This window comes from Pandoraea soli, assembly GCF_902459595.1.
In the GTDB taxonomy this organism is placed as follows: Bacteria; Pseudomonadota; Gammaproteobacteria; order Burkholderiales; family Burkholderiaceae; genus Pandoraea; species Pandoraea cepalis.
The window spans coordinates 1-57671 of record NZ_CABPSG010000015.1; the positions used below are offsets into that span (position 1 = coordinate 1).

At 65.3% G+C, this 57671-nt stretch carries 46 protein-coding genes, 1 tRNA gene, 1 pseudogene and 2 riboswitches (1 of these 50 running past the window's edge); of the genes and pseudogenes, 31 read left to right on the forward strand and 17 right to left on the reverse strand.

Features of this window, described 5'->3' with window-relative positions:
* Positions 1–322: 322 nt before the first annotated feature.
* From cueR to PSO31014_RS19465, 3 genes and pseudogenes are all read right to left on the reverse strand, one after another.
* Positions 323–712 (reverse strand): annotated as a pseudogene (cueR, locus tag PSO31014_RS19455) (Cu(I)-responsive transcriptional regulator); the annotation flags it as partial.
* Positions 713–719: 7 nt separating this feature from the next.
* On the reverse strand, positions 720–1526 hold the full coding sequence (locus PSO31014_RS19460; RefSeq protein ID WP_150553126.1) for an endonuclease/exonuclease/phosphatase family protein: 807 nt from the start codon (positions 1524–1526) through the stop codon (positions 720–722).
* Positions 1527–1699: 173 nt separating this feature from the next.
* Entirely contained in the window at positions 1700–4210 is a 2511-nt protein-coding gene (locus tag PSO31014_RS19465) for a heavy metal translocating P-type ATPase (protein ID WP_150553127.1), read from the reverse strand.
* Between the two features lie 271 nt (positions 4211–4481).
* Between PSO31014_RS19465 and PSO31014_RS19470 the strand changes: the two genes are divergently transcribed.
* The 3 genes from PSO31014_RS19470 to PSO31014_RS19480 all read left to right on the forward strand — a co-directional run bounded on the left by PSO31014_RS19470 (position 4482) and on the right by PSO31014_RS19480 (position 6684).
* Entirely contained in the window at positions 4482–4682 is a 201-nt protein-coding gene (locus tag PSO31014_RS19470) for a heavy-metal-associated domain-containing protein (protein WP_150553128.1), read from the forward strand.
* A gap of 228 nt (positions 4683–4910) precedes the next feature.
* Positions 4911–5090: riboswitch (FMN riboswitch) on the forward strand.
* A 97-nt stretch (positions 5091–5187) separates the two neighbouring features.
* Entirely contained in the window at positions 5188–5931 is a 744-nt protein-coding gene (gene ribB, locus PSO31014_RS19475; RefSeq protein WP_150553129.1) for a 3,4-dihydroxy-2-butanone-4-phosphate synthase, read from the forward strand.
* Between the two features lie 186 nt (positions 5932–6117).
* Positions 6118–6684 (forward strand): PaaI family thioesterase, encoded by a 567-nt coding sequence (locus PSO31014_RS19480; protein WP_150553130.1) that lies wholly within the window; start codon positions 6118–6120, stop codon positions 6682–6684.
* A 106-nt stretch (positions 6685–6790) separates the two neighbouring features.
* On the opposite strand, the gene PSO31014_RS19485 is transcribed toward PSO31014_RS19480, so the two are convergent.
* Positions 6791–8572, reverse strand: a complete 1782-nt coding sequence (locus PSO31014_RS19485) for a cation:proton antiporter (protein ID WP_150553131.1) — start codon at positions 8570–8572, stop codon at positions 6791–6793.
* 460 nt (positions 8573–9032) lie between these two features.
* Between PSO31014_RS19485 and PSO31014_RS19490 the strand changes: the two genes are divergently transcribed.
* The 4 genes from PSO31014_RS19490 (at position 9033) to PSO31014_RS19505 (ending at position 12605) form a co-directional block, all read left to right on the forward strand.
* A complete protein-coding gene (locus PSO31014_RS19490; protein WP_150553132.1) occupies positions 9033–9719 on the forward strand; it encodes a DUF2848 domain-containing protein in 687 nt (228 codons plus the stop codon).
* 44 nt (positions 9720–9763) lie between these two features.
* On the forward strand, positions 9764–10483 hold the full coding sequence (locus PSO31014_RS19495; protein WP_246176877.1) for a GntR family transcriptional regulator: 720 nt from the start codon (positions 9764–9766) through the stop codon (positions 10481–10483).
* A 2-nt stretch (positions 10484–10485) separates the two neighbouring features.
* Positions 10486–11871 carry an amidase gene (locus PSO31014_RS19500; protein WP_150553133.1) on the forward strand — a complete coding sequence of 462 codons (1386 nt, stop codon included), beginning with the start codon at positions 10486–10488 and terminating at the stop codon, positions 11869–11871.
* Positions 11872–12092: 221 nt separating this feature from the next.
* On the forward strand, positions 12093–12605 hold the full coding sequence (locus PSO31014_RS19505) for a disulfide bond formation protein B (RefSeq protein WP_017234196.1): 513 nt from the start codon (positions 12093–12095) through the stop codon (positions 12603–12605).
* Between the two features lie 95 nt (positions 12606–12700).
* Here the strand turns inward: PSO31014_RS19505 and PSO31014_RS19510 are convergent, their stop codons facing one another.
* A complete protein-coding gene (locus PSO31014_RS19510) occupies positions 12701–13666 on the reverse strand; it encodes a LysR substrate-binding domain-containing protein (RefSeq protein WP_150553134.1) in 966 nt (321 codons plus the stop codon).
* A gap of 191 nt (positions 13667–13857) precedes the next feature.
* On the opposite strand from PSO31014_RS19510, the gene xdhA reads away from it, so the two are divergent.
* From xdhA to PSO31014_RS19545, 7 genes are all read left to right on the forward strand, one after another.
* Entirely contained in the window at positions 13858–15330 is a 1473-nt protein-coding gene (gene xdhA / locus PSO31014_RS19515; RefSeq protein WP_150553135.1) for a xanthine dehydrogenase small subunit, read from the forward strand.
* A 12-nt stretch (positions 15331–15342) separates the two neighbouring features.
* Positions 15343–17691 carry a xanthine dehydrogenase molybdopterin binding subunit gene (xdhB, locus tag PSO31014_RS19520; RefSeq protein ID WP_150553136.1) on the forward strand — a complete coding sequence of 783 codons (2349 nt, stop codon included), beginning with the start codon at positions 15343–15345 and terminating at the stop codon, positions 17689–17691.
* Positions 17691–18770, forward strand: a complete 1080-nt coding sequence (xdhC, locus tag PSO31014_RS19525; RefSeq protein ID WP_150553137.1) for a xanthine dehydrogenase accessory protein XdhC — start codon at positions 17691–17693, stop codon at positions 18768–18770. Before xdhB ends, xdhC begins: the two co-directional genes overlap by 1 nt.
* Positions 18771–18856: 86 nt before the next feature.
* Positions 18857–19897 carry an adenosine deaminase gene (locus PSO31014_RS19530; RefSeq protein WP_150553138.1) on the forward strand — a complete coding sequence of 347 codons (1041 nt, stop codon included), beginning with the start codon at positions 18857–18859 and terminating at the stop codon, positions 19895–19897.
* 277 nt (positions 19898–20174) lie between these two features.
* The gene (locus tag PSO31014_RS19535; RefSeq protein WP_246176882.1) at positions 20175–21599 is read left to right on the forward strand and encodes an NCS2 family permease; all 1425 of its coding nucleotides are present in this window, start codon (positions 20175–20177) and stop codon (positions 21597–21599) included.
* Positions 21600–21618: 19 nt separating this feature from the next.
* Positions 21619–22956 (forward strand): guanine deaminase, encoded by a 1338-nt coding sequence (gene guaD / locus PSO31014_RS19540; RefSeq protein WP_150553139.1) that lies wholly within the window; start codon positions 21619–21621, stop codon positions 22954–22956.
* 328 nt (positions 22957–23284) lie between these two features.
* Positions 23285–23469: riboswitch (yybP-ykoY riboswitch) on the forward strand.
* 16 nt (positions 23470–23485) lie between these two features.
* Positions 23486–24043: a TMEM165/GDT1 family protein gene (locus PSO31014_RS19545; RefSeq protein WP_130027900.1), complete on the forward strand. Its 558-nt coding sequence runs from the start codon at positions 23486–23488 to the stop codon at positions 24041–24043.
* A 170-nt stretch (positions 24044–24213) separates the two neighbouring features.
* Here PSO31014_RS19545 and PSO31014_RS19550 read toward each other — a convergent pair whose 3' ends face one another.
* Positions 24214–24834, reverse strand: coding sequence for a DUF4136 domain-containing protein (locus tag PSO31014_RS19550; protein ID WP_174976592.1), 621 nt, complete (start codon positions 24832–24834; stop codon positions 24214–24216).
* 197 nt (positions 24835–25031) lie between these two features.
* Between PSO31014_RS19550 and pepN the strand changes: the two genes are divergently transcribed.
* Positions 25032–27743, forward strand: a complete 2712-nt coding sequence (gene pepN, locus PSO31014_RS19555) for an aminopeptidase N (protein ID WP_150553141.1) — start codon at positions 25032–25034, stop codon at positions 27741–27743.
* A gap of 107 nt (positions 27744–27850) precedes the next feature.
* Here pepN and metE read toward each other — a convergent pair whose 3' ends face one another.
* On the reverse strand, positions 27851–30157 hold the full coding sequence (metE, locus tag PSO31014_RS19560) for a 5-methyltetrahydropteroyltriglutamate--homocysteine S-methyltransferase (protein WP_150553142.1): 2307 nt from the start codon (positions 30155–30157) through the stop codon (positions 27851–27853).
* 135 nt (positions 30158–30292) lie between these two features.
* Between metE and PSO31014_RS19565 the strand changes: the two genes are divergently transcribed.
* A complete protein-coding gene (locus PSO31014_RS19565; protein WP_150553143.1) occupies positions 30293–31216 on the forward strand; it encodes a LysR family transcriptional regulator in 924 nt (307 codons plus the stop codon).
* A gap of 34 nt (positions 31217–31250) precedes the next feature.
* On the opposite strand, the gene PSO31014_RS19570 is transcribed toward PSO31014_RS19565, so the two are convergent.
* The 3 genes from PSO31014_RS19570 to PSO31014_RS19580 form a co-directional block, all read right to left on the reverse strand.
* Positions 31251–31844: a class I SAM-dependent methyltransferase gene (locus PSO31014_RS19570; protein WP_150553144.1), complete on the reverse strand. Its 594-nt coding sequence runs from the start codon at positions 31842–31844 to the stop codon at positions 31251–31253.
* Between the two features lie 57 nt (positions 31845–31901).
* Positions 31902–33320, reverse strand: a complete 1419-nt coding sequence (locus PSO31014_RS19575; RefSeq protein WP_150553145.1) for an MFS transporter — start codon at positions 33318–33320, stop codon at positions 31902–31904.
* 503 nt (positions 33321–33823) lie between these two features.
* A complete protein-coding gene (locus tag PSO31014_RS19580; protein WP_026131997.1) occupies positions 33824–34744 on the reverse strand; it encodes a LysR substrate-binding domain-containing protein in 921 nt (306 codons plus the stop codon).
* Positions 34745–34878: 134 nt separating this feature from the next.
* Between PSO31014_RS19580 and PSO31014_RS19585 the strand changes: the two genes are divergently transcribed.
* The 3 genes from PSO31014_RS19585 to PSO31014_RS19595 all read left to right on the forward strand — a co-directional run bounded on the left by PSO31014_RS19585 (position 34879) and on the right by PSO31014_RS19595 (position 37605).
* A complete protein-coding gene (locus PSO31014_RS19585) occupies positions 34879–36162 on the forward strand; it encodes an aspartate carbamoyltransferase (protein WP_026131998.1) in 1284 nt (427 codons plus the stop codon).
* A 151-nt stretch (positions 36163–36313) separates the two neighbouring features.
* Positions 36314–37327 carry a class 1 fructose-bisphosphatase gene (locus PSO31014_RS19590; RefSeq protein WP_150553146.1) on the forward strand — a complete coding sequence of 338 codons (1014 nt, stop codon included), beginning with the start codon at positions 36314–36316 and terminating at the stop codon, positions 37325–37327.
* 202 nt (positions 37328–37529) lie between these two features.
* Positions 37530–37605: transfer RNA gene (locus PSO31014_RS19595), tRNA-Thr, on the forward strand.
* A 187-nt stretch (positions 37606–37792) separates the two neighbouring features.
* Here the strand turns inward: PSO31014_RS19595 and PSO31014_RS19600 are convergent.
* The gene (locus PSO31014_RS19600; protein ID WP_174976593.1) at positions 37793–38416 is read right to left on the reverse strand and encodes a DUF1415 domain-containing protein; all 624 of its coding nucleotides are present in this window, start codon (positions 38414–38416) and stop codon (positions 37793–37795) included.
* Between the two features lie 340 nt (positions 38417–38756).
* Here PSO31014_RS19600 and PSO31014_RS19605 point away from each other — a divergent pair, with 340 nt between their 5' ends.
* From PSO31014_RS19605 to hmpA, 3 genes are all read left to right on the forward strand, one after another.
* Positions 38757–39833 carry a hypothetical protein gene (locus tag PSO31014_RS19605; protein WP_150553148.1) on the forward strand — a complete coding sequence of 359 codons (1077 nt, stop codon included), beginning with the start codon at positions 38757–38759 and terminating at the stop codon, positions 39831–39833.
* A 292-nt stretch (positions 39834–40125) separates the two neighbouring features.
* Complete coding sequence (locus PSO31014_RS19610; protein ID WP_150553149.1) at positions 40126–41703, forward strand: ankyrin repeat domain-containing protein; 1578 nt, start codon at positions 40126–40128, stop codon at positions 41701–41703.
* 296 nt (positions 41704–41999) lie between these two features.
* Positions 42000–43202, forward strand: coding sequence for an NO-inducible flavohemoprotein (gene hmpA, locus PSO31014_RS19615; protein ID WP_150553150.1), 1203 nt, complete (start codon positions 42000–42002; stop codon positions 43200–43202).
* Positions 43203–43291: 89 nt separating this feature from the next.
* Here hmpA and PSO31014_RS19620 read toward each other — a convergent pair whose 3' ends face one another.
* The 6 genes from PSO31014_RS19620 to PSO31014_RS19645 all read right to left on the reverse strand — a co-directional run bounded on the left by PSO31014_RS19620 (position 43292) and on the right by PSO31014_RS19645 (position 49158).
* Entirely contained in the window at positions 43292–44119 is an 828-nt protein-coding gene (locus PSO31014_RS19620; RefSeq protein WP_150553151.1) for a phosphodiesterase, read from the reverse strand.
* 7 nt (positions 44120–44126) lie between these two features.
* Positions 44127–45170 (reverse strand): ABC transporter ATP-binding protein, encoded by a 1044-nt coding sequence (locus PSO31014_RS19625; RefSeq protein WP_150553152.1) that lies wholly within the window; start codon positions 45168–45170, stop codon positions 44127–44129.
* A gap of 43 nt (positions 45171–45213) precedes the next feature.
* Positions 45214–46095 carry an ABC transporter permease gene (locus PSO31014_RS19630; protein ID WP_425494894.1) on the reverse strand — a complete coding sequence of 294 codons (882 nt, stop codon included), beginning with the start codon at positions 46093–46095 and terminating at the stop codon, positions 45214–45216.
* On the reverse strand, positions 46035–46859 hold the full coding sequence (locus PSO31014_RS19635; protein ID WP_150553154.1) for an ABC transporter permease: 825 nt from the start codon (positions 46857–46859) through the stop codon (positions 46035–46037). Before PSO31014_RS19635 ends, PSO31014_RS19630 begins: the two co-directional genes overlap by 61 nt.
* 55 nt (positions 46860–46914) lie before the next feature.
* Positions 46915–47928 (reverse strand): extracellular solute-binding protein, encoded by a 1014-nt coding sequence (locus tag PSO31014_RS19640; RefSeq protein WP_150553155.1) that lies wholly within the window; start codon positions 47926–47928, stop codon positions 46915–46917.
* Between the two features lie 186 nt (positions 47929–48114).
* Positions 48115–49158, reverse strand: coding sequence for a LacI family DNA-binding transcriptional regulator (locus PSO31014_RS19645; protein ID WP_150553156.1), 1044 nt, complete (start codon positions 49156–49158; stop codon positions 48115–48117).
* Between the two features lie 311 nt (positions 49159–49469).
* On the opposite strand from PSO31014_RS19645, the gene PSO31014_RS19650 reads away from it, so the two are divergent.
* The 9 genes from PSO31014_RS19650 to PSO31014_RS19690 all read left to right on the forward strand — a co-directional run.
* Complete coding sequence (locus PSO31014_RS19650) at positions 49470–50036, forward strand: SRPBCC family protein (RefSeq protein ID WP_150553157.1); 567 nt, start codon at positions 49470–49472, stop codon at positions 50034–50036.
* Between the two features lie 181 nt (positions 50037–50217).
* Positions 50218–51690, forward strand: a complete 1473-nt coding sequence (locus PSO31014_RS19655) for a 2-hydroxymuconic semialdehyde dehydrogenase (RefSeq protein WP_150553158.1) — start codon at positions 50218–50220, stop codon at positions 51688–51690.
* Between the two features lie 88 nt (positions 51691–51778).
* Positions 51779–52213 (forward strand): RidA family protein, encoded by a 435-nt coding sequence (locus PSO31014_RS19660; RefSeq protein WP_150553159.1) that lies wholly within the window; start codon positions 51779–51781, stop codon positions 52211–52213.
* Positions 52214–52258: 45 nt separating this feature from the next.
* The gene (locus PSO31014_RS19665) at positions 52259–52813 is read left to right on the forward strand and encodes a 3-hydroxyanthranilate 3,4-dioxygenase (protein WP_150553160.1); all 555 of its coding nucleotides are present in this window, start codon (positions 52259–52261) and stop codon (positions 52811–52813) included.
* Between the two features lie 37 nt (positions 52814–52850).
* Positions 52851–53846, forward strand: a complete 996-nt coding sequence (locus PSO31014_RS19670) for an amidohydrolase family protein (RefSeq protein ID WP_150553161.1) — start codon at positions 52851–52853, stop codon at positions 53844–53846.
* 209 nt (positions 53847–54055) lie between these two features.
* On the forward strand, positions 54056–55249 hold the full coding sequence (locus PSO31014_RS19675; protein ID WP_150553170.1) for an ABC transporter substrate-binding protein: 1194 nt from the start codon (positions 54056–54058) through the stop codon (positions 55247–55249).
* A 159-nt stretch (positions 55250–55408) separates the two neighbouring features.
* Positions 55409–56281, forward strand: coding sequence for an alpha/beta hydrolase (locus PSO31014_RS19680; protein WP_150553162.1), 873 nt, complete (start codon positions 55409–55411; stop codon positions 56279–56281).
* Complete coding sequence (locus tag PSO31014_RS19685) at positions 56278–57198, forward strand: branched-chain amino acid ABC transporter permease (RefSeq protein ID WP_150553163.1); 921 nt, start codon at positions 56278–56280, stop codon at positions 57196–57198. Before PSO31014_RS19680 ends, PSO31014_RS19685 begins: the two co-directional genes overlap by 4 nt.
* Before the next feature lie 8 nt (positions 57199–57206).
* Positions 57207–57671, forward strand: the 5' portion of a protein-coding gene (locus PSO31014_RS19690; RefSeq protein WP_150553164.1) for a branched-chain amino acid ABC transporter permease. The gene runs 510 nt beyond the window's last position; 465 of the gene's 975 nt are visible here — the first part of the coding sequence; the start codon lies at positions 57207–57209; its stop codon lies beyond the right edge, outside the window.

Here is a 57671-nt window from a genome sequence, read left to right on the forward strand (position 1 = left end):
GTCCTCCGAACACCGTCCTTATTGGCGTCAGATTATCAATTGCCCGGAAAACCTCCACGGTTTTCCACGATGAACCTAAAAAAAGCGCCGTCATTGCGGCGCGTCATAGGGGATGCCGGGCGTCAGCCGGTCATGTCGGCTTCATGTGTTAGGGCTGGGGGACGTGACGGATCTGCCCCTCGCTGTCACCGACCGAGCCGCCGGCCGAGGCCGGGGCATCGACGGCGGTCGCGGCATCTGAGGCTGTGGCCGACTGCGCCGGACCGCACGACGCTACCGCGCTCGCGAAACGCCCCCCCTTACCGCTCAGATCGCCGGGAAGTTCAGCGGCAGCGATCCCCTCCAGTATCGGACAGTCGGGACGATCATCGCCGTGACAGTGCATGGCGAGATGAGAGAGCGTGTCGCGCATGGCCACTAGTTCACCGATGCGCTGGTTGAGTTCATCGACATGAGTCTGCGCCAACGCCTTCACCTGCGCGCTGGATCGGTCGCGATCCTGCCATAGCGCCAGCAACTGACGGATCTGATCGATCCCGAAACCCAGCCGCCTCGCCTGACGAATGAAGCGAAGCAGATGGAGATCCGGCTCGCCGTATCGCCGGTAACCTGCCTCGGAGCGGGGACTCGGGGGCATCAGGCCGATACTTTCGTAGTACCGGATCATCTTGGCCGTCACGCCGCTGGCCTGCGCCGCTTGTCCGATGTTCATGGCTGCCTCACTGGGGGGAACGAGGGTTGAACGACGGGGTGGAGGAACCGTTCATCGTCTTGTCGGCGTCCGACGGCACAAGTCGGGCGCTGATCGGTGAATGATCGGAAATCCGTGACCAGGGACGCCCGTGCAAAACCTGCGCCCCTTCGATATGAAAGCCTCGTGCGTAAATGCGGTCAAGTCGTAAAAGCGGCAATCCGCTCGGAAAACTGCGCGCCGGACGCCCCCCGCGGTTCTGAAACACCTCGGTCAGCGCCAAGCGTTCCGCCAGCAACCGGTCCGCCTGATTGCTCCAGTCATTGAAGTCACCCGCGATAATCAACGGCGCATCGGCGGGAATGGCGTCGGCCACACGCTCCGTCAACATCTCGAACTGGCGACGGCGACCGTGTCCGGCCAACGACAAATGCACACACAGGCAATGCAGCGGCTGCTTCAGACCCGGTACGGCAATCTCGCAGTGAAGCATGCCGCGCTTCTCAAAACTATAGGTTGTGATGTCGTGGTTGTCCGACCTAACGATCGGATAACGGCTCAGGATCGCATTGCCATGATGCCCCTGCTCATAGACGACATTGCGTCCATACGCGTGATCGCGCCACATGGCACCGGCCAGAAACTCGTGTTGCGGCTGCACCGGCCAATTCCTGTGACGCACCGCATGCCCCTGATGCAGGCCCTGCACTTCCTGCAAGAAGACCAGATCCGGCGCAAGCCCTTCCAAGCCAGCGCGCAGTTCGTGAACACGCAGACGGTTGAATGCGGAAAAGCCCTTGTGGATGTTGTAACTTGCAATGTGGAGACTATTCATGTTCGGCAGGATTCATTCCGCGCCAGAAGGCAGACGATATCAGTCAAATGATGCCGCTTTCGACGAATTTCAAGTCAGTTAAAAATTCAGGCAACGCATCGAGCGGTTACCGACCGCGCGTCCCCCTAACAAATTCATTATGCGCCGTTCGCCTTGTGCCCGGGCGCCCCCCCTCAAGCGCCGGCGCTGACGTCTTGCGTCGCCGATGAACGCCAGCGCCGCAGCAGCAACGCGTTGCTCACCACACTGACGCTGCTGAGCGCCATCGCCGCCCCCGCAATCACCGGGCTCAACAGCCCGAACGCCGCCAGCGGAATCCCGACCACGTTGTACGCGAAGGCCCAGAAGAGGTTCTGGCGAATCTTCGACCAGGTGCGACGCGACACATCGATGGCATCGGCCACCCGCAGCGGATCGCCGCGCATGAGCGTGATGCCCGCCGTCTGCATGGCAACGTCGGTACCCGAGCCCATCGCGATGCCGACGTCGGCCGCTGCCAACGCCGGGGCGTCGTTAATGCCGTCGCCCACCATCGCTACGACCGCGCCGTCGCGCTTGAGTTGCGCGATCACCGCCGCCTTGTGCTCCGGCAGCACGTTGGCATGCACTTCGTCGAGTCCCAACGCGTCGGCGACCGCCTTGGCGCTCCCTGCGTTGTCGCCGGTCACCATCACGCAACGCACGCCGAGCGCATGCAAGCGTTCGACGGCCGACCGCGCCGTGGCCTTGAGTGTGTCACCGAACGCCAACAGACCCAGCAAGCGCGCCGGTGCGTCGCCATTTGCGCCTTCCCCTGCAGTCTCAACCAGCCACGAGACGGTACGTCCCTCGGCCGCCAGCCGCGCTGCCTCGTGAGCCAGCGCCCCTTCCGAGACACCCAACTCCTCAAGCAACCGCGCGTTCCCCAACTGCAGCGTATGACCGTTGCGCGAGGTGCCCGCATTCTCGACGCCCCCAACACCCCCACCCTCCCCAACTTCCTCTATACGTGCCCGCATCCCTCTCCCCGGCAGCGCAGCGATGTCGAATGCCGTCGGCACCGCCGAGGTCAGCCCGGCTTCCGCTGCGGCCGTCGTGACCGCCTTCGCCAGCGGATGCGAACTGCCCGACTGCACCGCCGCGGCCCATCGCAGCAAAGTATCGGCGCGCACCCCCGTCACGGGCAGGTGTGCCACGAGGCGCGGCTTGCCCTCGGTCAACGTGCCCGTCTTGTCGAACGCCACGACGCGGATGCGGTGCGCCAGTTCGAGCGCTTCGGCATCCTTGATGAGAATGCCCTGCCGTGCCGCCGCGCCGGTGCCCACCATGATCGCGGCAGGCGTTGCCAGACCCAGCGCACACGGGCAGGCGATGACCAGCACCGCCACCGCATTGAGCAACGCTGTCTCCAGGCCGATGCCGAGGCCCCAACCGACGACCAGCGTCACGACCGCGACCAGCACCACCACCGGCACGAACACCGCGGCCACCCGATCGACCGCGCGCTGGATCGGCGCCTTGCCCGCCTGTGCGTCTTCGACCATGCGGATGATGCGGGCCAGGGCCGTATCGGCGCCGACCGCCGTCGTCTCCACCCGCAGCGTACCGGCGCCGTTGATCGAGCCGCCAACGACCTTGTCGCCGCCTGCTTTTTCGATCGGCAACGGTTCGCCGGTCAGCAACGACTCGTCGAGTTGGCTCGCCCCCTCGCGAATGACGCCGTCGACGGGCACCCGTTCACCGGCGCGCACCACCACCCAGTCGCCGACCTTCACCTGGCCCAATGGCACCGTCACCTCGCTCGCCGCGCCCTGCGGATCGCGCAACACGCGCGCGGTCTCGGGACGCAAGGCCGCCAGCGCACGAATCGCTTCCACGGTGCGACGCTTTGCGCGCGCTTCCAGCCACTTGCCGAGCAGCACCAGCGTGATGACCACGGCCGCCGCTTCGAAATACAGATGCGTCATGCCGTGCGCCGGGGCGCGCCACCATTCGTAAAGACTCAGCCCATAAGCCGCCGACGTGCCCAATGCCACCAGCAAATCCATATTGCCGCTACCGGCGCGCACCGCTTTGTACCCCGCCCGATAGAAGCGCGCCCCGAGCCAGAACTGCACCGGCGTGGCGAGCAACCATTGCACCCACGGCGGCAGCATCAGATGAATGCCGAAGGGTTCGAGCAGCATTGGCAGCAACAACGGCAGGGACAAGACCGCCGCCACGGCAACCGGCCACCACGCCGGCCCTTCGTGGGATGCGGCCGCCTGCGCGGGGTCCGTGACTGGCGACGCCTCATATCCCGCCTGCTCCACGGCAGCGGTGAGCGCCGCCACGTCGACCACGCCACGCACCCCGCGCACGGCGGCACGCTCCGTCGCCAGATTGACGTTTGCCTCGACCACCCCAGGCACCTGGCGAAGCGCCTTCTCCACACGCCCGACGCACGATGCGCACGTCATACCGCCAATCGCCAGCTCGAACGATTGCTCCGCCACCTGGTAGCCCGCGTCGTTGACGGCCGTCTCGACCGCCCCAAGCAGCGCCACGGGCGTCACGCCAGGTGCAGCTTCCACGGCCGCCGTCTCGGTCGCGAGGTTGACGTTGGCGCTGGCCACGCCCGGCGCACGCCGCAATGCCTTCTCGACGCGCGTCACACATGAGGCGCAAGTCATGCCTTCAATACCGACCGACCAGTTCCGAATCATTTCAGGGTCTCCAGGAGGACTGTCATCATGCGTCGAAGCATAGACCTTTCCATGAAGGGAAGGTAAAGCCGCCAGCGTCAATCTGCCGCACGCCTTGCCATGACAACCTCGACATTTACTACGATAGCGCGCTCGGAACCGCTCGGGTTTGGGCGACGTCTGGGCGATCCAGCGAATACACTGAAAATAGCGCTTGAGCTTCCTGTCGTAGGAAGGTCTATCATCGGTTTGTCTGATCACCGTCACCGAAACCGCTTTCAAGGAGTGCAACATGCAAGTGCAAGTCGAAGGGATGAGCTGCGGTCATTGCGTCAAAGCCGTCACGCGTGCGATCACCGAGCGCGATCCCGCCGCCAAGGTCAATGTGGACTTGGACTCGGGTCGCGTCGACGTCGAAAGCCGACTCTCGCCCACTGAGGTCAGCGCCGCCATCGCCGACGCCGGGTATACCGTCAAAGGCACCCACGCCTGAGCATCACCCGGCACTTCGGATGTCGCGCAACGCTCGCTTCGGCGGTCGGCGCGACATCCGCGCCGGCCGCCCTCCCGAGCCGACGTCGAGCCCCTCCCTCGCCATCATTCCCACGTGCGCCGCGCAGTCTTCCCTGCAGCGCAGCAACACCCTGTGCTACGCTCTCTCTCGCCGACTACGCAACAACGCCACGCGATCAGTGACTGCGAGGTGCGCTGCGTGCGGCATACACGTCTTCAGGGCGGGGTGAAAGTCCCCACCGGCGGTAGGTGACGCCACGCAGTGCAAGCTGCGTGTGTCATGAGCCCGCGAGCGCCTGCCACCGTCGCTTACGTGACACTGGCAGGGTCAGCAGATCTGGTGCGAAGCCAGAGCCGACGGTCATAGTCCGGATGAGAGAAGATGCGTCGATACCCGCGCGCCATGGGACGCCGTCTCATGGAGGCGTCCGTTCGCATGCCCCGAAAACGTTTTTCGCCCGATTGATTTACGCGAGGAGCGTTTCATGTCCGTTACCCAAAGCACCACTCAAGCCGTACCGCAAGCCATCACATCGACAGCACACACGGCCGATGCGACCCGTACAACCGACGATCTGCACGCCTACCCGGCGTTCGCCAACCTGGCACCGGTCGACGTCCGTCTGGCAGCCTCGCTCGACGCCATGCGCGACGGCCGGCCGGTCATCCTGATGGACGACCTGGACCGCGAGAACGAGGCCGATCTGATCGTTGCCGCCGAGAAAATCACGCCGGCCACCATGGCCATGCTGATCCGCGAATGCAGCGGCATCGTGTGCCTGTGTCTGCCTGACGAGACATTGCGCCGTCTCGAGCTGCCGCCGATGGTCGAGCAGAATCAGAGCCGTCATGGCACGGCCTTCACCGTGACAATCGAGGCGCGCCAGGGCGTGAGCACCGGCGTGAGCGCCGCCGACCGCGTGACCACGATTCGCGCCGCCATCGCCGACGATGCCCAGCCCGCCGACCTGTCCCGCCCGGGCCATGTCTTCCCGCTGCGTGCACAGCCGGGCGGCGTGCTGACGCGTCGCGGTCACACGGAGGGCTCGGTCGATCTGGCGGTGCTTGCCGGTCTGAAACCTGCCGCCGTGCTGTGCGAGCTGATGAATCCAGACGGCACGATGACACGCGGCGCCGACATCGAGCGCTTCGCCGAGCAACATGGCCTGCCGATCCTGACCATCGACGAGTTGGCCCGATATCGTCGCAGCCACGCCCAAGCGGCCTGAGCCGGCGGCGCGGCCAGCCCCCTCCTTCCGAGGTACCGACCAACCCGAATCACGGCGATGGCGTGAGCCGCCGTTGCCGTGATTCGGTCTCGACGCTTCCCTCTAACGCCGAAACCCCCGGGGCGCACCGCGACTTTTATAATCTCGCGCCATCGCTTGCCTGATAAAAGTTACGAGGAAAACGCCATGAATACCCGACCGGATGCCGCCGCCATACTGGCGCAATGGGAAGCCGACGAAGCCGCCGTGCGCGAACGACTCACACGTAACGGTCCGCTACGCTACGGCGTGGCAACGCCGTCCGACGTGATCGGCCTGTCGGGCACGGAAATATTTGAAGCGATGTTCGACGGCAAGCTGCCGCTGCCGCCGATCAGCGAGACACTGGGCTTCATCGCCATTGAAGCCGCGAACGGCCGCGCGGTTTTTCAGGGCCGCCCGGCGTTGCCCTATTACAACCCGCTCGGTGCCATACACGGCGGCTGGTTCGCCGCGCTGCTCGACTCCGCCGTCGCCTGCGCGGTGCACTCCACGCTACCCGCCGGACGCAGCTACACCACGCTCGAACTCAAGACCAATATGGTGCGCGCCCTCACCCGCGACGTGCCTTGCGTGCGCGCGGAAGGCGAAGTCATCCAGGTCGGGCGTCAGGTCGGCATCGCCGAGGGCCGCATCGTCGGTCCGGATGGCACCCTGTATGCGCACGCCACGACGACGTGCCTGATCTTCGACTTGCCGCCGCGCAAGGCATAAGGGCAGCGCCACGCCATGAAAAAGCCCGCCGGGGAAGCCAATCCACCGGCGGGCTTTTGTGTCGCTGCGCGCCGTCGTCAGGACGTCGCCACGGCTCGCACGTCGCTCAATGCGGGGAGCCGCCGCCCTGCTCGCTATCGGGCTGGTGTTCCAGCGTCTCCTTGAGTGCGATCTGCAGCTTGGCGTGCATGCGCACGAACCAGCTCCGCATGATGATCGCCAGCACCACCGTTCCCGCCACGATCAGCACGACCATCTCCGTGGACGGCAGAATACTCGCCGACAAGGCCGCCACCAGCAGGATCACTCCGACCATGGCGGCAATCGGCAGGATCTCGGCCACCACGCGTCGCACCTGATACGTGTAGCGTCCGGTCAGGCTCGGCGGCACCGACAACTCCACAAGCAGGAGCGAGAGCGATTTGAGCTTGCGGTACACCGCGATCAGGAACGGCAGCGACAGCACGAGCGCCACGCCCCAGACCACCGCACTTTGCAGGCTCGGGTCACGCACCCACGGCGACATCAGCGCCGCCAAACGCCGATAGAAGAAGGCGCCGCCGAGGAAAATCGTCACCACGAGCGCAAGATTGATCGCCACGCTCATCACAATGCGACGCACGATGCCGACGAGCGCCGCGCTATCGCCCGTCAGATGAATGCTCTGCAACCACTGCGTGTACTGACGCAGCACGTATGACAGACGCCCGGGCATCATGCGGCCGAGCCAGCCCGTGAACGGATCGGCGCTCTTGATCAGGTACGGCGTGAGCAGTGTCGTGATGACCGAGACGGCGACCGCAATCGGGTAGAGGAAGTCGCTCGTCACCTTGAGCGACAGCCCGAGCGACGCGATGATGAACGAGAACTCACCGATTTGCGACAGCCCCATGCCCACGCGCATCGACGTCCGGCCGTCCTGACCCGAGAGGTACGCCCCCAGCCCGCACGAGACGATCTTGCCGATCACGACGGCGAGGGTGATGACGAGAATCGGCCAGATGTACGTGGCCAGCACGTGCGGATCGAGCAGCAGCCCGATCGTGACGAAGAACACGGCGCTGAACATGTCGCGCAGCGGTGCGATCAACCGTTCGATCGTATGCAGCTCACGCGCCTCGGCCATGATCGCGCCGATCAAAAACGCGCCGAGCGCCACGCTGTAACCCATCTGGATCACCAGCAGGCAAAAGCCGAAGCACAGGCCGAGCACGACGACCAGCAGCATCTCGTCGCTCTTGAATTTCGCCACGTACGCGAGAATGCGCGGCACGAGCAGAATGCCCACCACAAGCGACACCACCATGAACAGCAGCAGCTTGCCCAGCGTAAAGGTGGCCTCGCCGGCGTCGACCGAGCCGCTGATGGCAATGCCCGAGAGCAGCGCGATCATGCCGATGGCGAGCACGTCTTCCACGATCAGCACGCCGAAGATGAGCTGGGCGAATCGCTCTCGCTTCATGCCGAGTTCGTCGAGCGCCTTGACGATGATGGTGGTTGACGAGACGGCGAGCATCGCGCCGAGGAAGATCGAGTCCATCGCCTTCCAACCGAAGAAGCGGCCGATCTCGTAGCCGAGCCAGAGCATCAGCACAATCTCGGTGATCGCCGCCACGAACGCCGTCACGCCCACTCGCGCGAGCTTGCGCAAGCTGAACTCCAGCCCCAGCGAGAACATCAGGAACACGACACCGAGTTCGGCCAGGATGCCGATCGTCTTCTCGTCATGTATCAGCGCAAACGGCGGCGTATACGGGCCGATGATCACGCCCGCCACGATATAGCCGAGCACGACCGGCTGTCGGAATCGGTTGAAGATGACCGTCACGATGCCGGCCAGCAGCATGATGACGGCCAGATCCTGAATGAAGTCGATGGCGTGATGCATCCGATACGTTCTCCCCGCGGCGCGTTGCGCCGATTTTGCTGCTTTTTGATGTCACGCCAGCCGCGCGCCGCTTCCCTGACGGGCCGCCGCGACGATGCAAAACGTGATGCTTGATGAAGGTGGGAAGCCGGCGTTGTGCCGCCGGCTTGATTGACGTTGCGCTCGTTCGCCCGGTCGTCACTCGGGCATTGGCCGCCGGGCCGCTGGCCCGCCGATCCCCCTGAGGGGCTTCGGCCCCGCGATCGGTTCGACAAAAATCAGACGAATATCCAGCCCAATACCGATGCCGGTTCAATATACGCGATGGGCGAACACGCACGCAACCCAGGATTGACGGGGCTTTTCATAAAAAATTCCCGATATTCGTCGCGCTCGACGAAATTTTTCCGCTTGCTTTTTGTCTTCCGACCATGTGAAATATCACACAAATATCAATCGAATTTCACAGGAGTGGTCACGTATGCGTTCCCATCTGTCCTTCACGGTGTTCGGCGACGGCCCCCCTGCGTGCGTCGAGGTGTCCGTCGACACGTTGATCATCGCCGGCTGGGCCGGACGCGATCGCGACGCCGTCGAGCACCACATTGCCGAGTTGGCCGCATTGGGCGTGCGCCGTCCGTCGAGCACGCCGTGCTTCTACCGACTGGCGCCCGCGTTGCTCGCGCAAGACGACACCATCGATGTCGTCGGCCAGACGAGCAGCGGCGAAGCCGAATGCGTGCTCGTTCGCCACGGCGGCGATTTGCTCGTGAGCGTGGGCTCGGATCACACCGACCGCGAAGTCGAAGCCTATGGCGTGACCGTCTCGAAGCAGGTCTGCGCGAAGCCGGTGGCCCGCGACGCGTGGCGTTTTGCCGACGTCGCCCCGCACTGGGATCAGCTGATGCTGCGCTCCTGGGTGACGTGCGACGGCGAACGGCGCCTCTATCAGGAAGGAACCGTGGCCAGCCTGCTTTCGCCGCAGGAATTGATGGACAAGCTCGGGCCGGACGGCCTGCCGGCGGGCGCCGCCATGTTCTGTGGCACACTCGCTGCCATTGGCGGCGTGGCTGGCGGTGAGCAGTTCGAGATCGAACTGCACGACCCGGTCCTCGGCCGCACGATCCGACATCGCTACGCCACGCAGGCGCTGGCGATTGCCGACTGACGCCGTCCGACGCCGACGCAGGCTGACCGAACCGCCCCACCCCGATGACCAACGACACCCCCGACGACACGCTTCTCGCGCCCCATTCCGCTGCGTTCGCTGCATCCGCTGCTGTCACCCAGGCCACCACGGATGGCCGCAGCCTGACCGAGCGCGCGTATGACGCGATCAAGCACGACATCATCACACTGCGCCTGCGCCCGGGCGAGGCGCTCAACGAAGCGCAGTTGATGCAGTCGACGGGACTCGGACGCACCCCGGTGCATCAGGCGATGCACCGCCTTGCCCTCGAAGGGTGGGTGGTGATCCTGCCGCGCAAGGGCGCAATGGTCGCGCCGGTCTCGCTCAACGAAGCGCTCGAGATCATCGACGTGCGCATGATCAACGAGACGTATTGCGCGGGGCTGGCCGCGCGCGCCGCCACGCCGGACGACCTCGCCGCCATCGAAGCCGTGCTGGCACGGTCTCAGGCGGCCATCGCCGCACGCGACGTGGCGGCGATGATGCGCATCGACCGCGACTTCCATCTGGCCATCTCGCGTGCCTCGCGCAACCAGACGCTCGCCGAGCTGCTGCGCGGCCTGCACGACCGCTCGCTGCGTTTCTGGTTTCTCGCCCTGTCGACGCCCAGCCATCTGGAAGACGTCTACGAGGAGCACCTCGAACTGTTTGAAGCGCTCGCCGCGCACGATGCCGAACGCGCCCGCCGGGCCATCGCCCGGCATATCGAAGAATTCCGCACCCATATCCTGAAAGCGATCTGACCATGAGCACCGACGCCATCGATCTGCAACGCCCCCTGTCCGACCTTGCCGCCGCGCTCGACGCCGGGCGCACCACCAGCCGCGCACTGACCGAGCAGGCGCTCGCGCGCATCGCCGATCCGGCGGGTCAGGGCAACGTCGTCTTCACGCACGTCGACGCGCAAGCCGCGCGCAGCGCCGCCGACGGCCTCGACGCCCTGCGCCGGGCCGGTGCACGTCTGTCGCCGCTGATGGGCGTTCCCGTGTCGGTGAAGGATTTGTTCGACGTGGCCGGACAAGTTACGCGCGCAGGGTCCAAAGTCCTGTCGAACGCCGCCCCGGCCAAGCACGACGCCCTCGCCGTGGCGCGTCTGCGTCAGGCCGGCGCCGTCATCATCGGCCGCACCAACATGACCGAATTCGCCTTTTCCGGACTCGGCCTGAACCCGCATTACGGCACGCCGCGCTCGCCTTGGCAGCGTCAGGCCGGGTACATTGCCGGGGGATCGTCGTCGGGCGCGGCCGCGTCGGTGGCCGATGGCATGGCGGCGGTCGGACTCGGCACCGATACGGGCGGCTCGATCCGCATTCCGGCGGCCTTCTGCGGCCTGACCGGCTTCAAGCCAACGGCCGCGCGCACGCCGCGTGACGGCGCCCTGCCGCTGTCGACGTCGCTGGACTCGGTCGGCCCCATCGGCCGCTCGGTCGATTGCTGCGCCTGGGTCGATGCGATCCTTTCGGGCCATGCCGTCGACGACACGCTGCCGGCACCGCGCGACGTTCGCGGCATGCGCTTGGGCGTATTGACAAACTTCGTACTGGACGGGGCGGAACCCGCCGCCATCGCGATCTACGAGCGCGCCCTCGCCACGCTCGCCAAGGCAGGGGCGACGCTGGTGGAATTCCAATTCACGCCGTTCGAACAGTTGCCCGCCATCAACCGCTTCGGCTTTTCGCCCATCGAGGCCTATGCGTGGCATCGCAAGCTGCTGGCCGAACGTGCGCAGGACTACGATCCGCGTGTGCTGGTCCGTATCCGGAAAGGAGAACCGGCCGGCGCCGCCGACTATATCGACCTGCTGAACGCCCGCGCCGCGCTCATCGCGGCGGCGGCCCCCGTCTGGCAGAGCTTCGACGCGGTGCTGTGCCCGACCGTGCCGCTCACGCCACCGGCCATCGCGCCGCTCGAGGCGAACGACGACACGTTCACGGCCACCAACGCACTGGTGCTGCGCAACCCGACGGCCATCAACATGATCGACGGCTGCGCGTTTTCGCTGCCGTGCCAGGCCGAGGGCGAAGCGCCCATCGGCCTGATGGTCAGCGCCGCGGCGGGCGACGACGCACGCCTGTTCCCGGTCGGACGCGCCATCGAGCACGCCCTGCGCTCGGCAGGCCTGGGCGGTTGATGTCGGCAGCGCGGGCGGCGGCACCGCTCGCGCTGCGTCGCAACACCGGGCCATGGCCGTCGGTGCAGCGTGCGCAACCGTCTCACTTTCGGGCAAATAGTTCCGTAATTTTTCGACTCACGCATGCCTCGGGCTGGGGTTACAATGCCAGCCCAAGTGCCTGCCGCCCGGCGTCATGCGGGATCGAGCGGGATTCGTGATGGCCTACCGCCCGAAGTGAAATGAACGCTCAAATCGACCCGGCCCTGCGCCGCGAACGCCTGCGGTACCTCCTGCTCACCGTCGTCTGCCTCGCCCTACTGGGCGGCGCGCTGTACTTCCAGTACGTGCGTCACGAGGACCCGTGCCCGCTGTGCATACTGGCGCGTTACGCGCTCGTGCTGATCGCGATCTTCGGTCTGGCCGGCGCGGTCTCGCGTGGCTGGGCGGGTATTCAGTTCGCGCGTGTGCTTGCCGCTTTGTCGGCGATCGGCGGCATGGCGGCGTCGGGGTATCTGATCTACGTGCAGGCCAATCCGCTGGTGAGCTGCGGGTACGACGTGGTCGAGGCATTCGTCGATGCGTTGCCGACGTCGCGCCTGCTGCCGCAAGTCTTCCAGGTTCAGGGGATGTGTCAGACGATGTACCCGCCGATCCTCGGTCTCACCCTGCCGATGTGGTCGCTCGCCGCGTTTGTCGTGATTTTCCTCTCGCTGGCGTTGCATCGTCCGCGTCGCGCGATTTCGCTGCGCTGAGCGTCACGCGTCTCCGGGGCCGCCCGCCTTCGGGCAGCGGCCTCATCTCGTCGCCGCTTTAGTCGTTCAGTCGTTTAGTCGTCCGTTCCCCGCCATCAAGGTCGCGCCAGCACGGGCGCCGGCGTCCCGCCGCCGTTCGCGGCATCGAGCTCCGTTGCCACCTCCGCCACGCGCCGGCGCAGCCACGTCACCTCCGGTGCGGCATGCGTGCGCTCGTGCCAAAGCTGATAGAAACGCATCGGCGGAAAGGCAAAGGGCGACGGCAACACGCGAATCGGCAGATAGCGGGCATAGTGCTGCGCAAACTGCCGCCCCGTCGTGAACACCAGATCGGTGCGCATCAGCACGTACGGCACGAGTCCGAAGTACGGCATCGTCATCTGGATATTGCGACGCAGGCCCTGCTCGGCCAGACATCCATCGATAAAACTCTGACGCTCGGCCACGTAAGGCGTCGGCGCCAGATGCGGCAATTCCAGATAATGCTTAAGCGAAATGCCCTTGTTCGCGAGCGGATGTTGCGCGCCCAACATGCAAACCACTTCGTCGTCGAACAGCCGGGACATGTGCAGTTGCGGCGGCGGCTCCAGCCAGTTGCCGATCACCACGTCGAGCGAACCGTTCTCCAGCGCGCCCGCGTAGTCGAAGGCCGTGTTGATCGGCTGCACGTGCAGCCGCGCCGAGGGGGCATCACGACGCAGCACTTCGGCGATATTGGGCAGGAAGACGGCGTCCAGGTAATCGGGGGCACCGAGGCGGAACGCCCGGGTGGTGGTCTGCGGCGCGAATTCCGTAGCGGGATGGGTGATGCGCTCGATGGCGGCGAGCGCGTCGGTGGCGTAGCCCAGCAGCTCCCTGCCACGCTCGGTCGCCACCATGCCGCTCTTGCCGCGCACCAGGATGGCGTCGCCCGTGATCTCGCGCAGGCGGCGCAGCGAGTTGCTGATGGCCGGCTGCGACTGGCCGAGCTTGAGCGCAGCGCGTGAGACACTCTGCTCGGTGAGCAGTGTGTGCAGTACCCGCAGCAGGTACGCGTCGATCTGTTCGCGGGGTCTTTGCATGGGGGCGGGCGCGCTCTGCGAGGCTTGGGGTCGAGCCATAGTTTATGACAATGCCACGTCATCGGGGCGACCGAATAGCCATCATCATGGCGGCGAAATATTTACCCCCGCCGCCGGTGCTATCTTCGGCTCATTCCCACGCCGGCCATGTCCCGGCGCGCCCGCAATCCCACTGCACTACACTGAGAACCATGGAGACACAAGCCATCCGCTTCTATTACCGCGGCAAGGTGCACGAGGTCACTGGCGAAGCCACGACCCGTACCGTGCTTCAGTACACGCGCGAAGCCCTGCACTGCACCGGCACCAAGGAAGGGTGCGCCGAGGGCGATTGTGGCGCCTGCACCGTCGTGATCGGCGAACTGGCCGACGATGGCAACTTGGCGCTGCGCGCGGTCAATGCCTGCATCCAGTTCCTGCCCACGCTCGACGGACGCGCGCTCTTCACGGTCGAAGACCTGCGCGCCCCCGACGGCGCGCTGCATCCGGTGCAGCAGGCGCTCGTGGACTGTCACGCCTCGCAATGCGGCTTCTGCACGCCGGGCTTCGTGATGTCGCTGTGGGCCATGTACGTGAACCGCCCGGCGCAGGCCGGCTGCCCGACCCGCCGCGAGATCGACGATGTGCTCTCCGGCAACCTGTGCCGCTGCACCGGCTATCGTCCGATCGTCGACGCCGCCCAGCAGATGTTCGACCTGCCGCGCCAGGAATTCGACCGCGCGGCGCTGGCGAAGCAACTCCAGGCTTTGCGGCGCGACGACACGCTGTCGTATTCGCACGACGGCCAGGTCTTCCACGCCCCGCGCACGCTGGCCGAGCTGGGCCGCCTGCGCGCCGCCTACCCGGACGCGCGCATTCTGGCCGGCAGCACCGATGTCGGTCTGTGGGTCACCAAGCAATTCCGCGCGTTGAAGCACCTGGTCTATATCGGCCAAGTGGCGGAACTACGCGAGATTTCGGAGGGTCCGAACGGCATCTACATCGGTGCGGGGGCCTTGCTCAACGATGCGTTCGATGCGCTCGTCAACCACTACCCGGCACTGGCCGAACTGCGCCAGCGCTTCGCGTCGTTCCCGATCCGCAACGCTGGAACGCTGGGTGGCAACGTCGCGAACGGCTCACCCATCGGCGACTCGATGCCCGCGTTGATCGTGCTCGGCACGCGCATCGTGCTGCATCGCGACGGGGCCGTGCGTGAAATGCCGCTCGAAGACTTTTACGTGGCCTATCAGAAGAACGCGCTCGAAGCGGGCGAATTCGTGCAGGGCATCCGCGTACCGCTGCCCTCGGCGGCGCAACGCTTTCGTACCTACAAGCTGGCCAAACGTTTCGATCAGGACATCTCGGCGGTCTGCGCGGCCTTCGCGGTCGAACTCGACGGCGAGATCGTGCGCTCGGCACGCGTGGCCTTCGGCGGCATGGCGGCCACGCCCAAGCGCGGCAGCGCCATCGAAGCCGCGCTGAGCGGCCAGCCCTGGACCGACGCCACCGTGCGCGCGGCGATGGCGGCCGTACCGGCCGACTACCAGCCGCTCACGGACATGCGCGCGACCAGCGCCTACCGGCTCGCCGGCGCGCAGAATCTGCTGTATCGTTTTTTCCTGGAGACGCGCCTCGATGCGCCGCTTGCGGCACACGAAGTCAACGCGTTCGCCAACGTCTAACCGGAGTTGCCCATGAACACGCAAGTCGAAGGCTTCATGACGCAGACCGGTGCCACGGCAGGCGCCAGTGCGCAGGTGGGCCGCTCGCGTCCTCACGAGTCGGCCGAACTCCACGTGGCCGGCGAAGCCACCTACACCGACGACATCCCCGAACTGCAAGGCACGCTGCACTGCGCGCTCGGGGCGTCTCCGAAGGCGCATGCGCGTGTCCTCTCGCTCGATCTCGACGCCGTGCGTCGTGCGCCGGGCGTGGTCGCGGTGCTCACCGCCGCCGACATTCCCGGCGTGAACGATTGCGGTCCGGTCGTTCACGACGACCCGATTCTCGCGGACGGCCTTGTCCAGTACATCGGTCAGCCGATGTTCGCCGTGGTGGCCGAATCGCATGACGCGGCCCGCCGCGCCGCACGTCTGGCCAAGGGAGAATACGAAGACCTGCCCGCCATTCTCACGCCACAGGCCGCCAAGGCCGCGGGGGCCAGCGTGCTGCCGCCCTATCAACTGCGCCGTGGCGACGCCGACGCCGCGCTGCAAGCCGCGCCGCACCGTGTGAGCGGCACGTTCGAGTGCAATGGGCAGGAGCAGTTCTATCTCGAAGGGCAGATTTCGTACGCGATTCCGAAGGAAAACGACGGCATTCACGTCTACTGCTCGACGCAGCACCCGACCGAGATGCAGGCGCTCGTCTCGCACGCACTGGGTTGGCACAGCCATCAGGTGCAGGTGGAATGCCGTCGCATGGGCGGTGGCTTCGGCGGCAAGGAATCGCAGTCGGGGCTGTTTGCCTGTGTCGCCGCGTTGTGCGCCACGCGTCTGAAACGCCCCGTCAAGCTGCGTCTGGATCGTGACGACGATTTCATGATGACCGGCAAGCGCCACGGCTTTTACTACGAATACGACGTCGGCTTCGACGACGATGGCCGCATCACGGGGGCGAAGGTCGACATGACGCTGCGCGCCGGCTTCTCGGCCGACCTGTCGGGACCGGTCGCCACGCGCGCCATCTGCCACTTCGACAATGCCTACTTCGTGCCGGACGCCGACCTGCGCGCGCTGTGCGGCAAGACGAACACACAGTCGAACACGGCGTTTCGCGGCTTTGGCGGCCCGCAGGGCGCGCTCATCATGGAAGTCGTGCAGGACGCCATCGCACGGCGCCTGGGCAAAGACGCGCTCGACGTACGCCGCGTGAACTTCTACGGCAAGACCGAGCGCAACGTCACGCCGTACGGGCAGGTCGTCAAGGACAACGTCATTCACGAACTGGTCGCGCAACTGGAGCAAACGAGCGAGTACCGCGCACGTCGCGACGCCGTGCGCGCGTTCAACCGCACGAGTCCCGTGCTGCGCAAGGGCCTCGCGCTCACCCCGCTCAAGTTCGGCATTTCGTTCAACGTGCAGGCCTTCAATCAGGCGGGTGCGCTGGTGCACATCTATCGCGACGGCTCGATGCTGGTCAATCACGGCGGCACCGAGATGGGCCAGGGCCTGAACACGAAAGTTGCGCAGGTCGTGGCGCACGAGCTGGGCGTTGACCTCTCGCACGTGCGCGTGACGGCGACCGACACCAGCAAGGTGGCGAACACGTCGGCCACGGCGGCTTCGACGGGCGCCGACCTGAACGGCAAGGCCGCGCAGAACGCCGCGTGGCAAATTCGCCAGCGTCTGGCCGCGTTTGCCGCGCAGAAGTACGGCGGTGCGCCCGACGACGTGCAGTTCGCCAACGACGTGGTGAGCGTAAACGGCCACGACATCCCCTTCCCCGATCTGGTGGAAGCGGCTTATTGGGCCCGCGTGCAATTGTGGTCCGACGGCTTCTATGCCACGCCAGGCCTGTCGTGGGACGCCGCGAGCATGAACGGCAACCCGTTCTTCTACTTCGCCTACGGCGCGGCGGTCTCCGAGGTGGTGCTCGACACGCTCACCGGCGAATGGCGTCTGCTGCGCGCCGACGTGCTTCACGACGCGGGAAAATCGATCAACCCCGCGCTCGACATCGGGCAGGTGGAAGGGGCGTTCATTCAAGGCATGGGCTGGCTGACGACGGAAGAACTGCGGTGGAACCAGGAGGGCAAGCTCATGACGCACGCGCCGTCCACGTACAAGATCCCCGGCATCAGCGATTGCCCAACGGATTTCCGCGTAGCGTTGTTCGAGAACACGAACGTGTCGGATTCCATCCACCGCTCCAAGGCCGTAGGCGAGCCGCCGCTGCTGCTGCCGTTCTCGGTGTTCAACGCGTTGCGCGACGCGGTGGCGAGCGTGAACGACTATCGCGACGAGCCGGTGCTCAATGCGCCGGCAACGTCCGAGGCGCTGCTCGCGGCGATCACCGAGCTGCGCACGCGGAGCGCCGCCTGATGCATCGCTGGGTCGACGCCGCCCACAAGCTGCTGGTCCGCGGCGAGGCCGCGGTACTGGTGACGATCGCGCGCGTGGAAGGCTCCGCGCCGCGCGAAGCGGGCACGCATCTGCTCGTGACGCGCGAGCACGTGTGGGAGACCATCGGCGGCGGCCATCTCGAATGGCGGGCGATGGACGTCGCGCGCCAGTTGCTGCGCCAGTACGGACAGCAAGGCGCGCGGCACGTCGAGCGTTTCGCGCTCGGCCCGAGCCTCGGGCAGTGCTGCGGCGGTGCGGTCACCCTCGCCTTCGAGGTGCTTACGCTGGCCGATCTGGCCTGGGTGAGTGCCTTGCACAAGCGGCTCGCAGCCGGCGAGGCCAGCTTGCGCAGCGTGGCGTTCGGCGCGCCCGGGGCCGATGCGGCGGCCAGCCAGCAGCAAGGCGGCGCCGTTTTGCTCACGGCACTCGACCCGAGCGAACCGCTCGCGCATCCGCACACGTTGACCCGCGACGCCGACGACGCCGCCTGCTCGTTCTGGCAAGCCAGCGACGGCTGGCTCTGGCTGAGCGAGCGGCTGGCGCCCAGCGATTTCCAGATCGTGCTGTTCGGTGCCGGTCACGTCGGACAGGCCATCGTGCAGGTGCTGGCCACGCTGCCGTGCCGCGTCACCTGGGCCGACGAGCGGACCGAGACCTTCCCGGAAACGGTGCCGCCGAACACCGTCGTCGAGTCGACCGACACCCCCGAGGCCCTCGTCGCCGAGGCGCCACCGGGCGCGTATTTCCTTGTCATGACGCACAACCATGCACTCGATCAGCGCTTGTGCGAGGCCATTCTCAAGCGCAACGACTTCGCCTACTTCGGCCTGATCGGCTCGATGACCAAACGCCGTCAGTTCGAGCATCGCCTGCGCGATCGCGGGGTGCCGCCGGAGCGTTTCGCGCAGATGATCTGCCCGATCGGCGTGGCAGGCATCACCGGCAAGGCGCCGGCGACGATCGCGATCGCGGTCGCCGCGCAACTGCTGCGTGTGCGCGAGCAACAGATGCAACACAGCGGACCGGCCGCGTCGCAGGACACCGGCGTCCACGTTTGAAGGCCCCCTGGCGCCTGGGACACCGGGTGACCGACTGTCGCGGGCGACGGTAGAATCCCGCCCATCCCCCTCATCAAGACCTAGTCATGCCACTCACGCCCGAACTCGCCAAGACCCTTTGCGCCATGCCCAAGGCGGAGCTGCACGTGCATATCGAGGGCACGCTGGAGCCCGAACTGATCTTCCGGCTCGCCGAGCGAAACCACGTCACGCTGCCCTACCCGAGTGTAGAGGCGCTGCGCGACGCCTATGCCTTCAGCGATCTGCAGTCGTTCCTGGACATCTACTACGCGGGCGCGAGCGTCTTGCTCACCGAAGACGATTTCTACGACATGACGCGCGCCTACCTTGCGCGCGCGGCCGCCGACAATATCCGCCATACGGAAATTTTTTTCGATCCGCAGACGCACACCGCGCGCGGCGTGTCGATGGCGACGGTGATCCACGGCATCGAACGCGCACTGGCCGAAGCCGAGGCGCAGCACGGCATCACAAGCCGCCTGATCCTCTGCTTCCTGCGTCATCTGCCCGAAGCGGACGCCCTGCAAACGCTGGAAACGGCGCTGCCGTATTTCAACAGCCACGGGCACCGGCTCGTCGGCGTCGGCCTCGATTCGTCCGAGCAGGGCCACCCGCCCGCCAAATTCGCGCGCGTGTTCGCGCGGTGCCGCGAGCTGGGGCTGCACCTCGTGGCGCATGCCGGGGAAGAAGGGCCGCCCGCGTATATTCACGAGGCGCTGGACGTGCTGCACGTCGAGCGTGTGGACCACGGCGTTCGCGCCATTGAAGACGAGGCGCTGCTCGAGCGTCTGGCCCGGGAAAAGATCGCGTTGACGGTATGCCCGCTGTCGAACATCCGTCTCAAGGTGTTCGACCATATGGGTCAGCACACGCTGCACGCGTTGCTCAAGCGCGGACTGGCCGTCACGATCAACTCGGATGACCCGGCTTACTTCGGCGGCTACCTGAATCAGAACTTCCTCGCCACGTTCGACGCGCTGGACATGACGCTCGACGACGCTTACACCTTGGCAAGGAATAGTTTCGAAGCCTCGTTTATCGACGACAGCGAAAAACGGCGTCTGGTGGACGAATTAGCGCGTTTACGCGCCGCACAGGTGGGGTAAGCGTTAGCCGCGCCCCGTCGACCGGCCGCCCCGGACACCACCGCTCCCCACAACGCCCGAAGGCCCTTCGGGCTTTTTTTTATTCCGGCGCAACGCACACCGCGCCCCCATGCATCGCCACATCATCTCGCGATGATGTGGAACATGCCGCAAGGGGAATATTTTCGCCGGGGCCCGATGCTATTTTTCGAGCGTGCCCAGATAGGCGTCACGCGGTGCCCCCACACCTGCGGCGTCCTGCGAGCACGACACCTTAGAACATCGGAGACAACACCCCATGGACTCATCGCTCAGCCCTCCTGCGGGCAGTGCCGCGCCCGAAGCGGCCCACGACAGCACGCGCGTGGCGGGCGCGCAACCTGTCTCGACCCTCGACCGATATTTCGGCATCACCGCACTCGGATCGACGTTCCGTACGGAAGTGATCGCGGGTATCACGACGTTCCTTGCTGCGATGTACATCATCGTCGTCAACCCGGCCATTCTGTCGAAGACCGGCATGGCGTTCCCGGCGGCCCTGACCGCTACGGTGCTCATCAGCTTCTTCGGCAGTTGCGCGATGGGGCTCTACGCGCGCAATCCGGTGCTGGTCGCGCCGGGCATGGGGCTGAACGCGCTGTTCGCGTTCACGATGGTGCACGGCGTCGGCATGCCGTGGCAGACCGCACTCGGTTGCGTCTTCTGGTCGGGCATCCTCTTCGCGCTGCTCGCCGCACTCAATGTGCGACGCTTCGTGGTCGAGGCGATTCCGGCGAACCTGCGCTATGCGATCTCGTGCGGCATCGGCCTGTTCATCACCGTGATCGGCCTCGTCAACGCCCGGCTCGTGGTGGGTGACCCGGTCACCGTCGTGCGGCTGGCCCACTTGTCGCCGCCGACCGTCACGTTCCTCATCGGGCTGGCCATCACGACCGTGCTCGTCGCGCGCCGCGTGAACGGTGCGCTGATGATCGGCATCATCGCGACCACGCTCATGGCCATTCCGGTCGGACGTCTGTGGGGCGACGGCAGCGCGTACTTCCCCAAGGAAATCGCCACGGCCACGCTGGTGAACTTCCATGGGTTCTTCGCCGCCCCCGACTTCTCGGGGATCGGCCAGCTCGACCTGCTGGGTGCGCTCAAGGTCGCGTACCTGCCGTTCATCTTCGTGATGCTCTTCACCGCGTTCTTTGATACGCTCTCGACCTTCATGAGCATTGCCGAGGCCGGTAACATGAAGGATCGCGATGGCAATCCGCGCAATATGCGTCAGGCCATGATCGTCGATTCGTTCTCGGTGCTGATCTCCGGCCCGCTCGGCACGAGCCCGGCCAACGCCTATATCGAATCGGCCGCCGGCATTGCGCAAGGCGGACGCACCGGGCTGACCGCCGTCGTCTGCGCCCTGCTGTTCCTGCCGTTCCTGTTCGTGTCCCCGATGCTCTCGCTGGTGCCCGCCATCGCGACGGCCCCGGCGCTGATCCTCGTCGGGGTGTTTATGATGGAGTCCGTGGCGCGCATCGAATGGCACCGCATGGACGAAGCGATTCCGAGCTTCATCGCAGTCGTGATGATTCCGATTTCGTACTCGATCACCGACGGTATTGCCTATAGCTTCCTCGCGTTCGTCGTACTCAAGCTGTTCACGGGACGCGTGAAGGAGATCAAGCCGGCGATGTGGATCGTCGCCGCGCTGGCAGTGCTGCTGCTCACGCAAATGTAACGACGCAAGGACCCTGTACATGTCCACGACACACCAAGCCCTGCGCGCCGTGCGCGCGCAGCTGGTCTACTTCACGCACGATCCCTCGCGCGCCTATCTCGACGGCTCGCCCGGCACCGTGCACCACACTGACGGCCTCGTCGCCTTCGAGAATGGGCGCATCACCGCCGTGGGCGACTACGCGAAGGTGGCCCCCACGCTGCCTGACGGCACGCCGATCGAAGATCTGCGCGACAAGGTCGTCACGCCCGGCTTCATCGACACGCACATCCACTACCCGCAGACGGACATGATCGCGTCGCCCGCGCCGGGACTGCTGCCATGGCTCGAGAAGTATACGTTCCCGACCGAGCGCCGTTTCGAGAATCCGGCGTATGCGGCCGACGTCGCCCAGTTCTTCCTCGACGAACTGCTGCGCGTCGGCACCACGAGCGCGCTCGTGTACTGCACGGTGCATCCCGGATCGGTCGATGCGTTCTTCAAGGCCAGCGACGCGCGCAATCTGCGCATGATCGCCGGCAAGGTGATGATGGATCGCAACTGCCCCGACTTCCTGCGCGACACGGCCGAGAGCGGCGCACGCGACAGCGAGGCACTGATTCAGCGCTGGCACAACCACGGACGCCAGCTCTACGCGCTCACGCCGCGCTTCGCACCCACGTCGACCGAAGCCCAGTTGGGCGTTTGCGGCGAACTCGCCACGCAGTATCCGGACGTGTTCATCCAGAGCCACGTGGCCGAAAACACCGACGAGGTCGAATGGGTACGCTCGCTGTTCCCGGGGCACCGCAGCTATCTCGACGTGTACGACCACTACAAGCTGCTGCGCAAGCGTGCCGTGTACGGCCATTGCATCTGGCTCGACGAGCATGACCGTCGGCGCATGTTCGAGACCGGCACCGTCGCCGCGCATTGCCCGACGTCGAACCAGTTCCTCGGCAGTGGCCTGTTCGACTTCGCGGCGGCGGAAGCGAGCCGCATGCCAGTGACGCTCGCGACCGACGTGGGCGGCGGCTCGACCTTCTCGATGCTGCAGACGATGAACGAGGCTCACAAGGTGGCGCGGTTGTCGGGCTATCACCTCTCGGCCGAACGCATGTTCTACCTGGCCACCGAAGGCGCCGCGCACGCGCTGGATCTGCACGGCACCATCGGCACGCTGGCCGTGGGCGCCGAGGCCGACTTCGTGGTGCTCGACCCGAAGGCCACCCCGCTGCTCGCCCGTCGCACGGCACTGGCCGATTCGCTCGAAGAGCTGCTGTTCGCATTCGCCATGCTTGGCGACGATCGTGCCATCGCCACGACCTACGCCGCCGGCCAGCCGGTGCATCGCCGCGCGGACGCACTGACGCACTGACGCGTCCGCACGGTCGTTCGGATCGTTCGGATCGTTCAGGTTGTTCGGGACATTCGGGACGCTGCGAGACGTTGCAAGACGCTGTGAGACATCACGGAGCGTCACGTCTAACGCGAGAGAACGCGCGCCGTCGCCTTGGCACGACGCGCATTCCCTCGCGGTCACCGGTCGCGCGCAAGGGGCATGCGGCCGGGGATCTCCTTGGGCAGCCGATCGGCTGCCCTTTTTTCCTTGCCGGGTGTGCGCCCATCAAGTGCCCGACGAGCCCCCATCCAGCGGACAACACGCCCCCGTCATGCCCCCGTCACGCGACGAATGCTATAATCCGCTCCGATTCATTGGGGAGTAGCCGCCCTGTCAGAGACCATTGTCTTCGGCAGGGGCGTACGTCAACAGACTTGGCCGATTCCGGCTATGGCGTGCGCAGCCCTCGGGCCTGGCGAGACCGATGACGATGCTTCCGCCATCCGGGCCGGGACGCATGGTCATTGGCTCGCGTATTCACGGCCCGGCGGAGATAAAAAATACGATGTCCCCCTTCCTCGTCTCGACCGGTGTGGTCGCGCTCGCTGAAATCGGCGATAAAACCCAACTGCTGTCCCTCGTGCTCGCCGCGCGCTTCAAGAAGCCCGTGCCGATCATTCTTGGCATTCTCGTCGCCACCCTCGTCAATCATGGCTTTGCCGGTGCCGTCGGCGAATGGCTGTCCACGGCCATCAGTCCCGCCATCATGAAGTGGGCCGTGGTCGCGTCGTTCCTCGGCATGGCGATCTGGATTCTCATCCCCGACAAGCTCGATGACGAAGAGACCACCACGCGCCGCAAGTTCGGTGTGTTCGTGACGACCGTCTTCACGTTCTTCATCGCCGAGATGGGCGACAAGACGCAGATCGCCACGGTGATGCTCGCCGCACGCTACCAGGACTTCTTCGGCGTGGTGGCCGGCACCACGCTCGGCATGATGCTGGCCAACGTGCCGGCCGTGCTCGTGGGCCACAAATTCGCCGGCCGTCTGCCGACCAAGACCGTACACGCCGTGGCCGCCGTGATCTTCGCAGTGCTCGGCATCATCACGTTGATGCAGTAAACGGCAAACGCCAAGGCGAGTCGCGCGTCTCGAAGACACGTCGCCTCGCCTTGGCGTAAGTCTGTCGCATGCCGTTCGTCGGCGTGATCTCTGGATGACCGCCCGACGTCCGCCGGGTCTCTTCCCTGGCAACCTATCCCCTTCCCGCCCGCGGCCCGCCTGACGCCCGCCTAGCGCCCGACCTTCTGCTCGACATTGATCGTGCGCCCGCTAGGCAACGGCAACTGCCTGAGCGCGGCGTCGATCAGGTACGGCATGGCGGAAGCCAGCGACGTGCCCGCGTCACTGGTATTGGCCTGTACTCGGTAGACCTCCTTGCCGCTCGCACGGTCCGTGAAGCGCACCTGCAAACCGGCCAGCCCATACGCGTAATCCCGCTGAACATACGCCGGCGGCGCGCCGAACGGATAGCCGTAACCGCCCCATGGACGTCCCCAGGGTCCCCACGGCCCCCACGGGCCGGGCGCAAACATCGGGTCGTAGACCGGCTCGGCCACGCGCATCACCTGTTGGGTGATGCCATAGCTCATGCCGACCAGATAGTGCGCGCTCGACGGGCTTCGCTCGCTGAAGCCGTCTCCGGCCAGACGCGTTCGCAGCCACTGCTCGTAAGTCGCGTGCTCCTGATTATTCTGCTGTTCGGGCGTGCGCGTGAGCGCGTAAGTTCTCGGGCCGTCGAAGCCCGGTGAATCGCCGAACGCGGTCACCTGACTCGTGACCGTGCTGGCACACCCTGCCAACAAGACGGTGGCGACGGCCATCGTCGCCAGGGCCCATCGTTTCCCCATCATCAACGGCTCCAGTAAGAGGCCGGGCGCACCGCGGTGCACCCTTCGCGCCGATTTAAGCATAGGACGGCGCAGCGCGCACATCCGAAACCTTTGACGGCGACACTGAAGCAAAATTCAGCAAATCGCTCGCCTGAACGCCAAGGCGCCGCCACTCCGTTACAATTTGCAAATCCTTGGCCGTCCGCAAAACACCGTCCATGCTCAGAACTGACCTCGCAGGTGTCATCCAACGCTCCGACTATACGCCCCCGGCGTATCTGATCGACACCGTCCAACTCGACTTCGACCTCGCCCCCGACGTCACCACGGTCACCAGCCGAATGCGGGTCCACCGCAATCCGGCGGGTCCCGGTGGCGCGCTCGAGCTGGTGGGCCAAGGCCTGCAACTGGTGAGTCTCGAACTCGACGGCAAGCCCTGGCCCGGCTACCGCACCGGAGAGGAAACGCTCACGGTCGACGCGCCCCCCGAGGCGTTCGACCTCACGCTCGTCACGCGCTGTCGCCCGCAGGAGAATACGTCGCTCATGGGGCTGTACGTCTCGGGCGGCAACTTCTTCACGCAATGCGAAGCCGAGGGCTTTCGCAAGATCACGTACTTCCTCGACCGTCCGGATGTGATGGCAACGTACACCGTGACGCTGCGCGCCGATCGCGAAGCGTATCCGGTGCTGCTGGCCAACGGCAACCTGATCGACCAGGGCGATCTGCCCGACGGCCGTCATTTCGCCGTCTGGGACGACCCGTTCAAGAAGCCCTGCTACCTGTTCGCGCTGGTCGCCGGTCAGTTGGTGTGCCGCGAGGAGCACCTCGTCGCCGGCGACGGCCGCGAGAAGCTGCTCCAGGTCTGGGTGCAGCCGCAGGACCTGGAGAAGACCGAGCATGCGATGGATTCGCTGGTCAACTCGATCCGGTGGGACGAGCAGCGCTTCGGCCGCGTGCTCGATCTCGACCGCTTCATGATCGTGGCCGTGAGCGACTTCAACATGGGCGCGATGGAGAACAAGGGCCTGAACATCTTCAATACGAAGTATGTGCTGGCCGATGCCGCCACCGCCACCGACGACGACTTCGGCAACATCGAAGCCGTGGTGGGCCACGAGTACTTCCACAACTGGACCGGCAACCGCGTGACCTGCCGCGACTGGTTCCAGTTGAGCCTGAAGGAAGGTCTGACCGTGTTCCGCGATCAGGAATTCTCGGCCGACATGATGGGCTCCGAGTCGGGCCGCGCCGTCAAGCGTATCGATGACGTGCGCGTGCTGCGCCAGGCCCAGTTCCCGGAAGACGCCGGTCCGATGGCGCACCCGGTGCGTCCCGAGAGCTACGTCGAAATCAACAACTTCTATACGGTCACCATCTACGAGAAGGGCGCCGAAGTCGTGCGCATGTATCAGACGCTGCTCGGGCGCGAGGGCTTCCGCCGGGGCATGGACCTGTACTTCGAGCGTCACGACGGGCAGGCGGTCACGTGCGACGAGTTCCGCGCCGCGATGGCCGATGCCAATCAACGCGATCTCACGCAGTTCGGCCGCTGGTACAGCCAGGCCGGCACGCCGCGCGTGAGCGTCGAAGCCGCCTATGACGAGGCCGCGCGCACCTATACCCTCACGCTGACCCAGCGCTGCCCGAAGGTCGGCGTGGAGTTGCAGGACAGCCAGCTCGTCAAGCAGCCGTTCCATATTCCGTTCGCCGTCGGCCTGCTCGATCGCGACGGTCGCGACATGGCGCTGTGTCTGGCCGGTGAGCCCGGCGATGCGCCGGCGGCCACCACGCAGGTGCTCGACTTCACGCAGGAGCGCCAGAGCTTCACGTTCGTCGACGTGTCGCACAACCCGATGCCCTCGCTGCTGCGCGGTTTCTCGGCACCGGTGATCGTCGAGCATGAGTACACCATCGACGAACTCGCGTTCCTGATGGCGCACGACAGCGATCCGTTCAACCGCTGGGAGGCGGGACAGCGGCTGGCCACGCGTCAGTTGCTGGCGCTCGTCGAATCGATTCAGATGGGCCAGTTGCCGAGCGTCGACAGCTACGTGCTCGAAGCCTTCCGTCAGGTGCTGCGCGACGAGACGCTCGACCCGGCGTTCCGCGCGCAAGCGCTCACGCTGCCGGCCGAATCGTATCTCGGCGAGCAGATGACGGAAATCGACCCGGCGGCCATTCACGCGGCCCGTCAGTATCTGCGTCAGCGTCTGGCCGCATCGCTGCACACCGAGTGGCTCGCCGCGTATCACAACCATCGCGTGCCGGGGGCCTACCGCCCGGACGCCGCCTCGGCGGGCGAGCGCGCGCTGAAGAACCTCGCGCTGTCGTACCTGATGGAACTGTCGGATGCCGGTATCGCGCAGACCGCGCGTACCCAATACGACTCGGCCGACAACATGACCGATCGTTTTGCCGCGCTCACCGCGCTCGTTCAACGCGGCGGCGCTGCGCGCGAGAGCGACGCGGCACATGGGTCGCACCATGCCGCCGAGGTGCTGGCTGACTTCTATCAGCGCTTCGAGCACGAGCCGCTCGCCATCGACAAGTGGTTCGCGCTGCAGGCCATGCAACGAGGCGACGGCAGCCATTGCGTGATCGACGGCGTGCGCGCCCTCATGGGGCATCCGGCTTTTACGCTGAAGAACCCCAACCGCGCGCGTTCGCTGATTTTCAGCTTCTGCAGCGGCAATCCCGCGCAGTTCCACGCGGCCGACGGCTCCGGCTACCGATACTGGGCCGAGCAGGTCCTCGCGCTCGACGCGCTGAACCCGCAGGTGGCCGCCCGGCTGGCGCGCGTGCTCGACCGCTGGCGCAAATACACACCCGCCCTGCGCGAGCGCATGCGCGAGGCGTTGCAGCAAGTCTCACAGCACGCGGCACTGTCGAAGGATGTGCGCGAGATCGTCGAAAAATCGCTCGCCTGAGCGGCCCTGAGCTGCCCCCCCGCAAGCAAGCAACGCCGCCGATGCCCCCCTGCATCAGCGGCGTTTTGTTTTGTCAGGAATGCACCAAGCAGGAGATGAGCGCGACGTCAGGCAGCCAGCGCCTGCCGCTGCCCCGCCGACAGACGCTTGCGCACGGCATTGGCGGCGGCGACCATATTCGTCAACGCGCTATCGACCTGCGCCCAGTCTCGGGTCTTCAAACCGCAGTCGGGATTGATCCACACACGCTCGGCCGGAATGCGAGCGAGCGCCGCCTCGATCAGACGCTCCATTTCCGCCTGCGACGGCACGCGCGGCGAGTGAACGTCGTACACACCCGGTCCGATCTCGTTCGGATACGCGAAGGCTTCGAAGGCGCCAAGCAGTTCCATGTCGGAGCGCGTGGTCTCGATGGAGATCACGTCGGCATCGAGCGCCGCAATCGACGGCAGAATGTCGTGGAACTCCGAATAGCACATATGCGTATGGATCTGCGTGTCGTCGGCCACGCCCGATGAGCACACGCGGAACGCGCGCACCGCCCACGCCAGATACGACGGCCAATCGCCCTCGCGCAGCGGCAGCCCCTCGCGTAACGCGGGTTCGTCGATCTGAATCACGCGCACGCCGGCCTTTTCCAGCGCCGCCACTTCCTCGCGCAGTGCCAGCGCGATCTGCAACGCGGTGCGTTCGCGCGGCTGGTCGTCGCGCACAAACGACCATTGCAGCATCGTCACCGGCCCGGTCAGCATGCCCTTGACCGGTTTGTCGGTCAGTTGCTGCGCGTAAGCGCTCCAGGTGACGGTCATCGGCTCGGGCAGATATACGTCGCCATAGATCACCGGCGGCTTCACGCAGCGCGAACCGTAGCTCTGCACCCAGCCTTGCTCGGTGATCACGAAGCCCCACAGCAGATCGCCGAAGTACTCGACCATGTCGTTGCGTTCGGCCTCGCCATGCACGAGCACGTCGAGTCCATAGGCTTCCTGCTGCTCGACGGCCAGACGAATCTGCGCACGCATCGTCTCCAGGTAATCGAGATGCGAGAGGGCGCGACGCTTGAAGTCGGCACGCGCCCGACGAATTGCCGGCGTCTGCGGGAACGATCCGATGGTCGTCGTCGGCAGTACGGGCAGCTTGAGCCACGCGCGCTGCGCGCCGGCACGCGCCGGATAGTCGGACGCGCGGCGTGCATCCGCGTCGGTGAGCGCCGCCAGGCGCTTCTGCACCACGCTGTTGTGAATGCGCGGCGACGTTCGGCGCGCGGCCTGCGCGGCCGCATCGGCGACGAAGGCCTCGCTGACGTCGGCACTCGCGAACGCCATGGCGTCCAGCGAGCGGCGCAGCAGCGTCACTTCCCCAAGCTTCTGCACTGCGAACGCGAGCCACGTGCGCACTTCCTTGTCCAGACGCCCCTCGCTCGCCAGATCGACCGGGCAGTGCATCAGCGAGCCGCTCGACCCCACCCACAGCCGGTCCCCAAGGGCATCCGCCAACGGCGCGAGCAACGCCCTCGCCTTTGTCAGATCGCAACGCCAGACGTTACGGCTATCGACCACGCCCGCCGACAGCACCTTGTCCTGCGGCCACTGCGCGGCGAATGTGTCGAGTTGCTTCGGTGCTCGCACGCCGTCGAGATGCACCCCGGTCACAGGCAACGCCGCCAGCAGCGCCGCGTGTTCGCTGACATCGCCAAAGTACGTGGCGAGCAGCAATGATGGGGCGACGGGCGCGAGACGGTGATACACAGGCGTGAAGGCGTCGCGCCACGGCTCGGGCAGGTCGAGCGCCAAGATCGGCTCGTCGATCTGCACCCACGTCACGCCTTGCGTCTTCAGGCGCGCCAGCACCCGCTCATATTGCGTGAGCAGGTCGGGCAGCAACGAAAGACGGTCGGCCAGGCCGTTCTTTTCTTTGCCCAGGTACAGCAGCGAAAGCGGGCCGAGCAACACCGGCTTGACACTTCCGCCCTCGGCCAGCGCTTCCGCCACGTCGTCGAACAGCCACTCGGTGCCCTCGCCGAAACGCGTCTGCGGCGAGTATTCCGGCACGAGATAGTGATAATTCGTATCGAACCACTTCGTCATTTCCATCGCGCTTTGGCCGGCATCGCCCCGCGCAGCGACGAAGTAGTCGTCGAGGCTCAGCGCTGCGGGCGCCCTGCCAAAGCGCGCCGGCAGCCCGCCGACGAGCGCCAGCGTCGAGAGCACGTGGTCGTACCAATGGAAGTCGCCAACGGTGATCCAGTCGAGCCCCGCCTCGCGCTGCGCCCGCCGGTTGGCCGCGCGAATCTGCCGCCCGGTCTCCTGCAACGCCGTGGCGCTCATCTCGCCACGCCAGTACGCCTCGACGGCGAATTTGAGTTCACGGTGTGCGCCGATGCGCGGCAATCCGAGTACGTGAGCCTGAGCCATGGGGGTGTCCTTCCGGGAAGCGTGCGATGTGGCGAAGTCGTCGTCTACGGGCAATGCCCGTTCAGGCTGGCAGTATCCGGGCCATCCGTGTATTATTCAAACGAAAGTTTTTGCCATTTATTATTAATTTTATTCATGCAACGCACACCCATCGAACTTCGCCATCTGCAGACGTTGCTCGCGCTGCGCGATACGGGCAGCGTTTCGCGTGCGGCGTTGTGGCTGCACCTGACGCAGTCGGCGCTCTCGCATCAGATCAAGGCATTGGAGGATTTCTATGGCTTGCCGCTGTTCGTGCGCAAGTCGTCGCCGTTGGTGTTCACCCCTGCGGGCAAGCGGCTGCTGGCGTTGGCGGAAGACGTCGTGCCGGCGGTCGACGAAGCGGGCCGCGACCTCACGCGGCTTGCACAAGGCACCCAGGGCACGCTGCGCATCGCGGTCGAATGCCACACCTGTTTCGATTGGCTGATGCCTGCGATGGATGCCTTCCGGCAACGCTGGCCGGAAGTCGAACTCGATATCGTGTCGGGCTTTCATGCCGACCCTATCGGGCTGTTGCATCAGGACCGCGCCGATCTGGCGATCATTTCCGAACGTGAGGAAGGCGAAGCGGTCGACTTCCACCCGCTGTTCCGCTTCCAGATGATGGCACTCATGGCGAACGACCATCCGCTCGCCGGCAAACCGTATCTCGACGCCGTGGACTTCCGTGACGAAACGCTCATCACCTATCCCGTGCCCGACGACATGCTCGATATCGTGCGTCAGGTGCTGCGTCCCGCAGGGATCGAACCGACGCGGCGCACCACCGAGTTGACGGTGGCGATTCTGCAACTGGTCGCCAGCCGACGCGGGCTGGCGGCCCTGCCGCTGTGGGCCGTCACGGGGTATCTCGAGCGACGCTATGTAAGTGCGCGCCCGATCACGCCGCAGGGGCTCACCGCCGAACTCTGGGCGGCAACGTTGCCAGCGATCACCGCGCGTCCCTATATCGGCGAATTCGTCTCGCTCATGCGCGAGACGAGCCTGCTCACGTTACCGGAAATCGAATTGCTCTGACGCGGCGTCGTGCGGCCGATGGCCATGCGCGGTCTCAGGCCGGGCGACGTACGACCAGACGGCACACTCGCTTACCGGAGCTGGCGCTGGTGACGTCTTCCTCCTGCAGGACAACGCCGTCGTGAAGGGCTGCGCGCACCACGTCGGGCGAGAAGGCGCTATAGAGCCGTCCGTCTGCATGGCGAAGATCGTCACCCTCGGTGACGCGCCATGAAACGTAAAGGACGCCCCCAGGACGCACGAGCGCCCAGAGCCGGGCGGCCGCCTGCGGCACTTCATTCGCGGGCAGATGCATCAGCACCGTCTCGCACACCACGTTATCGAACTGCGTCGTCACGCCTTCCAGTTCCGGTAGGTACCCGACGTGAAACGTCACCGACGGAAACGATTGACGCGCCAGTTCGATGAGTGCGGGAGAACTGTCGGAGCCCACCACGTCGAACCCTTGCTGCGCGAGCCAGGCGGCATCGCGTCCGTTGCCGCAGCCCACATCGATCGTGCGTCCACCGGGGACGAAATGGCGCAACATCAGGGCGTACATGTCGTCCGGCGGCGGCTGGTTGCGCCAGTCCTCGTTGTAACGAACGGCGTTGGCCTCGTAGGCCGCTTCTGTTTGCAGATCCGTCATGATCGGCGCCTCCGGAAGCATGCGGGGAATGACCGCGTCGGCACGCGGCGCCATGCCTTACTGCGAGATCTTCTCCAGCGCGATGTCACGCGTGCGCGGCCCCATCAGGCCGATGGCGAGCATGACGATCAGCATCGCGCACGCGATGAACACGAACACCCCGGTCACCCCGAAATGGCGCAACGCGGCGGCGATCAGGAACGCCGTGAAGATCGCCGAGAAGCGGCTCCACGAATAGACGAAGCCGACGGCGCGCGCCCGGATCCCTGTGGGGAACAGTTCGGTCTGATACGCGTGGTAGCTGTAAGACATGATGTTGTTCGCGAGTGTCAGGCCGATCCCCATCGCCACGAGCAGGAACGACGACGTTACCTGCGAGAACGCGATTCCGCACACGATACCGATACCGGCCGTCCAGACGATGGCGTGCTTGCGCTCGATCTTGTCGGCCATCCACAGCCCGATCAGTGGACCGACGGGGGCGGCCAGCGCGATCACGCTGGAATACGCCAGGCTCGTCGTCACGGTAATCCCTTGCTTGATGAGCAGTGTCGGCACCCAGTTGGCGAAGCCGTAGAAGCCGACCGTCTGGAAGATGTTGAACAGAATCATCATGATCGCGCGCTTGCGATACGGCGGCACCCACATGTCGCGAAACGCGCCCTTCGGCGCGACCCGCTCCGGCTCGCCCGGGGGCGGCAGCGGTTTGCCGTATTCGCGGGCGACCTTCGCTTCGAGTTCTGACAAGACGCGGTCCGCCTCGTCGAGACGACCCTTTTGGGCCAGCCAGCGCGGGCTCTCCGGCAGCGCCCGGCGAATCCACCAGACGAACACCGCACCATGGGCGCCGATGAGCACCACCCAGCGCCAGCCCTCCAGACCGAGGAACTCGCGCGGCACGAGCCAGTAAGCGAGCAGCGCAACGACCGGCACGGCGGTGAAGCCGACCGCCTGTTCGCACGCAAACGCCCGACCGCGAATCTGCTTGGGTACGAGTTCGGCAATATAGGTGCCGATCGTCACCAGCTCCACGCCGATGCCAAGCCCCACCACGAAGCGCCAGAAGTTAAGACCCGTGGCGGTGTCCTGAAACGCCATGATGACGTTGGCCACCGTGTACCAGAGCAGCGAGCCCGTGAACACGGCGCGACGGCCGAACCGATCCGCGAGAAAGCCGCAGGCGATGGTGCCGATGAACAGACCGGTGAACAGCGCCGCGATGAAGCTCGCCACGCCCGTCATCCCGAACAGCCCCGATGTCGTGGGCGTCAGGATGCCGCTTTTCACCAGCCCGGGCGCAACGTAGCCCGTGTACAGCAGGTCGTAGAGTTCGAAGAAGAAACCAAGGCTGAGCAGCACTACCAGTTTCCAGACGGTGCGCGTCGGGGGCAAACGGTCGAGGCGGGCGGATATCTCGCCGGCAGTCAGGCGAGTTGCCGCAGCGGGGGCTTGAGCGGCGCGAGGCATGGAAGGCATTGAAGCGTCGGGGGATAGCATGGAAATCGTCTCCGGGCCCGTTCGGTCATGGCCGAACAGATCATTGTCCGAGGCATCCGGGGCGACCGGCAGGCCATCGCCCGCTGGGGCCGGTGCATCGGATAAACCATGAATCGACAGGCAAGAGGGCGAAATTGTGCCACGAATGACGCCGCGCCTGTCACCATTGCCATGTACTACGAAAAATGACGATATTCATCAAGTCCGCGCACCGCGCACGATGACCGGAACGTCGGACAGGAACCGAATGCAGCCACCGAAACGAACGTCGCAGCCGGACCGTGCTCCCGAAGACAGCATAGCGGCGCGGTTTGCGCCCTGCCGTGCCGTCTCGGCAAGGCAGGCGTGACCGTTTGCGAAGTGAAGCGCGCGCGGCGGATTGCCGGTTCGGTGCGTCGGCGTGAGCCGTTCCGGGGGCGCCTCGGGCCGCCAGAATGCCGACGGCGAGCCGATGAAAGGCCTTCGCGCGTCGCGAGTTCTCGTTACAGCCCGGATCCCGCCTGCCCCTGCGCGAGGAAATTCACCACGGCGGACGCCGTCGCACTCAACTGCTCGCGCGAGGGGAACACGAGCCAGAGCTGGCGATGCGCCCACTCGTCGGTCAGCGGGCGCACGACCACATCGAGCTTGCCCACGTACAGTTGACCGACCTGCTCGGGCGCGATGGCAATGCCGAGACCCGCATGCGCCATGCGGCACAGCGCGTCGAGACTGGACACGCGAATCTTGATCCGCAGCGGCGCCCCTGCCGCGCTCGCCTGCTGGCGCAGCAACTGCGTGAGTGCGCTGTTGCCTTGAAGGCCCACCAGCGTCTCGCCCGCACAGGCCGAGAACGGGATCTCGCCCGCACGCGCGGCCAGCGGATGTCCGGCGGGCAGAATCACGGCGAGGCGGTCGCGGCGGTATGGCACCATCGTGAACGCCTCGATGCCTTCGACGGCGTTGCAGATTCCCACGTCCACGGCCCGCTCGGCCACGCGCTGGAGCACTTCGTTGCTGTGCTGCTCGTCGAGTTCGACGTCCACGGCGGAAAACACACGGCCGAACGCGGCCAGATCTTCCGGCAGGAACTGCACGATGGCCGACAGGTTCGCCGCGATGCGCACACTCCCGCGCGCCCCTTCGTGGAACTGCGATAACTCCGCGCCCAGCGATTCGATGGTGCCGAGAATGTGTTCGGCGTAGCGGCGCACCGTCTCACCCACCGGCGTGACGGTAATACCGCGCTGATGACGCTGGATGAGCGGGAGGCCGACGATCGCCTCGATGTCGGCAATGCGCCGGCTGATCGCCGACGGCGCAATGAATTCGCGCTCGGCGGCACGCGCCATGCTCCGCTCCTGGCACACGGCCACGAAAAGGCGCAACGATGTAAGGTCTAGCTTGCGGAGAAGGTTTTCCATACCCGTACGGCATACGCCGGAAATGCCGGAAACGCCCGGCTGGCGCGGCCCCGCGTGGGGCACGTCTTTTGCTGGACAAACAACGAATCGACGCCTATTATACGCATCGCGTACACCTCCCTGCCGACCCGACCATGAGTGCACAGCAGACTTTCCTGCGCGACGCGATGCGTCGCCTGAACATGACCCGCGACAGCTTCGCCGAGCGCATCGGCGTTCGCCGGCGCGCCCTCGACACCTGGCTGCTGCCGGAGGACTCGAGCGAATATCGCACGATGCCGAGCATCGTGGAGAAATTCGTCGGTGAAATCCTCGGTCGCGAAGCCCCGTCCTCGGAATCTACGCAAAGCGCACACAAGCCGCTGCGTGAACGCATGGGCCTCGACGGCAAGCCGCATCTGATCTCGGTCGACCAGTTCTCGCGCGATTCGCTCGAAGCCCTGTTCCACGTCGCCGATATCATGCAACCGATTGCGCGCCGGCAAAAGATCTCGCGCGTGCTCGAAGGCGCGGTGCTCGGCAATCTGTTCTTCGAAGCCAGCACGCGTACCCGCGTGAGCTTTGGCGCAGCCTTCTGCCGCCTGGGCGGCTCGGTGTGCGACACGACCGGCTTCACGTTCTCGTCGATGGCCAAGGGCGAATCGATCTACGACACGAGTCGCGTGATGAGCGGATATGTCGACGCGCTCGTCGTACGTCATCCGGAAAAGGGCTCGGTCGCCGAATTTGCCCGCGCCACGAACATTCCCGTGATCAATGGCGGCGACGGCCCGGGCGAACACCCGAGCCAGGCGATACTCGACCTGTACACGATCGGGCGCGAATTCTCGCGTCTGGGCAAGCTGGTCGACGGCGCGCATGTCGCGATGGTCGGCGACCTGCGCTACGGCCGCACGGTGCACTCGCTCATCAAGCTGCTCGCCCTGTACCGCGGCCTGAAGTTTACGTTGATCTCGCCGCCGTCGCTGGAAATGCCGACGTACATCCTCGATCAGATTTCGCAAAACGGTCACGTGATCGTGCAGAGCCACTCGCTCGCCGATCTGAACGGTGCGGATGTGGTGTACGCCACGCGCATCCAGAAGGAACGCTTCGCCGATGAGGCCATCGAGGGCTACACGCCGGACTTCCAGATCAACGAAGCGCTGATCAATCAGTACTGCGACGCCCGCACGATCATCATGCACCCGCTGCCGCGTGACAGCCGGCCCGGCGCCAACGATCTGTCGACGGACCTGAATCACGACCCGCGCCTGGCGATCTTCCGCCAGACCGACAACGGCATTCCGGTGCGCATGGCGATCTTCGCGATCCTGCTCGGCGTGGACAAGCAGGTGCAGCACAGCATGCGCGACGCCGCATGGCGCGCGCCTTCGCATATCGGCCCGGACGACGCCCTGTTCGACGGTCTCGACTGATCGGTCGTCTCTCGGAAAGCCCCGAGACCTGCCTCAGCCACACCTGAAATTGCACTGCCCCCAAGGATTTTTCGCGGGGGCAGTGCGTCTTTACGAGTAAAATTGCGTCCATCTCGAATCGGTACGCTTTTTTGCTTTTCCGGAGGCCCACATGCGGCGCAAGACCCTTACCCAATATCTCATCGAACAGCAGCGGGAGTTCGACAACATTCCTGCGGAGCTGCGCCTGCTGATCGAAGTGGTCGCGCGCGCGTGCAAGTCGATCAGCCATGCCGTGTCCAAGGGCGCGCTTGGCGGCGTGCTGGGCAGCGCCGGCAGCGAGAACGTTCAGGGTGAAGTGCAGAAGAAGCTCGACGTGATCTCCAACGAGATCATGCTCGAAGCGAACGAATGGGGCGGTCATTTGGCGGCGATGGCATCGGAAGAGATGGAAGACGTCTTCCATATTCCGAACCGTTATCCGCAGGGCGAGTATCTGTTGATGTTCGATCCGCTCGACGGCTCGTCGAATATCGACGTGAACGTGTCGATCGGCACGATTTTCTCGGTGCTGCGTTGTCCGGACGGCGTGACGGATCCGACCGAGAAGGACTTCCTGCAACCGGGTACGCAACAGGTCGCGGCCGGTTACGCGGTGTATGGCCCGCAAACGGTACTGGTGCTGACAACGGGTCACGGCGTGAACTGCTTCACGCTCGATCGCGAGATGGGGTCGTGGGTGCTCACGCAGGAAGGCATGCGCATTCCGGAGGACACCAAGGAGTTCGCGATCAACATGTCGAACGAGCGTCATTGGCATGCGCCGGTGCAGCGTTACATCGACGAGTTGCTGCAAGGCAAGGACGGCGTGCGCGGCAAGGACTTCAACATGCGCTGGATCGCTTCGATGGTGGCGGACGTGCATCGCATTCTCACGCGCGGCGGTGTGTTCATGTACCCGGCCGACAAGCGCGATCCGGACAAGCCAGGCAAGCTGCGCATCATGTATGAAGCGAACCCGATGAGCCTTCTGGTCGAACAGGCCGGCGGCGCGGCGACGAACGGCGTGCAGCGCATTCTGGAGATTCAACCGCAAAAACTGCATGAGCGCGTGGCGGTGTTCCTCGGCTCGAAGCATGAAGTCGAGCGCGTGACGGGCTATCACCTGGAAGCGGGTGTGAAATAGGACGAATGAAGGCGGCGTGATCGTCGTTGCGAAGGCCGCATGAAGCGAGCCCATGATTGGGAAAAATGCTTCGCGACGACGAAAGCGCGGAATGTCTGAGATTTCAAAGATTTACGCGTGACTCACGCAAAGACAGCAAAAAATCTTTGGCAAAGGTAGTGACAAGCCGGCAAAGTCTGCTATTATCTCACTTCTTCGCAGCGCCGGAGTAGCTCAGTCGGTAGAGCAGCTCATTCGTAATGAGAAGGTCGGGGGTTCGATTCCTCTCTCCGGCACCAGCGACTTAAATCGTTGGATATGACGAAGTCCTTAAAACCCGCATAAGCATTAGCTTTGCGGGTTTTTTGTTTTCTCGCACGTTGGCACGACATACCCCCTATTCCCGACCCAAGCGGGGGTATTTTTGGGGGCCTAACGAGACATCCCGCCACACCACGACCGGGACGCGAGCGATCGCCCCGCGGTTCAGCGCTTCGCTTGGCTGCCGTCGGCCGCGCCATCGACCGCATTATCATTCGCGCCATCTTCATCTTCCGCCGCCTGCGCCATCCACGCGTGATAGCCCGCCACGCCCATCTGCCGCATGAGCGCTTCGTTGCGCTCGAAGATCATCTCGGCCTCGGGGAACGCTTCGACCGCGCGATCGATGCTCGACTCGCGCAGCAAATGCCATATCGGATACGGCGCGCGGTTCGTGTAGTTTTCCACGTCGTCCGGGGCGGTACCTTCGAATTGATAGTCCGGATGAAAACTCGCGATCTGTAGTTCGCCCTCGAGATGCAACGACTTGAGCATGCGCTGCGCGAAGAACAGCGCGTCGTTGTACTCGTGAAAATCGCGCAGCGCACCCGGCATGATCAGCAGCGTCGTGTCCACGGCTTGTGGATCGGCTTGCGCCAACCACTGCAACTCGCGTTCGAGATCGAGCAACGTCCCTTCCATGTCGCGCGCGGCGCTCACGACGTAGCGAATCTGCTCCTTCACGTGCACCGCCTTCGCAAACGGGCAAAGGTTCAGCCCGATCACCGCACGCGTGAGCCAATGACGCGTCGCCGCGATCACAGCGTCATGGTCTTGCGCTTGCGCCAAGGAGGGCGCGGTGTCAGGGGTGGGAAAGCGCTTCTGCGTCATACGGGCACTTGGTGATTCATCATGAATACCGCATTGTAATTCCCACCGCTTCCAACACGCATGTCCGCCAGCATGCTCAGCATCGATAATCCAGGGGCACGAATGCCAAAACGGCCCGACGGCATCTGCGCCACCATGCGGTTTTCCCTCCGCCACGTGTCCAACGACTATGCCCGGTCCGTCGTCCATCCCGTCTCCCGCCGCCAGCACGCCCGAAATTCTCTCGCCTGCCCCGCCCTCCGTCGGAAATGGGGCCGCGCGGCGTACCGACCCTCGCGACACCGCGTCGTTGGCGACCATGACACTCAGTCAACTGCTCGCGGCAAGGCGGTCGCGCGACTATCGCACGCAGGATATCTGGCATGCGCTCGTCGATCCCCAAGCCTATGCGGGTCGCGAACTACGACTCGCTTGCGAGAGCGCCTCCCCCAACGGACCGTTGTTCCCCCAAATGGCCACCCTGCTCACCACGCCCGAGGAGGAGCGCACGCTGGATCGTTTGATTGACGTGGGCATCTTCCTGGTGCCGGCGCTCGCGCGGCAACTGCGCGCCGACGACGCCGCCTTGTTGCGAAGCGACGAAGGCCTGAAACTCTGGCTGCAATACGCCGCCTCTCCCACCTGCTATCTGAGCGTGTTCGACGGCTCCGACGTCTTCGGCGAAGCCACCACCAAAAGTCGCGCGCGCATCGACAAGATCCTCCGCGTGCTGGTGGCGGTCGGGCGCGACAAGACCGACGCCACGCCCGCGAACCCGACCGCCACGGCCCCTCGCAATCCCCTCACGCATTTGTGCAGCCAGACCGCCCCACAATGGCTGCGCCGCCTGCTCCAGCTCGGTGCGTGCCCCGAGCAGATGAACGACCAAGGCATGCCGCTGACGGTGGTCGCCATGCGCGCGCAGGCGCTTCGCCTATACACCGCCGATCACGATCCCCTGGATCCGCACGACTCGCTGCATCAACTCGCGCAACTGCTCAGGCGTCAAGGCGCGAATCTCGCGCAATCGAATCGGGAAGGTATGCCCGCGCCGGCCTTGCTCACGTTCCACGGGCTCTGCGGCGCCGCTGAAGCCCTACTCGCCGCCGGGGCCGATCCGAACGCGCCCGACCGCAACGGCAACACGCTGATGCACCATCTCGCATACGTCGTTCGCTTGCACGACGATCCGGTCAAACTCGATTACGCCTGCCTCGCGCGTCACGCCCTCGTCGTCGCGTCAGGCTACGGTGGCGACATGACCCGCGCCAACCATGCAGGACAAACGCCGCGGTCGTGGATCCCCGAACCCTTGCCCGCCGCCCCGCAAATCGGCGATCAGCACCTCGACACCGTCAGAACCACCGCGCGCCGACGGATTCGCGCACTGATCTAGTTCGCGCACCGGCCCGAGTTCCGCCGTCCTCCGGCGCGCACGCCCTCGCGTGGCGGCCATCGCCATGCCACATGGCGTCGCACGTCGCGCGACGGCGGCTTGCCGCATCGCGCTTGCCTCGACGTGCGCACCCTCATATTGCTTTGCACTCCTATTCTCCATGCCTCAATCACCACTGGCCACGCCGTCCGCTTGTAACAGCGCCGGTTGCCCGAGTCCCACAGCACAGCCCAAGCCCTCTGACATCGGCCCCAGCGGTTCAGTCGTCACCGCCGCCTCGGCACTGTCCGACATGACGCTCGATCGCCTGCTGATCGCCAAACAAGACGGCCAATGCTCACCGCAGCAGGCATGGGAAATACTAATGAACCTGAACACGACGGCAGGCCGGGAGCTACGCGACAGTTGCCTGATTTCCGGCGCGTCCCGCCCCGAGGAATTGGCCTTTTCGATGGCCACGCTGTTCTGCACGGCAGCGCAGGAGCGCACCCTTGCCAAACTCGACGACGCCGGCATCTTTATCGACCGGACGCGACGTGACCGGTTACGCCCCGAGGACGCCGCCTTGCTGTTGAGCGACGAAGGACTGCGACTCTGGCTCCGTTTTGCCGCGTCGCCATCGGGTTACCTCAGCGTGTTTGTCGATTCCATCCTGAACGCCCCCATCCCCGCCGAATCGACGGGGACGCTCACCAAGGCGCTCCGGGTGCTGGTCGCCAGCGGCCGCGACACGACCAACGACGTCGCGGCGTCCGAAGTCCCGGGCAACGTTCATCTTCCGCTCTCGCATGTGTGCAGCCAGGTCGCCCCCGAATGGTTGCCGTCACTGCTGAGCTTCGGCGCCGACGTCAATCAGCGCACCGCAAACGGTGTGCCGCTCGTGGCCACCGCCCTGGCGGCCCAGGCCCAACGTCTCTATGCGGCGGGCCACGATTTGCTCGTCCCGCATGTGTCGTATCAGCAACTGGGCGCGATGTTCCATTCGCATGGCGCCGATCTGTCGCAGCGCTCCCGCACCGGATCCCCCCCTGTCATGCTGCTCGCGCTGAACGGCTATTGCGCGGCGGCAGAAGCCCTGCTTTCGCTCGGCGCGGGCGGGAGTAGCGCCGACCGCAACGGCAATACGCTCATGCACTATCTCGCGGCCGTGACGCACCTCCGGCAACACGCCGTCTCCGCCTTTTTTCTGCTCAACCTCGCCTTGCGATTCGGCCACGATCCCGCCGAACCCAACCGGGAAGGCACGACGCCGTGCGCACTGCTTCGCGACGGCCTAGCGCAGTACCTGCGGCTCAATCAGACGATGATTGCGCAAGCTCGCGAGCGGGCAAGGCGGGGCGTGTCGGCGTCCACGGCGCCGGGTGCCCAGAACGCCAACCGTCATGTACGGCCCTTCGTCATTGCCGTGGCCGCCGAGGCGCATCGACTCATCGGGCAGGGGCACGACCCCTTGCTGCCGCACGAATCGCTCTTCCAGTTGGGGATGTCGCTCCGGCGCGACGGCGTCGACATCGGGCAACGACATGCCGACGGCACGCCCCCGGTCCTGTGGCTGGCCCGGCAGGGATACTGCGGCGCCGCCGAAGTGCTGCTCGCGCTCCACCCGAACGCCAACGCCTGCGGGCCGGACGGCAATACGCTCATGCACGCCCTGGCGGGCGCGACCCGCACGAGTGAGAGCGCCATCCTCGCCGACTACATGCTGACCAAAGCGTTGCGGTATGGCGGCGATCCCACCCGGCCCAATCGATCCGGCAATACGGCACTCTCGTTCCTGAGCACCGAGCGCACCCGGTTCGTGCGGGCCAGCTTCGCGTTCGTTACCGAGACGCGCAACAGCGCGCGACAGAAGGTCGCCCAACGGCAATAGCGCGCGCCCCAACACGCGGCGGATCGGGTGCTTCCGCCATGTCGATCGCGCGACAGCCCGTCGCGACGATGCGACATTACGCCGCATTCCTATAACATGTATTTAATTTGCATCTTATAATGCGCCTGCCGGGTCCCTAAAGAGAAGTTCGTGTTGTGAGCCCTGGGACACCGGCGACCGAATGCCGCACCGAGAATCTTCCGCACAATGAGATCCGGCGGTGCTGATGGAATACCCACAAGTGCGACAAAAAAGATGCATATAAATTGCATCTTACAAACTCAGGAGTTTTTGCCATGCTTTCCGCAGCTTCCCGCCCCTACATCGATGCGAGTGTTCCCGTTTTGCGCGAGCACGGTCTCGCGATCACGCGCCACTTCTACGCAAGCATGTTCGAAGCCCATCCTGAGCTGCGCAATCTCTTCAACATGGGCAATCAAGCCAGTGGCGCGCAGCAACAGTCGCTCGCCTCGGCCGTGTTCGCGTACGCCGCGAACATCGACAACGCCGCAGCGCTTGGGCCGGTGCTCGAGCGTATCGTGCACAAGCACGTGTCGGTCGGCATCACGCCGTCGCATTACCCGATCGTTGGCCGCCATCTGCTCGGCGCCATCAAGGACGTGTTGGGCGACGCCGCCACGCCCGCACTGATCGCCGCGTGGGACGAAGCCTACTGGCTGCTCGCCGGCGAACTGATCGCGGCCGAAGCCCGTTTGTCGGAACGCACGCACTCGCCCCTGGGCGCGCTGCGCGAACTGGTGGTGGCCGATGTCGACCGCGAAACGGATCACATCGTGTCGTACTACCTGACCACGCCCGAAGGTGGCTCGCCGGGTGAGTTCGCCCCGGGACAATATGTGAGCGTCTCGGTGACGCTGCCGGATGGCTTGCAACAACGCCGTCAATATAGTCTGTCCGACGCACCGCAAGCGGCGCACTGGCGCATCACCGTCAAGGCTGAGGCCGCCGACGAAACGAAGCCGGCCGGTCAGGTCTCGAACTGGCTGCACGCCCATGTGAAGGCCGGCGACCGCCTGCTCGTGAGCGCGCCGTACGGCGAGTTCACGACGTCGCTCGACGAGGCTCGCCCGCTCGTGCTGCTCAGCGCCGGCGTCGGTATCACGCCGATGATGTCGATGGTCGCCGCGCTGGCGGCCAAGGGGTCGCGCCGCGAGATTCTGTTTGCGCATGCCGCCCGCCACGGCTCGCATGTCGCCCTGCGCCGTCACCTGACGTTCGCGGCGACGCAACTGCCGAACCTGCGCGTGGCGACGTTCTTCGAAACGCCGCAGAGCCACGAGCGCGAAGGCGCCGATTACAGCTACGCCGGCCGCATGGACATCTCGCGCCTCGCACTGCCCGCCAACGCCGATTACCTGCTGTGCGGCCCGGTGCCGTTCATGCAGACGCAATGGCGTGCCCTGCGCGACGCCGGCGTGCCGGCCGAGCGTCTGCATCGTGAAGTCTTTGGCCCGGACGCGCTCGATCACCTGCTCTAAGCCAGCGCCGCAGTCAACGACAAAAGGCTCCCAATCGGGAGCCTTTTGTCATGGAGTCATCTGGAAGCCGCACCTTGGCGGCCAACGCCTCAGTCGATCAAGGCGCCCGACGCGTCATAGAACGGATGCGAGCCGCCCGCATCGTCGACGAAGGCCAGATGCGAGACCAGTCCGATCTGCGGCGTGAATCGATGCAGTTGGAACGCCGGCGGATCGAGCGCCCACGCGGACGGTCCGCCCTCGCGCAGATCGAGCGCGACCTGGTGGGCCGGAGACGGGCATACGCTCGCAATCGTGCCGGCAAAGCGCGTATGAATCGGCCGATGGACGTGCCCGCAAATCAATCGCTCGACGTTGTCGAAACGGCGCACCACGTCGGCGAGCTTCGCCGCATCGGCGGCATCGAGCGCCTGAGCGTCCATGTGCTCGATACCACACGCGAAAGGCGGATGGTGCATGGCGATTACGGTCGGCGTGGCGGTATCGCTGGCGAGCGTCGCTTCGAGCCATTGCAGACGCTCGTCGCACAATCGCCCACCGCCGTTGGGCGGGTCCTGCGTATCGAGCGCCACGAGCCGCAGCGCGCCGAGCATCGCCGTGTACTGCACGAAGCTGCCCGACTGGCCGAGATACGTGTGCTCGGGAAACACCTCGCGCAGTGCGTCGCGACCGTCGTGATTGCCGATGACGAGGTAGTACGGGATCTGCAACGGCGCGAGCAAACGACGCAGGTGCTCATATTCCTCACGCGCGCCGAAATCGACGAGATCGCCCGTCAGCACAACGAATTCGGGACGCGGTACCAGCGTATTCAGACGCGCCACGCAGCGCTCGAGATAGGCGGCGGTATCCACGCGCCGATAGGCCAGCTTGCCGGGCCGTTTGATGTGAAGGTCGCTGATTTGCGCGAACAGCATGGGCAGATTATCCGTGAAGCGAAAAGACATGGGCGGCGGGCAGCGACAACCCCACCTGTTCACCGACGCGACACGCGCGACGGCTCGACACTTCGACCAGCACCGACCCCGCGGCGGACACGCCGCCCAGCGTCAGTCGGGTGCGATCGCCGAGAAACTGTACTTCCTCGATACGACCGACAAGCGGGGCATCGTCCGCCGGCACGACCACCGCATCTTCCGGGCGGAAGTACAACTCCTGCACGTCGGCAGGCACATTCGGGCAGGCGAAACGGCCGCCTTCCAGATGGAAATGCCCCTCGCGCCATACGCCGGCCAGGCGATTGATCGTACCAACGAAGTTGGCCACATGGCGCGAGGCCGGTTGATAGTAGATGTCGCGCGGCGCACCAATCTGTTCGATGCGACCCGCACTCATGACCACGATGCGATCGCCCAGGGCCATCGCCTCGTCCTGATCGTGGGTGACATAGACCGTCGTGACCCCCAGCCCGCGCAACAGACGATCCATATCGGCGCGCACCGTCTCGCGCAGTTTGGCGTCGAGGGCCGTGAGCGGTTCGTCGAGCAGCAACACGCGCGGCTCCGGCGCAAGCGCGCGTGCCAAAGCCACGCGCTGCTTCTGACCGCCCGAGAGTTGCGCGATCGCGCGCTCGGCAAACGGCGTGAGCTGCACGAGGTCGAGCAGCTCGTTCACGCGCTTGTCGATCTGCGCGGACGGCAGGCCACGCAGCTTCAGGCCGTACGCGACATTGCCGCGCACGGTGAAATTCGGGAACAGCGCATAGTTCTGGAACACCATCCCCACGCGACGCTTCTCGATGGGCAGGCGCGTGACGTCTTCGTCGCCGAAGCGCACGCGACCGCCGGCATCGGGCCGCTCGAGTCCGGCGATCATGCGCAGGGTCGTGGTCTTGCCACACCCCGACGGGCCGAGCAGCACCAGCGTCTCGCCCGCGCCGATCGTCAGATCGAGGGGCTGCAACACCGTGGTGCCGTGAAACGTCTTGGCACAGCGTTCGAGATGAATCGGGATGGAAGTCAGTTTCATCGTCATATCCTAAGCATTCGGTGGCGTATTCGCATCCGCCGGATCAAGTGCGGCCACGCGCCGAAGTTTTCCCATTCGACACTTTGGCCCGTTGCGCCGTCATCTGCATGACGACCAGCAACGGCACGATCATCACGAAAAACACCGCTGTGTACGCGCTGCCGATCTCCAGGCGCAGCGACGCGTAAGCGTCCGCCAGCCCCACGGGCAGCGTCTTCGTGTCGGGCGTGTGCAGCATCCATGTCAGATTGAATTCGCCGAGCGAGAGCGTCACCACGATGAGCGCGGCCGCCACGATCTCGCTGCGGATGTTGGGCAGCACCACCGTCGTGAAGCGTCGCAGAAAACCTGCGCCGAGGCTTGCCGCCCCCTCCTCCATCAGCTTGATGCGCGCGTCGGCGCACGCCGCCGCCACGGCACGCACCATGAACGGCAGTGTGAAGATGACGTGACCCACGACAATGAACACCAGACTCTCGCGAAAGCCGCGCATGCCGCCGTACACGCTGATCAGCGCGAGCGCACTTGCCAGCCCGGGGAGCGCAATCGGCAACGTCAACAGCTCCTCGATCCAGCGCGCCATGCGGCTGCGCCAGCGCGCCAGCACGTAACCGGCCGGTACCCCGAGCAGCGTCACCAGCACGAGCGTGGCGGCGCCGACGTACAGCGAATTCAGAATCGCGTCGTGATAGTCCTGCCAGACCTGGATCACCCACTTGAACGTGAGGCCGGCCGACGGACCGCGGAAATAATTCACCGACAACCCGGCAAGTATCGACATACCCACCGGCACCAGCAGGAACGCACACATCAGCAGCGTGAGCAGCAGTTGCAGCGTGAAAAGCGTTTTCTTGAGCATGTGAATCAACCTCCGGCGGCGACCGCCTGCCCCGTGAAATTGCGGGCCAGCATGAGCACCGCCCACGTCACCACGCCGAGCACCACCGAGAGCGCCGCCGCCGTCGCCACGTTGGCGTTGAGCGTGAACTCGGTGTAGATGGTCATGGGCAGCACGTCGATGTCGGTCGCCAGCGTAAAGGCCGTGCCGAATGCGCCGACCGAGGTGGCGAAACACATCGCGCCCGACGCGATCAGCGCCGGCGCCAACGCAGGCAGCGTCACGTCGCGCGCGATGGCGAACGGCCCGGCGCCCAGCGACGCGGCCGCTTCCGTGAGCGAGTGATCGAGCGACTCCGCCGCGGCCATCACAGCGAGGATCACGCGCGGAATCGAGAAATACAGGTAGCCGATGAAGAGCCCCGAGAGCGAGTACGCGAACACCAGCTTGTGACCGAGGAGTCTTCCCGACAGATCGCCGATGAGCCCCTGACGACCTGCCAGCATGATGACCATGAAGCCGACCACCACGCCGGGGAACGCCAACGGCAGGGTCAGCATCGATACGAGCGCCGATTTCCCCAGGAAGTCGTGACGGGTGAGGAAGAGGCCCGCCACCAGCGATAACGCCAGCGTGGCAAGGGTGACCAGCGCCGAGAGCGCGATGGTCTGCCACAGGCTGTCGAGATAACGCGCATTGGTGAGAATGGCGCGATAGGTCTCGAACGCATGACCGTCGCCGCTCACCTGCACCAGGGCAGCCATCGGCAACAGCCAGAACGCCAGAAAGACCGCCAGCGCCGGCAGCAGCAGTGCCACGCGCCAGCCGCGCGGCAGAGTCAGGTCACGCATCGCTTGTTTTGCTCCTCTTCCTCGTTGAACTTCAGGGTGAAACGACCCTGCGTGCTTAGCGCACGTTCTTCAGATACTGTTGACCGAACGCGTCCTGCTGCGCGGCGAGCTTTTGCAAATCGACCGGCTTCACCCGTGCGTAGTCGCTCGCGGGCAAGAACTTGGCGGCCACGTCGGCCGGCATCGTGCTCGCACGCACCGGACGCAGGAAGGCCTGTGCCCAATGCGCCTGGCCCTTGTCGGACAGCGTGTAGTCGATCACCTTCTTGCCGTTGTCAGGGTGCGGCCCGTTCTTCACGAGCGCGATCACGTACGGCAACGACACGGTGCCCTCCTTCGGGATCACGAACTGCACGTTGGCGTGGTCCTTGTAGATGGCGCGATAGGCGTTGAAATCGAAGTCGATCAGGATAGGGATCTCACCCGAGAGCACGCGCGCATAGGCCGTTTGCTTCGGCACGATCGGGGCGTTGGCCTTGAGCTTCTGGAGATAGCTGATGGCCGGACCGAAGTTGTCCATCGACCCGCCAAGCGCCTGGTTGGCGGCAATCGCGGCGGCATAGCCGGCGAACGCGCTGCTCGGATCCAGGTAACCCACCATGCCCCGATACTCCGGCTTGAGCAGGTCGGCCCACGAACGCGGCACCGGCTTGCCTTCCAGCGCGTCGCGGTTCACGAAGAAGCCGACCGTGCCCGAGTGGATCGTCGTCCACATGCCGTTCGGATCCTTCATGGCGGCCGGCACCTGATCCCAGTTCGCCGGCTTGTACGGCGCGAGCAGGCCCTTCTTCGCCGCTTCGATGGCAGACGTGATGCCCAGGTACACAATGTCGGCCACCGGCGCTTTCTGCTCGGCGATCATTTGCGCGACGGCCTGGCCCGAGTTCTTGTTGTCGAGCGGCACGCGAATGCCGGTGTCTTGCGCAATCGCCTTGACCTGACCGGCCCAGTCGGCCCATTCCGGCGGACAGTTGTAGCAGATGGCCGTCTGCTGGGCCTGCGCGGCGCCAGCGCCGAGCAGGGTGAACAGCGCCAGCGTGCGAGCGGCGCGGGTGATCCAAAGCTTCATGTTGGTAAGCTCCTGAATGTCTGAGCGTTGGCGGAACTCACGTGCCGCCGGATAAGTGCGGGCGTTGTGCCCGGATGCCTGATTGCCTCGGCCGGCGCTGAACTCTCTTTCCGGAGCCAGTCGTCGGCCGCTTTCCTTGCTACTGCGTTCCCTTCAAAACCGTGTAATACCGTTCAATGGCGCGTCTCACCCCCGCCGGCGCGGCGGTGCAGACACCGTGCCGCCACGGCGAATCTCGTGCGGCAGAATCAGCGCATGGCCGAGCGAGGCGTCGTGCGAGGGCGTCGCGCCGACGCGCGCGTCGATCTGGGCGAGCAGGCGTTGCGCCGCGTGACGGCCGATGTCCACACTCGGCTGTACGACAGTCGCCAGCGTCGGCGAGAGCAGCTCGCCCACCCCCAGCCCGTCGAAGCCCAGCACCGACATATCGTCGGGTACCCGCAGACCCGCCTCGCGCAGCGCGCGCATCACGCCAAGAGCGAGCAGATCGTTGGAGCAAAACAGTGCGGTGGGTCGCGCGCCGTCGCGCTCGCGCTGCGCCAGCCATTCGCGCACCCGCTCGCCGCGGGCCCCGCTGTTGAAGTCGATCTCGAAGGCCGGCAGCGGCGTCAGCCCAGCGGCTTGCATGGCATCGCCGTAGCCGAGATAGCGGCGCTTGGCGCGGTCGGACGCGTGCAACGCCCCCGTCACCATCACGATGTCGCGATGCCCCGCCTCGATGAGCATGGCCACCCCCTGCGCGGCAGCGGCACGGTTGTTCACGGAGACGCACGGACGCTCCGGGGCATCGTTATAGACGAGTTGGCATGCCACGCCTTCAGCCGCGATATCGTCGAGCAGCGCGCTGTGCTCGGCGTCGGCCAGCGTCAGCAGCAGGCCATCAACGCGCTGTTGCAGCAAGGTCTCGATGGCGTTGCGCTCGCGCTCCGGATCGTATTGCGTGGTGACGAGCAACAACCGTCGGCCCGTGCCGTCGATGGCCGCTTCAATGCCTTCCAGGCAATCGGCAAAGACCGGGTTGCCCAGCGTGGGCAGCATCACGCCGATCAGTCCCGTGCGCTCGCCGCGCAACTGTCGGCCAAGCGCATTGGGACGAAATTTGAGCTCGGCCGCCGCCGCCTGCACGCGCGCCAGGGTCTCGGGACGCACCAACCGAGGTGAATTGAGCGCGCGCGATACCGTCGCAATCGAACACCCCGCGCGCTGCGCCACGTCCCGAATATCTGCCACGCCCGTCTCCCTTGTGTCGTGCCGTCGAAAGTTGCCGTTGACGGATTTTGTGCAAATGTAAACGTTTACGAAAACGTTTTCACTTCGGGATTCTATGGAGACAATGTGATGAATTCATGACATCTCCCGAAAAATGGCAAGGCGCGGCAATGGGCCGCCGGCGGCGGCAATTCGCCCGTCGAGCCTTGGCGCGCATTGTCGGGCGTCGTCGACACGAGCGGCGCGCCGGACCGCGGGATGCCGCCTATACTGAAATTCCCCTGCCCGAAGGGGCATGACGGCACCCTCTCCCTCCACGACCGGGATCGGCCATGAACGACTATCACTTCCTCACCTTGTGGCGGCTCACCGCGCCGCTGGACGAAGTCTGGGACGCGATTCGCGACGTCGACCATTGGGCACGTTGGTGGCCGAGCGTGCGCGACGTGCGCACACTCGATCCGGGCGACGCCGAAGGCGTGGGCGCGGTGCGCGTGCTGACCTGGCACGGCGCGCTGCCGTACTCGCTCATCATCGAGACGCGCGTCACGCACGTCGACCCGATGCGCGAGGTGCGCAGTGTTGCGACAGGCGAGCTGGAGGGCACGGGCGTCTGGTGCTTCGACACGGAAGGGCCGATCACGGTCGTGCGCTATGCCTGGGACGTGCATACGGAGCGCGCCTGGATGAACAAGCTCGCGCCCATTGCCCGTCCGCTGTTCCGCTGGAATCACAACTACGTCATGCGACGTGGCGGCGAAGGCCTCGCGGCATTGCTCAACGCTCACCTGGTCGAGTGCCTCGACACCGACCTGCCGCCCGCCGCCATCGGCGAGGCGCGCGATCCACGCGACCTGCGCGAGGCCCGCGCACGGATGAGCCACGACGCCCACCACTGAGCCTGGCCGCCATTCTCTGATATTCCCTGCCACCCCTTGCTATTCCAACAAGGAATAGTAGATACGGTATTTTTCATTATTTTTTATATCACCGGATGCCTAGACTGGAGGGCATCCGGCGGTTGCGCCTTGGCGTTCGCGCCCTCGCCACCCCGCAAAACACCCTGCTCCAGGAGACCTCGTGAGCCTTGCGACTCCGCCGCTGCTGCGGCACTACGTAGATGGCGCGTTCATTGCCACCGATCGCCAGTTCGATAATGTCAGCCCTGTCGACGGGCGGCTCGTCGCGAAGGTTTGCGAAGCCGACGCCGCTACCGTCGATCGCGCCGTGCGCGCCGCGCGCCGTGCCTTGCACGACGGGCCGTGGGGCAACACCACGCCCGCCGAGCGTGCGGCCGTGCTGCATCGGATCGCCGACGGCATCCAGGCGCGCTTCGACGATTTCGTCGCGGCCGAAGTGTCCGACACGGGCCGCCCCGTCGAACAGGCCCGCACCCTCGACATCGCCCGCGGCATCGCCAACTTCCGCATGTTCGCCGATCTCGTCAAGACAGCCGGCACCGAGATGTACGACATGCGCGCCGCCGACGGGGGCGACGTCATGAGCTATGTCACACGCAAGCCGCTCGGGGTCATCGGCATCATTTCCCCGTGGAACCTGCCGCTGCTGCTCTTCACGTGGAAGGTCGCCCCCGCGCTGGCAATGGGCAACTGCGTGGTCGCCAAGCCGTCGGAAGAAACGCCCTCTTCCGCCACCCTGCTCGCCGAGGTGATGGACGCCGCCGGCGTGCCGCCCGGGGTCTTCAACCTCGTGCACGGCTTCGGCCCGGACTCGGCCGGCGAACACCTGACGAAACACCCGGACGTAGCGGCGATCACCTTTACCGGCGAGTCGCGGACTGGCAGCGCGATCATGAAGGCCGTGGCCGACGGCGTGAAGGAAATCTCGTTCGAACTGGGCGGCAAGAACGCCGCTGTCGTGTTCGCGGACGCCGACTTCGAGCGCGCGCTCGATGGCGTGGTTCGCTCGTCGTTCACCAACGCGGGTCAGGTGTGCCTGTGTTCGGAGCGCGTCTATGTCGAGCGGCCGATCTTCGACCGGTTCGTCGCCGCGCTGGCCGAGCGCGCCGCCGCGTTGCGCATCGACGCCCCCGATGCCATCGGCGTGCAGATGGGTCCGCTCGTGTCTCGCAAACATCGAGAGAAGGTGCTCGCTTACTATCGTCTGGCGGTGGAAGAAGGCGCGACGGTCGTGACCGGCGGCGGCGTGCCCGCCTTCGGCGATGCCCGCGACGACGGCGCCTTCGTTCAGCCCACGGTCTGGACCGGCCTGCCCGATACGGCACGCTGTGTCCGCGAGGAGATCTTCGGCCCCGTGTGCCACGTCGCCCCGTTCGATAGCGAGGACGAAGTGATCCGCCGCGTCAACGACAGCGAGTACGGACTTGCCGGTTGCGTTTGGACAACGAACCTGTCGCGCGCGCATCGCGTGGCGCGTCAGTTCCAGACGGGGCTCGTGTGGGTGAACACCTGGTTCCTGCGAGACCTGCGCACGCCGTTCGGCGGCGTGAAGCGCTCGGGGCTGGGCCGCGAAGGCGGACGTCACTCGCTCGACTTCTATTCCGAGATCACCAACATCTGCATCAAACTGTGAGGCGATGGTGCGGGGGTATCGATGGGGGTCGAGCCCCCCGCACCCGTGCGCCATCCCAAGAACAACGCACAACGGAGACTGACGACACATGAGCGCATCGCAAGACACGCAGGCCCGCGTGGTGGCCGGCAAGGCCAAGCCGCGCGGCAAGTTCCCGCACATCAAGCGCGCCGGCGACTTCCTGTTCGTCTCGGGCACCAGTTCGCGCCGCCCGGACAACACCTACGCCGGTGCGCAGGTCGATGCGCTGGGCGTGACGCAGCTCGACATTCGTGAGCAGACGCGCGCCGTCATTGAAAACATCCGCGACATTCTCGCCAGCGAAGGCGCCACCCTTGCCGACGTGGTCGAAGTCGGCACGTTCCTCGTGAACATGAACGACTTCGGCGGCTACAACGCGGTGTACGGCGAGTATTTCGACGAGAACGGCCCAACGCGCACCACGGTGGCCGTTCACCAGTTACCGCATCCGTTGCTGCTTATCGAAATCAAGTGCGTGGCCTTCGCGCCGCGTTCGCGTTGAAGCACCCCGAGACTCCACCTGACGCCGCATGACCCGGGAGACAGCATGTTGACGTATGGCAAGCCCTTCAATTTCCAGCGCTGGATCGACGATCACGCGCCGCTGCTCAAGCCGCCCGTCGGCAATCAGCAGGTCTGGCAAGACAGCGATTTCATCGTGACGGTGGTGGGCGGACCGAACCATCGCACCGACTATCACGACGATCCGCTCGAGGAGTTTTTCTATCAGTTCAAGGGCAACGCGTGGGTCAATCTGTGGATCGACGGCCGCCCGGAGCGCATCGACCTCAAGGAGGGCGACATCTTCCTGCTGCCGCCGCATGTGCGCCACTCGCCGCAGCGGCCCGAAGCGGGAAGCCTGTGCCTGGTGATCGAACGCCAGCGCCCGCCCGGCCTGCTCGACGGCTTCGAGTGGTACTGCCTTCAATGCGGCACGCTGGTTCACCGCGTGGAAGTGCAGCTCAAGAGCATCGTGACCGACCTGCCGCCGCTGTTCGAAACGTTCTACGGCACCGAGTCGCTGCGCCGCTGCCCGAGTTGCGGCGAGATCCACCCGGGCCGCGCCGCGCAACCCAAGACCACGGCACCGGCGTCGGCCTGATTCGCGACGCCGCGCCCAGCCCCTTACCCGTTACGTCATGAAGAAAATCGACATGCACGCCCACTTCTTCCCGCGCATCACGCGGGACGAGGCGGCCCGCCTTGACCCCGCTACCGCGCCGTGGCTGCGCATCGACGACGGCGGCGAAACCGGCAACATCATGCTCGACGACCGCGCCTTCCGACCGGTCTACCGCGCGCTGTGGGACCCCGCGCTGCGCGTCGAAGAACTCGACCGTCACGGCATCGACCTGCAAGTGGTCTGTGCCACGCCGATCATGTTCGGCTATCGCTACGACGGGCACGCGGTCATGGCCTGGGTGCAGCGCATGAACGATCTGGCGCTCGAGCACTGTGCCTACGCGCCGTCGCGTTTGAAGGCGATGGCGCAAGTACCGCTGCAGGACCTCGATCTGGCGTGCGCGGAAGCGTCGCGCGCCAAGGCAAGCGGCCATGTCGGCGTGCAGATCGGCAACCATCTCGGCGACAAGGACCTGGACGACGAACAACTCGTGGCCTTCTTGCGGCACTGCGGCAACGAACACATTCCCGTGCTCGTGCATCCGTGGGACATGATGACCGACGGCCGCATGAAGCGATGGATGATGCCGTGGCTCGTCGCCATGCCCGCCGAGACGCAGCTCTCGATCCTCTCGCTGATCCTCTCGGGCGCCTTCGAGCGCTTGCCCCGCTCGCTCAAGCTGTGCTTCGCTCACGGCGGCGGCGCCTTCCCATATCTGCTGGGCCGTGCCGAGAACGCCTGGCATTGCCGCGACATCGTGCGTGCCGACAGCCCGCACCCGCCGTCCCATTATCTGGATCGTTTCTATGTGGACAGCGCCGTGTTCGACCCGCGCGCCTTGCGTCTGCTGGTCGACACCCTGGGCTCGGAACGCATCATGCTGGGCTCGGATCATCCGTTCCCGCTCGGCGAGCAGGACATCGGCCGCCTGGTGGCCGAGCAGCCCGATCTGGACGACGTTGCTCGCCACCGCATTCTGGCCGCGAACGCCCGCGAGTTCTTCGGCCTGTAACTGGTGCTTTCCCGAGGTGTTTTTGAAATCGCTTGCCTACGTAAAAGGCGTCGTTTACGCTGGGCACTTAAATATTTGATGCTTAAACAATTTAGGTAGTCTGACGCGCCTGGCCTGCGATGACCGACGTGAAGAAGCGGTCAAGTCTCCCGGCGCGAGTCCTCTGCGGAAAGTGTTTGCCTGTTTTGGAACTAAGTTTGGAGACCATGATGACGGGAACGAAGACCACGCAACGCAAAGCCATCGCCGTGCTCGGCGCCCTTGCCGCCGGCGCGGCGATATTCGCCTCGAGCGGCGCGCACGCCCAGGTGAAAATCGGCTTCATCGGCACGCTCTCCGGCCCGGGCGGCGCGCTCGGCCAGGACCAGTACGACGCCTTCATGCTCGCCATCGAGCAAAAGGGCGGCAAACTGGGCGGCGTGCCGGTGCAGGTGATCAAGGAAGACGACCAGCTCAAGCCCGACGTCGGCGTGCAGGCCGCGCAGAAGCTGGTGGAGCGCGACAAGGTGTCGCTCATCACCGGCGTGACGTTCTCGAACGTCATGATGGCCATTCACAAGACCGTGACGAATGCGGGCGTGGTCATGGTCGGCTCGAATGCCGGGCCGACCCCGATCGCCGGCGCGCAATGCTCGCCGAACTTCTTCTCGACGTCGTGGGATAACGACGAACTGCACGAGGCCGGCGGCCAGCTCTCGAGCGACCTGGGCTACAAGAAGATGTACGTGATGGCCCCGAACTATCAGGCCGGACGCGACGCCGTGAACGGCTTCAAGCGCGACTACAAGGGCCAGATCGTCGACGAGGTGTACACACAGGTCAACCAGCCCGACTACTCGGCCGAAATCGCCCAGTTGCAGGCCGCCAAGCCCGACGCCGTCTATGTGTTCTATCCGGGCGGCATGGGCGTGAACTTCGTCAAGCAATACCGTCAGGCCGGGCTGCTCGGCAAGATTCCGCTGATCTCCGTGTCGACCATCGACGGCTCGACCCTGCCCGCGCTCAAGGAACTCGCGGTCGGCGCCATCACCAGCGCGCCGTACTCGCCCGATCTCGACAACGCGCAGAACAAGCAGTTCGTGGCGGCCTTTCAGAAGAAATTCAACCGCGTGCCGTCGATGTATGCCGCGCAGTCCTACGACGCCGCCAACCTGATCGACTCGGCCCTCACGAAGACCAAGGGCAACGTGGCGGATCGCGAAGCGTTGCGCGCCGCACTCAAGGCGGCCGATTTCTCGTCGGTGCGCGGGCCGTTCAAGTTCGCCAGCAACCAGTTCCCCGTGGCGCAGTTCTACCGCGTGGATGTCGTGAAGGACGCCAACGGCGCCCGGTTCGCGACCAAGGGGCAGATCCAGATCAAGACGCGCGCCGACCTGGCCGCGCAGTGCAAGATCAAGTCGTAAGGCGACGGGCGGGCATCGCCGGCGTGCGATTCGACGCGGACGATGCCCGCCGTTGCCGACGCGCCGCCCGGCCCTCCCGGGCGGGCGCGATACCACGCGATAGGCCGGCGGCACTGCAGGTGCACGACCCGAGCCGTACCTGAGCACGATCGAGGGTTTATGAAGCGCTACCGCAATTTCGACGAGGCCGAGCTGGACGTGCAGTACAACGCTCGCGCCACCACGCCCAACGTTCTCGACATCCTGACGCAGTACGCCACCGAGAGCGCGCACGCCCGCGCGACCACGCCCTGCGTCCTCGATGTCGCCTACGGGGATCACCCCGACGAGACGCTCGACATCTTCCCGTCGCCGGTCCCCGACGCCCCCGTCTTCTTCTTTGTTCACGGTGGCTACTGGCGTGCGCTCAGCAAAGACGATTCGAGCAACATGGCGCCCGCCTTCACACGCGCCGGCGCGACGGTCGTCGCAATCAACTATTCGCTTGCGCCCGGCGCCTCGCTTGATACCATCGTCGACCAGACGCGCCGTGCATTGGCCTGGGTGTACCGTCACATTGGCGAACATCACGGCGACGCCCGCCGCATCCACGTGTGCGGCAGCTCGGCCGGCGGCCACCTCGTCGGCATGCTGCTCGCTCAGGGTTGGCACGCCGATTACGGCGTGCCCCACGACGTCATCGCCGGCGCCGCCCCGCTCTCCGGCCTGTTCGATCTCACGCCGATTCCGTTCACGCACATCAACGACTGGATGAAGCTGTCCGCCGACGATGCGCATCGCAACAGCCCCCACTTCCATCTGCCCGCCCACGGCTGCCCGATCGTGGTGTCCTACGGCGAGAGCGAGACGGCGGAATTCAAGCGCCAGAGCGAGGACTATCTCGCGGCATGGCGCGCCCGTGGCTTCGCAGGCGATTATGTCCCGATGCCCGGCACCAATCACTTCGATATCGTGCTCACGCTCAACGACACCGCCAGTCCGCTCACGCAGGCCATCTTTCGCCTGATGGGGCTACCCCGGGAGGCCACATGAGTCTGACGCTTTTCGTCATGCAGTGCCTGAACGGACTGCAACTCGGGGTGCTGTTGTTCCTGATGGCCGCCGGGCTCACGCTGGTGTTCGGCATCATGAACTTCGTCAACCTCGCACACGGTTCGCTCTACATGATCGGGGCGTTCATCGCCGCCACCGCGTACAACCACACGGGCTCGTTCGCGCTCGCCGCGATCGCCATCGTTCCCGCGATGCTCTTGATCGGCCTGATCGTCGAATTCGTCGCGCTCAAGACACTGTACGACCGCGATCACCTCGATCAGGTGCTGGCCACCTTCGGCCTGATCCTGTTCTTCAACGAACTCGCGCGCATGATCTGGGGGCCGTCGCCGTATTACATGGAAGTGCCCGACTGGCTCTCCGGCACGGTGGATCTGTTCGGCCTCGCGTATCCGGCGTACCGCTTCCTGATCATCGTGGTGGGGCTGGCCGTGGCGCTGGGCTGCTATCTGCTGATTCACCGCACGCGCATCGGCATGCTGATCCGCGCCGGGTCGACCCATCGTCAGATGGTCGGCGCGCTCGGCGTGAACATCGTGCTGCTCAACTCGCTGCTGTTCGGACTGGGCGCGATTCTTGCCGGGATTGCCGGGCTCATGGCCGGCCCCATCCTGTCGGTGCAGCCGGGCATGGGCGAGCCGATCCTGATCCTGACGATGGTCGTGATCGTGATCGGCGGCATCGGTTCGGTACGCGGGGCATTTCTCGCGGCGCTGATCGTCGGCGTGGTCGACACGGTGGGACGCACTGCCCTGCCCACGCTGCTGCGCAGCCTCATGGAGCGCAGCACCGCCGACACCGCCGGGCCTGCGCTCGCTTCGATGCTCATCTACCTTGTCATGGCCGCCGTGCTTGCCGTGCGCCCGCAAGGTCTCTTCCCGGTCAAACACGGTTGACGATGGAAATGAAACTTAATCTTCGCACCGCCGTGCCGCTGCTGTTGCTTGCCGTGCTGGCGTTGGTGCCCCTCTACGCGACGTTTGCCCAGCAACCGTTCTATCTCACCCTGTTCGGGCGCATCGTGGTGTTCGCCATCGCGGCCGTCTCGCTCGATCTGATTCTCGGCTACGGCGGCATGGTGAGTTTCGGCCACGCGTTGTATCTCGGGCTGGGCGCGTATGTCGTCGGCATCCTCAGCTATCACGGCATCGACAACGGCTTCCTGCATCTCGGGGTGACGCTGCTGCTGTGTGCCGTCGTCGGCGCCGTCACCGGCCTGCTCTCGCTGCGCACGACCGGCATCGCCTTCATCATGATTACGCTGGCGTTCGCCCAGATGTTCTACTTCCTCGCCGTCGGCCTGAGGCAATACGGCGGCGACGACGGCCTGCCGGTCACCGCCGGCAGCCGCTTCGGCAGCTTGACGCTC

Coding starts and splice junctions, on each gene's coding strand:
- PSO31014_RS19460 (WP_150553126.1), bottom strand. CDS start 1,526: ATGAATAGTCTCCACATTGCAAGTTACAACATCCACAAGGGCTTTTCC.
- PSO31014_RS19465 (WP_150553127.1), bottom strand. CDS start 4,210: ATGATTCGGAACTGGTCGGTCGGTATTGAAGGCATGACTTGCGCCTCA.
- PSO31014_RS19470 (WP_150553128.1), top strand. CDS start 4,482: ATGCAAGTGCAAGTCGAAGGGATGAGCTGCGGTCATTGCGTCAAAGCC.
- ribB (WP_150553129.1), top strand. CDS start 5,188: ATGTCCGTTACCCAAAGCACCACTCAAGCCGTACCGCAAGCCATCACA.
- PSO31014_RS19480 (WP_150553130.1), top strand. CDS start 6,118: ATGAATACCCGACCGGATGCCGCCGCCATACTGGCGCAATGGGAAGCC.
- PSO31014_RS19485 (WP_150553131.1), bottom strand. CDS start 8,572: ATGCATCACGCCATCGACTTCATTCAGGATCTGGCCGTCATCATGCTG.
- PSO31014_RS19490 (WP_150553132.1), top strand. CDS start 9,033: ATGCGTTCCCATCTGTCCTTCACGGTGTTCGGCGACGGCCCCCCTGCG.
- PSO31014_RS19495 (WP_246176877.1), top strand. CDS start 9,764: ATGACCAACGACACCCCCGACGACACGCTTCTCGCGCCCCATTCCGCT.
- PSO31014_RS19500 (WP_150553133.1), top strand. CDS start 10,486: ATGAGCACCGACGCCATCGATCTGCAACGCCCCCTGTCCGACCTTGCC.
- PSO31014_RS19505 (WP_017234196.1), top strand. CDS start 12,093: ATGAACGCTCAAATCGACCCGGCCCTGCGCCGCGAACGCCTGCGGTAC.
- PSO31014_RS19510 (WP_150553134.1), bottom strand. CDS start 13,666: ATGCAAAGACCCCGCGAACAGATCGACGCGTACCTGCTGCGGGTACTG.
- xdhA (WP_150553135.1), top strand. CDS start 13,858: ATGGAGACACAAGCCATCCGCTTCTATTACCGCGGCAAGGTGCACGAG.
- xdhB (WP_150553136.1), top strand. CDS start 15,343: ATGAACACGCAAGTCGAAGGCTTCATGACGCAGACCGGTGCCACGGCA.
- xdhC (WP_150553137.1), top strand. CDS start 17,691: ATGCATCGCTGGGTCGACGCCGCCCACAAGCTGCTGGTCCGCGGCGAG.
- PSO31014_RS19530 (WP_150553138.1), top strand. CDS start 18,857: ATGCCACTCACGCCCGAACTCGCCAAGACCCTTTGCGCCATGCCCAAG.
- PSO31014_RS19535 (WP_246176882.1), top strand. CDS start 20,175: ATGGACTCATCGCTCAGCCCTCCTGCGGGCAGTGCCGCGCCCGAAGCG.
- guaD (WP_150553139.1), top strand. CDS start 21,619: ATGTCCACGACACACCAAGCCCTGCGCGCCGTGCGCGCGCAGCTGGTC.
- PSO31014_RS19545 (WP_130027900.1), top strand. CDS start 23,486: ATGTCCCCCTTCCTCGTCTCGACCGGTGTGGTCGCGCTCGCTGAAATC.
- PSO31014_RS19550 (WP_174976592.1), bottom strand. CDS start 24,834: ATGATGGGGAAACGATGGGCCCTGGCGACGATGGCCGTCGCCACCGTC.
- pepN (WP_150553141.1), top strand. CDS start 25,032: ATGCTCAGAACTGACCTCGCAGGTGTCATCCAACGCTCCGACTATACG.
- metE (WP_150553142.1), bottom strand. CDS start 30,157: ATGGCTCAGGCTCACGTACTCGGATTGCCGCGCATCGGCGCACACCGT.
- PSO31014_RS19565 (WP_150553143.1), top strand. CDS start 30,293: ATGCAACGCACACCCATCGAACTTCGCCATCTGCAGACGTTGCTCGCG.
- PSO31014_RS19570 (WP_150553144.1), bottom strand. CDS start 31,844: ATGACGGATCTGCAAACAGAAGCGGCCTACGAGGCCAACGCCGTTCGT.
- PSO31014_RS19575 (WP_150553145.1), bottom strand. CDS start 33,320: ATGCCTTCCATGCCTCGCGCCGCTCAAGCCCCCGCTGCGGCAACTCGC.
- PSO31014_RS19580 (WP_026131997.1), bottom strand. CDS start 34,744: ATGGAAAACCTTCTCCGCAAGCTAGACCTTACATCGTTGCGCCTTTTC.
- PSO31014_RS19585 (WP_026131998.1), top strand. CDS start 34,879: ATGAGTGCACAGCAGACTTTCCTGCGCGACGCGATGCGTCGCCTGAAC.
- PSO31014_RS19590 (WP_150553146.1), top strand. CDS start 36,314: ATGCGGCGCAAGACCCTTACCCAATATCTCATCGAACAGCAGCGGGAG.
- PSO31014_RS19605 (WP_150553148.1), top strand. CDS start 38,757: ATGACACTCAGTCAACTGCTCGCGGCAAGGCGGTCGCGCGACTATCGC.
- PSO31014_RS19610 (WP_150553149.1), top strand. CDS start 40,126: ATGACGCTCGATCGCCTGCTGATCGCCAAACAAGACGGCCAATGCTCA.
- hmpA (WP_150553150.1), top strand. CDS start 42,000: ATGCTTTCCGCAGCTTCCCGCCCCTACATCGATGCGAGTGTTCCCGTT.
- PSO31014_RS19620 (WP_150553151.1), bottom strand. CDS start 44,119: ATGCTGTTCGCGCAAATCAGCGACCTTCACATCAAACGGCCCGGCAAG.
- PSO31014_RS19625 (WP_150553152.1), bottom strand. CDS start 45,170: ATGAAACTGACTTCCATCCCGATTCATCTCGAACGCTGTGCCAAGACG.
- PSO31014_RS19635 (WP_150553154.1), bottom strand. CDS start 46,859: ATGCGTGACCTGACTCTGCCGCGCGGCTGGCGCGTGGCACTGCTGCTG.
- PSO31014_RS19640 (WP_150553155.1), bottom strand. CDS start 47,928: ATGAAGCTTTGGATCACCCGCGCCGCTCGCACGCTGGCGCTGTTCACC.
- PSO31014_RS19650 (WP_150553157.1), top strand. CDS start 49,470: ATGAACGACTATCACTTCCTCACCTTGTGGCGGCTCACCGCGCCGCTG.
- PSO31014_RS19660 (WP_150553159.1), top strand. CDS start 51,779: ATGAGCGCATCGCAAGACACGCAGGCCCGCGTGGTGGCCGGCAAGGCC.
- PSO31014_RS19665 (WP_150553160.1), top strand. CDS start 52,259: ATGTTGACGTATGGCAAGCCCTTCAATTTCCAGCGCTGGATCGACGAT.
- PSO31014_RS19670 (WP_150553161.1), top strand. CDS start 52,851: ATGAAGAAAATCGACATGCACGCCCACTTCTTCCCGCGCATCACGCGG.
- PSO31014_RS19675 (WP_150553170.1), top strand. CDS start 54,056: ATGACGGGAACGAAGACCACGCAACGCAAAGCCATCGCCGTGCTCGGC.
- PSO31014_RS19680 (WP_150553162.1), top strand. CDS start 55,409: ATGAAGCGCTACCGCAATTTCGACGAGGCCGAGCTGGACGTGCAGTAC.
- PSO31014_RS19685 (WP_150553163.1), top strand. CDS start 56,278: ATGAGTCTGACGCTTTTCGTCATGCAGTGCCTGAACGGACTGCAACTC.